This window comes from Oceanobacter sp. 5_MG-2023 (genome assembly GCF_030548165.1).
In the GTDB taxonomy this organism is placed as follows: domain Bacteria; phylum Pseudomonadota; class Gammaproteobacteria; order Pseudomonadales; family Oceanobacteraceae; genus Oceanobacter.
Genome location: NZ_JAUORS010000028.1, coordinates 1 through 40,489 on the forward strand (window position 1 = coordinate 1; position 40,489 = coordinate 40,489).

At 54.7% G+C, this 40,489-nt stretch carries 30 protein-coding genes and 1 tRNA gene; 9 read left to right on the forward strand and 22 right to left on the reverse strand.

Going from position 1 to position 40,489, the window contains the following annotated elements; all coding sequences use genetic code 11:
- The first annotated feature begins 191 nt into the window (after window positions 1-191).
- Window positions 192-277 (forward strand) — tRNA-Leu (locus tag Q4551_RS14760).
- A gap of 168 nt (window positions 278-445) precedes the next feature.
- Here the strand turns inward: Q4551_RS14760 and Q4551_RS14765 are convergent.
- Together Q4551_RS14765 and Q4551_RS14770 are read right to left on the reverse strand one after the other, a co-directional pair.
- Entirely contained in the window at window positions 446-1,624 is a 1,179-nt protein-coding gene (locus Q4551_RS14765; protein ID WP_303434639.1) for a VWA domain-containing protein, read from the reverse strand.
- 2 nt (window positions 1,625-1,626) lie between these two features.
- Window positions 1,627-2,499: a MoxR family ATPase gene (locus Q4551_RS14770; RefSeq protein WP_303434640.1), complete on the reverse strand. Its 873-nt coding sequence runs from the start codon at window positions 2,497-2,499 to the stop codon at window positions 1,627-1,629.
- 329 nt (window positions 2,500-2,828) lie between these two features.
- Here Q4551_RS14770 and Q4551_RS14775 point away from each other — a divergent pair, with 329 nt between their 5' ends.
- Together Q4551_RS14775 and Q4551_RS14780 are read left to right on the forward strand one after the other, a co-directional pair.
- Window positions 2,829-4,010 carry a Na/Pi symporter gene (locus tag Q4551_RS14775; protein ID WP_303434641.1) on the forward strand — a complete coding sequence of 394 codons (1,182 nt, stop codon included), beginning with the start codon at window positions 2,829-2,831 and terminating at the stop codon, window positions 4,008-4,010.
- A gap of 22 nt (window positions 4,011-4,032) precedes the next feature.
- Window positions 4,033-4,257: a hypothetical protein gene (locus tag Q4551_RS14780; RefSeq protein ID WP_303434642.1), complete on the forward strand. Its 225-nt coding sequence runs from the start codon at window positions 4,033-4,035 to the stop codon at window positions 4,255-4,257.
- Between the two features lie 125 nt (window positions 4,258-4,382).
- Here the strand turns inward: Q4551_RS14780 and Q4551_RS14785 are convergent, their stop codons facing one another.
- The 10 genes from Q4551_RS14785 to Q4551_RS14830 form a co-directional block, all read right to left on the reverse strand.
- The gene (locus Q4551_RS14785; protein ID WP_303434643.1) at window positions 4,383-4,769 is read right to left on the reverse strand and encodes a carboxymuconolactone decarboxylase family protein; all 387 of its coding nucleotides are present in this window, start codon (window positions 4,767-4,769) and stop codon (window positions 4,383-4,385) included.
- A 195-nt stretch (window positions 4,770-4,964) separates the two neighbouring features.
- The gene (locus Q4551_RS14790) at window positions 4,965-7,445 is read right to left on the reverse strand and encodes an RND family transporter (protein ID WP_303434644.1); all 2,481 of its coding nucleotides are present in this window, start codon (window positions 7,443-7,445) and stop codon (window positions 4,965-4,967) included.
- 2 nt (window positions 7,446-7,447) lie between these two features.
- Entirely contained in the window at window positions 7,448-8,608 is a 1,161-nt protein-coding gene (locus Q4551_RS14795; RefSeq protein WP_303434645.1) for a YCF48-related protein, read from the reverse strand.
- 253 nt (window positions 8,609-8,861) lie between these two features.
- Window positions 8,862-10,241 (reverse strand): DUF1329 domain-containing protein, encoded by a 1,380-nt coding sequence (locus tag Q4551_RS14800; protein ID WP_303434646.1) that lies wholly within the window; start codon window positions 10,239-10,241, stop codon window positions 8,862-8,864.
- 49 nt (window positions 10,242-10,290) lie between these two features.
- Window positions 10,291-12,936, reverse strand: coding sequence for an aminopeptidase N (gene pepN / locus Q4551_RS14805; RefSeq protein ID WP_303434647.1), 2,646 nt, complete (start codon window positions 12,934-12,936; stop codon window positions 10,291-10,293).
- An 85-nt stretch (window positions 12,937-13,021) separates the two neighbouring features.
- On the reverse strand, window positions 13,022-13,873 hold the full coding sequence (locus Q4551_RS14810) for a DUF2797 domain-containing protein (protein ID WP_303434648.1): 852 nt from the start codon (window positions 13,871-13,873) through the stop codon (window positions 13,022-13,024).
- Window positions 13,874-13,877: 4 nt separating this feature from the next.
- Window positions 13,878-14,141 carry a YeaC family protein gene (locus tag Q4551_RS14815; RefSeq protein ID WP_303434649.1) on the reverse strand — a complete coding sequence of 88 codons (264 nt, stop codon included), beginning with the start codon at window positions 14,139-14,141 and terminating at the stop codon, window positions 13,878-13,880.
- A 19-nt stretch (window positions 14,142-14,160) separates the two neighbouring features.
- Window positions 14,161-15,006 carry a rhomboid family intramembrane serine protease gene (locus Q4551_RS14820; protein ID WP_303434650.1) on the reverse strand — a complete coding sequence of 282 codons (846 nt, stop codon included), beginning with the start codon at window positions 15,004-15,006 and terminating at the stop codon, window positions 14,161-14,163.
- On the reverse strand, window positions 15,006-15,962 hold the full coding sequence (locus tag Q4551_RS14825) for a metallophosphoesterase (protein WP_303434651.1): 957 nt from the start codon (window positions 15,960-15,962) through the stop codon (window positions 15,006-15,008). The genes Q4551_RS14820 and Q4551_RS14825 overlap by 1 nt, the downstream gene beginning before the upstream one ends.
- Window positions 15,963-15,964: 2 nt before the next feature.
- Entirely contained in the window at window positions 15,965-16,849 is an 885-nt protein-coding gene (locus tag Q4551_RS14830; protein WP_303434652.1) for an NAD(+) kinase, read from the reverse strand.
- A gap of 149 nt (window positions 16,850-16,998) precedes the next feature.
- Here Q4551_RS14830 and Q4551_RS14835 point away from each other — a divergent pair, with 149 nt between their 5' ends.
- Window positions 16,999-17,859 (forward strand): DUF1853 family protein, encoded by an 861-nt coding sequence (locus tag Q4551_RS14835; RefSeq protein ID WP_303434653.1) that lies wholly within the window; start codon window positions 16,999-17,001, stop codon window positions 17,857-17,859.
- Here the strand turns inward: Q4551_RS14835 and Q4551_RS14840 are convergent.
- Window positions 17,835-18,836, reverse strand: a complete 1,002-nt coding sequence (locus tag Q4551_RS14840; protein WP_303434654.1) for a hypothetical protein — start codon at window positions 18,834-18,836, stop codon at window positions 17,835-17,837. The genes Q4551_RS14835 and Q4551_RS14840 overlap by 25 nt on opposite strands.
- 470 nt (window positions 18,837-19,306) lie before the next feature.
- Between Q4551_RS14840 and topA the strand changes: the two genes are divergently transcribed.
- Entirely contained in the window at window positions 19,307-21,970 is a 2,664-nt protein-coding gene (gene topA / locus Q4551_RS14845; protein ID WP_303434655.1) for a type I DNA topoisomerase, read from the forward strand.
- Between the two features lie 115 nt (window positions 21,971-22,085).
- Complete coding sequence (locus Q4551_RS14850; RefSeq protein WP_368501409.1) at window positions 22,086-22,550, forward strand: ComEA family DNA-binding protein; 465 nt, start codon at window positions 22,086-22,088, stop codon at window positions 22,548-22,550.
- A 28-nt stretch (window positions 22,551-22,578) separates the two neighbouring features.
- On the opposite strand, the gene Q4551_RS14855 is transcribed toward Q4551_RS14850, so the two are convergent.
- The 9 genes from Q4551_RS14855 to Q4551_RS14895 all read right to left on the reverse strand — a co-directional run bounded on the left by Q4551_RS14855 (window position 22,579) and on the right by Q4551_RS14895 (window position 35,147).
- The gene (locus Q4551_RS14855; RefSeq protein WP_303434656.1) at window positions 22,579-23,268 is read right to left on the reverse strand and encodes a phosphatase PAP2 family protein; all 690 of its coding nucleotides are present in this window, start codon (window positions 23,266-23,268) and stop codon (window positions 22,579-22,581) included.
- Window positions 23,269-23,350: 82 nt separating this feature from the next.
- Window positions 23,351-23,809, reverse strand: a complete 459-nt coding sequence (locus tag Q4551_RS14860; protein WP_303434657.1) for a YbaN family protein — start codon at window positions 23,807-23,809, stop codon at window positions 23,351-23,353.
- A 280-nt stretch (window positions 23,810-24,089) separates the two neighbouring features.
- The gene (locus Q4551_RS14865; protein ID WP_303434658.1) at window positions 24,090-25,451 is read right to left on the reverse strand and encodes a DUF2726 domain-containing protein; all 1,362 of its coding nucleotides are present in this window, start codon (window positions 25,449-25,451) and stop codon (window positions 24,090-24,092) included.
- A 264-nt stretch (window positions 25,452-25,715) separates the two neighbouring features.
- Window positions 25,716-26,885, reverse strand: coding sequence for a DUF2726 domain-containing protein (locus Q4551_RS14870; protein WP_303434659.1), 1,170 nt, complete (start codon window positions 26,883-26,885; stop codon window positions 25,716-25,718).
- Window positions 26,886-27,533: 648 nt separating this feature from the next.
- Complete coding sequence (apbC, locus tag Q4551_RS14875) at window positions 27,534-28,628, reverse strand: iron-sulfur cluster carrier protein ApbC (RefSeq protein WP_303434660.1); 1,095 nt, start codon at window positions 28,626-28,628, stop codon at window positions 27,534-27,536.
- Window positions 28,629-28,730: 102 nt separating this feature from the next.
- A complete protein-coding gene (locus Q4551_RS14880) occupies window positions 28,731-30,350 on the reverse strand; it encodes an ABC transporter ATP-binding protein (RefSeq protein ID WP_303434661.1) in 1,620 nt (539 codons plus the stop codon).
- Between the two features lie 5 nt (window positions 30,351-30,355).
- Window positions 30,356-31,795 carry an ABC transporter permease gene (locus Q4551_RS14885; RefSeq protein WP_303434662.1) on the reverse strand — a complete coding sequence of 480 codons (1,440 nt, stop codon included), beginning with the start codon at window positions 31,793-31,795 and terminating at the stop codon, window positions 30,356-30,358.
- Window positions 31,795-32,772, reverse strand: a complete 978-nt coding sequence (locus Q4551_RS14890) for an ABC transporter permease (protein WP_303434663.1) — start codon at window positions 32,770-32,772, stop codon at window positions 31,795-31,797. Before Q4551_RS14890 ends, Q4551_RS14885 begins: the two co-directional genes overlap by 1 nt.
- Window positions 32,772-35,147, reverse strand: coding sequence for an ABC transporter substrate-binding protein (locus Q4551_RS14895; protein WP_303434664.1), 2,376 nt, complete (start codon window positions 35,145-35,147; stop codon window positions 32,772-32,774). Before Q4551_RS14895 ends, Q4551_RS14890 begins: the two co-directional genes overlap by 1 nt.
- A gap of 441 nt (window positions 35,148-35,588) precedes the next feature.
- Between Q4551_RS14895 and Q4551_RS14900 the strand changes: the two genes are divergently transcribed.
- The 3 genes from Q4551_RS14900 to Q4551_RS14910 are packed head-to-tail and all read left to right on the forward strand — an operon-like array spanning window position 35,589 to window position 40,357.
- The gene (locus Q4551_RS14900) at window positions 35,589-36,668 is read left to right on the forward strand and encodes a MoxR family ATPase (RefSeq protein ID WP_303434665.1); all 1,080 of its coding nucleotides are present in this window, start codon (window positions 35,589-35,591) and stop codon (window positions 36,666-36,668) included.
- Between the two features lies 1 nt (window position 36,669).
- Window positions 36,670-37,881, forward strand: a complete 1,212-nt coding sequence (locus Q4551_RS14905) for a DUF58 domain-containing protein (RefSeq protein WP_303434666.1) — start codon at window positions 36,670-36,672, stop codon at window positions 37,879-37,881.
- Window positions 37,868-40,357 carry a transglutaminase domain-containing protein gene (locus tag Q4551_RS14910; protein WP_303434667.1) on the forward strand — a complete coding sequence of 830 codons (2,490 nt, stop codon included), beginning with the start codon at window positions 37,868-37,870 and terminating at the stop codon, window positions 40,355-40,357. Before Q4551_RS14905 ends, Q4551_RS14910 begins: the two co-directional genes overlap by 14 nt.
- The last annotated feature ends 132 nt before the right edge of the window (window positions 40,358-40,489 follow it).

The following is a 40,489-nucleotide window of genomic DNA, read 5'->3' on the forward strand; positions in this document are numbered from 1 at the left end:
TGGAATTGGTAGACACGCTGTGTTCAGGTCGCAGTGAGCTATGCTCGTGGGAGTTCGAGTCTCCCCCTGGGCACCATTATTTTTCAGTAATGACCCTGTCGTTACCCTGTAAAAATAACGGTGCAGCAAGATGCAGGAAACACTGGCCGGAACAGTAACTCCGGGACTGGACATAACCAGTCAATAAAAATGCCCAGGTGGTGGAATTGGTAGACACGCTGTGTTCAGGTCGCAGTGAGCTATGCTCGTGGGAGTTCGAGTCTCCCCCTGGGCACCATCCTTTGTCCGAATCCGGACTGTCTTGATTTTCTTCTTACGTATTGTCCTTGTTTTTTATTGTCTGTTTTCCAGTGTTTGTCTACGCTTGGCTACCCCACGCCTGTCACACATCACTCCTCGACAATAAACGCCGACACGATACCATTAATGGCCCCAAGCAACGGACTCAAGTCAGCTCTTTGATGGCGGCGGTAATACCTTCAACCGTCAGCGGATACATTCGATTTTCCATCAGCTGCTGAATCATTCCGAGTGAGCCATAAGGCCCCCACCATCGTTGTGGTGTTGGATTCAGCCAAACGACATGGGGAAACCGCTGAGTAATACGTTGCAGCCAGACCGCACCGGCTTCGTCATTGTAGTGTTCGACGCTACCGCCCACATGGGTTACTTCGTAAGGGGCCATGCTGGCATCACCAACAAAGATAACCTTGTAATCACTGCCGTATTTATGCAGTACATCCCAGGTGCTGATACGTTCCTGATGGCGACGGTTATTGTTACGCCAGACGGATTCGTACACGCAATTATGAAAATAGAACCCCTCCATATGCTTGAACTCAGCACGGGCAGCAGAAAACAGTTCTTCGCACGCACGAATGTGTTCATCCATGGAACCGCCAACATCAAAAAAGAGCAACACCTTGACGGCGTTATGACGTTCGGGCACCAGTTTCAGATCCAGATAACCGGCATTCTGGGCCGTCGAGCGAATGGTGTCGTCGAGGTCAAGCTGGTCAGCGGCTCCCTGGCGGGCAAACTGGCGTAAACGACGCAGAGCCACTTTGATATTACGAATGCCGAGTTCAATGCTGTCGTCGAGATTGCGATAGTTGCGTTCTTCCCACACTTTAACAGCTTTGCGATGGCGGCTTTCGCCCTGCTCGATACGGATGCCTTCAGGGTTATAGCCGAATGCACCAAAGGCCGAGGTACCACCGGTGCCGATGTTCTTGCTGCCTCCCTGATGACGTTTGGTCTGATTTTCCAGTCGCTCCCGCAGGGCCTCAAGGATTTTATCGAGGCTGCCCAGCCCCTGCACTTCGGCTTTCTGGGCTTCGGTCATCACCCGCTCCAGCTCCTTGCGCAGCCAGTCATCGGGCAAGTCCAGTTCCTCCAGTGCTCCAGAGAAGGATTCCAGGCCACTGAAATAGGAAGCAAAGGCACGGTCAAAACGATCGTAGTATTTTTCGTCTTTGACCAGACAAAGCCGGGCCAATGCATAGAACTCGTCAGCATCGGCAAACACCAGCCCTTGCTGCAACGCCCGCAACAGATCAAGGTATTCCCGCACCGAAGCCGGAACACCGGCGGCACGAACGGTCTGGAAAAAATCAATCAGCACAATCAGCTCCGGCGGCGGCTCATAAAGGCGAGTTTTTCTAACAGTTGTACGTCTTGTTCATTTTTCACCAGCGCGCCGTGTAGCGGTGGGATTGCCTGAGTTCCCTGTTTGTTTTGCAGGGCATCCAGACCAATGTCGTCGGCCAGCAGAAGTTTGAGCCAGTCGATCATTTCAGAAGTTGACGGCTTTTTCTTCAAGCCTGGTACCTGACGCAGGTCGAAGAATACATCCAGTGCCGTCTGTACCAGCTCCTGTTTGATGTTGTCAAAATGCACATCGACGATACGCTGCATGGTGTCGCGATCAGGGAAGTCGATATAGTGGAAGAAACAACGCCGCAAAAAAGCATCGGGCAGTTCTTTTTCGTTATTACTGGTAATCAGAATAATCGGCCGGTGTTTGGCAACGATTTTTTCCTGGGTTTCGTAAACAAAAAATTCCATTTTATCGAGTTCCAGCAGCAGGTCGTTGGGGAATTCGATATCGGCCTTGTCGATTTCGTCAATCAGTAACACCACCGGCTTGTCGGCGGCAAAAGCTTCCCAGAGCTTGCCCTTGACGATGTAGTTCCGAATATCGTGCACCTGATCGGAACCCAGTTGGGAATCCCGTAGCCGCGACACCGCATCGTATTCATACAGGCCCTGATGCGCCCGGGTAGTGCTTTTGATGTGCCATTGAATCAGTTCGGTGCCCAGGGCATCGGCCAACTGCTCCGCCAGCATGGTTTTGCCGGTGCCCGGCTCACCTTTAAGCAGCAAGGGTTTTTGCAGTGTGATCGCGGCGTTGACCGCCATTTGCAGCTGTGGGGTAGCAATATAGTCGCTTGTCCCTTTAAAGCGGCTACTCGTGGGACTAGAATGTACATCAGTCATGCGAACTCTCCGGGGTTTCAGACATCGCAGTATAAAACACCTGCCTCTATTAAAAAGTCTCGCTATCACTCATGAAAATTATCAACCCTGCTGTGAATACCCCTGATCAGCATCCAACAAGTACTGGCCTGGATAGTTTTCAGAACAATTTCATATGGTTAAACATCACAAAGCAAAAAACCGTTACCTGCAATAGGGCCAGATCACCCTATCACTATGATTGTGCCTAATGTCCAACGATGACGCTGTCATAAAAATGTCATAATTGTCGGGGAGTATCCTCGATTTGTTTGTACCCGCATAAAACCAACCGGATGAGCCATCTCTGTATGAACGATACGACTGCAAACGCGTCATCACCTGAGCTGAGCAACAGCCAGCTCTCTCCGAGCAGCCACTGGCTGAACTGGCTTAAAATTGCCGGTCTTGTTTATTTATTGCTAGTTTCTGTCTCCATTATTGGAGGTGGCTTCAAACTGGCGGCCGGAGAGCACGCCAAAGAACTGTTCGATTTTGCCAGCAACCCGCTGACCGGCCTGATCGTTGGTACCATTGCAACCGCCTTGATTCAGTCATCCAGTACCGTCACGTCTATTATCGTTGGCCTGGTTGCCGGCGGCTTGCCAGTCAGCATCGCTATTCCCATGGTGATGGGCGCCAATATTGGTACAACAATCACCAACACCATCGTAAGCCTGGGTCATGTCCGCAAGGGTGATGAATTCCGCCGCGCCTTTGCCGCTGCCACCGTGCACGATTTTTTCAATCTGGTGTCGGTCGTGATATTCCTGCCACTGGAAATCATGTTTGGAGTGCTGGAAAAGATGGGAGGGTTTCTCGCTTCCCTGATGGTTGGAGCCGACTCCCTGTCGATGCATGGCTTTAACTTCGTCAAACCGCTGGTCAAACCTCCGGTGACCTTTATCCAGCAACAACTGACCTCCCTGGCACCTGATACCGCCTCTGGCATCCTGATGGTGGTTCTGGGTATTGCGACCATTTTTGTGGTGATCACCCTGATTGGCAAACTGTTGCGCTCCTTGCTGGTTGGTAAGGCCAAGGCGATTTTACACTCTGCTGTTGGTCGTGGCCCGGTATCCGGTATTGCTTCCGGCACCCTGATGACCATTCTGGTGCAATCCAGCTCAACCACCACCAGCCTGATTGTGCCGCTGGCCGGCAGTGGTGTTTTCAGCCTGCGCCAAATCTACCCATTTACTCTCGGTGCCAATATTGGTACTTGTATCACTGCTCTGCTGGCAGCGACCGCTATTACTGGAGTCAATGCTATTTTTGCGCTGCAAATTGCCTTGGTTCATCTGCTTTATAATGTTTCCGCTGTTATACTGATTTACGGTATTCCCTTATTGCGTAACATTCCATTGTGGGCTGCGGAACACTTGTCCATTGCTGCCTCTGCCAACAAAATCTATGTTGGTGTCTATATTTTGGGAATATTTTTTGTAACACCTCTGGTGCTGATTGGTGGCTGCCAGTTACTGGGTATTTAATCGGCATTTAAAAGAGTTGGCTATGAGCGAAAACAAACAAGAATTACAGCGTAAAATTGAAAAAATGGAACTGCGTCTGGCGGAGCTAAAAACCCGCCTTGCTGCAGTGGAATTGGCAGAACAGCACGAAGCCGTTGATCATCTTGATGAGTATCTGCAAGCAGTGGATCACGAATACGACAGCCTGCGCGCTTTCTGGCCTGTCGTGGTGCAAGAGTTTCGTACCCTGCTGGGAAAGAAACCCTGAGCCATTGGTAAGCGCTGCCCTTTCAGGCAGCGCCCAGGGTGTCCCCACTCACGCCCAACCAGTCAACACAGCCATCATCCGCTGCCTGGCTCTCATATAGTGGCCAGTGGCCGCTGACAGACGTGTCAGTCGTTTTCAAAGGCCGACAGGTCCAATACCTCTGCCGCCGCCCTGAAGGCTTCCTGAGTCGCTGGCGCTCCGCAATATGGCAAGCTGTGCAGCAACACTTCACGAATTTCCTGCGGCGTACAGCCGTTATTCAACGCCCCACGAATATGGCCTTTTAACTCAGCCGGCGACTTTAACGCCGTGAGCATGGCAATCGTAACCAGCGAACGTACATTACGCGGCAAACCATCACGCTGCCAGGTTGACCCCCAGGCATGTTCGTTAATCCAATCCTGCAAAGGCTCCGTCAGCGCTGTGGTATTTTGCTGCGCCCGCTGGACAAAATCTGCCCCCATAACTTCGGTCCGTACCTTGAGACCATTCGCCTTGCTCTGTTCCGACATAAACATTCTCCTGCCAGTCGTAAAACGGTGATAAGTATCAGAGCGTCAGATTATCAGGAAAGAAGATTCCCAGAACAATAAGGCCAGAAGATCAGACCTCACACCAGTACGACATGGATTGCCGCACCGGAGCAGGTGGCCACGGATCGCCCTGACGGGCAACCCGAGTGAGGTCTGGCAGACATAACGAGCACCCTACACCGCAGGTGGTACGCTTTGGTGAACGCGTTGGTGCCGCTCCCGGATTTTTTCCGGGTTCAGTAACATGCTGGCCAGTGCAGGTAGCAATACCAGAGCACCGAGCATGTTCCAGAGGAACATAAAGGTCAGCAGGATGCCCATATCAGCCTGGAATTTGATCGGTGACAGCATCCAGGTAGCCACACCGATCGCCAGCGTCACGCCGGTAAAGCTGACCGCCTTGCCGGTAGAACGCAGGGTTTCCAGATAGGCATCCTTCAGCGACAGGCCAGAAATCAGCAGCGCCTCCAGTCGGTTGTAAATATAGATGCCATAGTCAACGCCAATCCCTACTCCCAGAGCAATCACCGGCAACGTGGCGACCTTGACGCCAATTCCCAGCCAGGTCATCAATGCTTGCCCCAGTATCGAAGTCAGCGCCAATGGCAGCAGGATACAGGCGACCGCAGTCAACGAGCGGAATGTCAGCAGACACAAACTAAACACCACCACATACACAAAAATCAGCATAGTGTCTTGCGCATCGGCGATCACCTGGTTGGTGGCGGCTTCGATCCCGGCATTACCGGAGGCCAGCTGCAGGCGCATAGGCACTGCATCTATCTTGCCTTCGGCAATGGCATCCTGAATGGCGTCGGCCCGCATACCGAAGTACATCTCGTCCACCTGATCGTCGTATTCTGACTTGAAGGCTTCCACCGCATCCACCACGGTTTGTAACGTCTCCGCCTTGTGGTCGTTCAGATAGATAATCACCGGAGCCATGGAGCAGTCGGCATTCAGCAGCCCACCCGGTGCCCGCTGGATGGAGGTATTCAGAATGGTTTGGTTGCGCGACAGGGCGTACCAGTTAAGGTTGCCTTCATTCATCGCCTTGGTCACCAGCTTGGAGACCGTGACCAGCGACAAGGCAGACTGTACGCCGGGTACGTTTTCCATACGCCACATAAACCGGTCGAGCACATCCATCACCTTGAAGGTGTTACACATCTCGATCGGGGTTTCGGCCATCACCACCATCACGTCCGAACTGGTGGAATAGCTGGCTACCATAAAGTCGTTATCGAGGTTGTAGCGCGAGTCTGCCCGCAGTTCCGGCGCGCCCTTGTCCAGGTCGCCAATTTCCAGATCCTGGCTGTAATACACGCCAAACGCCCCCAGCACCACGGTCAGCGACAGCACCGTAACGGCGTAGCGTTTATCGGTAAAACGACCCAGCCATTGCCAGATCACCGGATTGGCTTTTTCGGCCTTTTGCGCCTGGGCAATACCGGCGGGACTGATGCCAATGTACGACATCACAATCGGCACCAGTACCAGGTTGGTCACGATGATCATGGCAACCCCGACCGAGGCCGCAATGGCCAGTTCCTGAATCACGCCGATATCGATAAACAGCAAGGTCAGAAAACCCATCGCATCACTGAGCAGCGCCAACATACCCGGCACATACAAACCGCGAAAGGCCTGACGTGCCGACGACATCTTGTCCAGCCCCTGGCCGGAATGAATGGCAATGCCATTGATCAGCTGCACGCCGTGACTGATACCGATGGCGAACACCAGAAACGGCACCAGCACCGAATACAGGTCGATACTGAACCCCAGCAGCGCCAGTGCTCCCAGCTGCCATACCACCGCAATCAGCGAAGCGGCAATCGGCACCAGCGTGCCTTTGGGGCAACGGGAATACAGATACAACAACACTGCCGTCATCAGCATCGCTGCCAGAAAGAAGTAACCAATGGACACGGCACCATCAAGCAAGTCACCCAGTTTTTTGGGCGTGCCGGTGATGTAAATGCGAATGCTGTCGGACTGGTAGTGATCGCGAATCCGCTCTTCGAGCTGGTGCGACAGCGCCTGATAACCAAGCTTTTCTCCCGTTTCCGGGTCACGCTCCAGCAGCGGAACATCGATCACCGTAGACACAAAATCGTTGGCGACCAGACGGCCCACCTGCCCTGATTTGAGAATATTCTGGCGTACTTGTTCGATACTGGCCGGACTGCCGTCATAATTGGCGGGAATCACCGGGCCACCCTGAAAGCCTTCTTCGGTCACTTCGGTCCAGCGGGTATTGGGTGTCCACAACGACTGCATGCCGGAGCGGTCAACACCAGTCACAAAAAAGACATCGTCGTTGATTTTACTCAGCGTTTGCAGATAGGCATCGTCAAAAATATCGCCATCGACGGCGGCCACGGCAATCTTGATATTGGCCATGCCGCTTTTCATATCATCTTTATGCACCAGATAATTCTGGATATAGGGGTGCTGCAGCGGAATGTATTTTTCGATGCTGGAGTCCAGCCTGATCTGGGTCAGGCCAAAGGCAAACACCAGCGTCAGCAGTGTCAGTACCATCAACACCAGCGAGCGATTGTTAAACAACACTCGCTCTAACAAGGGCTCTGTCTCTGGCGACAGAATAAAGTGTTCCGGCTCGGTCGAATAATGATGTTTCTGGGTCATGATTACTGCGCCTCCACAATTCGGGCAGCGCTGATCAGCTCACCACGACGATTAATACGCTGTATACCCACTTCACCCACCAGCACAAACCCCTCTTCGACGGCGGCCAATGCGGCAACCCCCTTGCGGCCTGCCAGGTTGATGATTTGAGTAGCCTGATTATCCAGTAATATCACGGTGCCTGAATTACCGACCAGTACCCGGCTACCGTTATCCATAGCCAGGCCCTGAAACAGGGTCTGTTCATTATCTAGCGCTAATTCGCGCCAGTGTGCCCCGGCATCGGTTGATTGAAACAGATGGCCTCGTAACCCCATCAAGGTCAGCTGATTCGCACTGCTGATCATGCCAAACAGTGAGCCATCATAAGGGGACTCCAGTGCTTGCCAGCTGTCACCGTTATCCGTGGATGTCAGGATCAATCCCATTTCGCCAACAATAAACAATTGGCCATACGCGGCCTGGGTCAGGCTGTTCAGGTGAGAACGTTCCGTTAATGGCAAGCGCGAGGTAAATTCGCTCCAGCTGTCACCGCCGTTATGGGTTTCAAACGCCATCCCGTAAGCCCCGACGGCCAGACCATGCTTATCATCAAGAAACAGCACGTCCAGTAACGGCTTGGTTGAGCCAATCGACACATCGTACTCAGCGTCTTCAACCGCAAACATGGCGGTTTCCAGCACGATTTCGGCTTCCTCGAGTGCCTCTTCGTCGCGCTCGTCAGTCTCTTCAAGGCTGGCCAGCGCTGCTTCCGCCTGACTTAACAAACGCTCAGAGGCTTCAACCATGGCGTCGTTGGCAACAAAACCATCCAGCTGCTTGCGCCAGTTCAGACCGCCATCCTCGGTTGCCAATATAATGCCGTCATGGCCGACAGCCCAGCCATGGCGTGCATCGGCAAAACTCACAGCGGTCAGGGTCACGCTGACAGGCACTTGTGCCTGTTGCCAGCTCGCTCCCTGATCATCGGAATACAGGATATGACCAAAAGCCCCCACTGCCACCAGCCGCTCACCGGCCTGGGTGATATCAAGCAGTAAGGCGGTATGGGCTTTTGCGCTGGTTTGCGCGGGGGTTTGCAAGGGATCGACCCATTGTGCCAATGCGGTCGTGGTCACCAGAGACAGGGTGACCATAAAGCAATATGCCTTGATCAGACGCATCAAGAACTCCGTTATTATTATGATGTTGATGGGACAGGCAAGCAGCTCTTTATGTGAACAAAAGGAACAACTCTATATCCTAATACTTGGATAATCGCATGCCTTGAAGAGTTTGCCAATACAGTAGCGCATTCAATAACAGTCCAGACCAGCCCGAATCCGGGCTGATTGATGCCTGGCGTAGCGGCTCTAGTGCCAACAAGAATAGTCGCGAATGCGGTCGTTCGCCGGGTTCATCCACCCGGATGGCAAGTCAATCGGCGTCGACCCTGATTACCTCAACCGGCAGATCAAATCGCCGGACGTCGTCCTGACCGGATTCCAACCCGGTGATGCTATAGCGGCCACTCGAAAGGTCATGAATCACAGTCGCCGCCGACAGTACCCCCGGCAGCTCATAGAAACTTTTCAGCAGCCCCAGACCGACCCGTTGTAACTGGCCATCGGCCCCATAAAAATCCGCCAGAGCAATCTGCCAACTGTCTTCATCTATATAATAGACCCGTTTGCGATAACGGTTACTGGCACCTTTTTTCAAGGTACCGTCCACCACCCAGACACGATGTTTTTCAAACCGCAGGGCGGAGCTGGCCAAATGCCCCGGCCCTAGCAAGGTGTCATCACCCAGGGTTTCAAAACGGTAATTGTTGTAAGGGATATACAGCTCGCGTTTACCCAACAGCAACCAGTGATATGACTGCGATGAACCACTGAACAAGGTAATGTCTTCTGTCCCCCGCAGGGTCGGGTCCCAGCCATCCGGCCAGGCACCTTGCTGACGACGATAGCCATACTCTCGCCCTTCTTTTACTTTCAATTGATCCGTGACCCGTAACAGCCCGGCTCCGATAGCGCTCCACTGGCGCTGGAACAAGGTCATGTTTTTGCGTTCGGTATGACCAGTACGCCGGTCCGGTTCACACTGTGACAGAGGCAAGAAACAACGCGATCGCTGCCAGTAATACAGGTAGTTTTCTTGCACCCGCCAACGGATAGCTTGCCGGTGCTGGCCAGATACCTGTATCTCACGCCATTGCGCCTGGAGCTGCTCCCCTTGCCAGCGAGCGGCATGGTTCCAGATGGCTTGCACACCACTGTCCGGTATCGGGAACGGAATGCCTCCCCAGGCATAATAAAACCCGGGGCCATCCCGACTGGTTTCGGTCCGAATAACGTTTTGGTAGGTTTGTTCGTACACCATATCTGGTGCAGCCGCGGTACGGCGAGAAGGATAAACCGGCAGATAAAAACTGTCGGGATAACGTTCCAATAGAGCCTGCAGGCCCGGAGTTACAAAAGAACGATAGTCTGGCAGATTGCCTGCCGCGATCCGAAACAACGCGGATTCTCCGGCAAAAGGGTCAATATGAGGCTGCCCTGCCCGCTGATAACCCAGCGGTGGCATGCGCAAGCCTCCCCGCCAGTCCGGGATATCGGTGCCGTTACCGGCTCGAGTGGCTCCCAGCGGGGTTAACTGCTCCGACAGGCTGCCGGCACGTTCCAGCCGCATGGCCAATGCGGCATCGTCCAGCTCGGCAGCAAGATAATCCGCAGGATAACTGACCTCAAGCGCCTGGACTCCCGGCGTCAGCCACCCCCATAACGGCCATGTTAATAACCACCAGCGCCACAAACAGGACATCCTCCAGCATCACTCAGACAACAACGCAGCGCCTGGCGGGTCAGGCCAGGCTTTTGCTCACGATTTCATACACATCACGGGACAGGTCTGGTTGCGCCGCAACCCGTTCCAACTGTTCTTTCATCTGTTCCGACAGTGCCGGTACCAAGCGTCGCCATTTGGTTAATGGTGTCAGCAAGCGTGAGGCAATCTGGGGGTTGGTGGCATTCAGACGAATAACGGCATCCGCCAGCAAGCGATAACCACTGCCATCCTGAGCATGGAAGTGACACAGCGCCTGATTGGCAAAAGCACCAATCACAGAGCGAATCTTGTTCGGGTTACGCCAGTCAAAGGCTTCGTGCTCCAGCAACTGCTGGATACGACTGAGTGTACCAAGATCGGCAGAACCGGCTTGTACCGATAACCACTGGTTCACCACCAGCGCATCGTTTTGCCATTGCTGGTAGAACGCTTCCAGGCTCTGTTGTGCCAGCTCGTCATCACCACTGCAAATCAGGGCCTGCAACGCCGCCATCTGATCGGTCATATTGTCGCTACTGCCAAACTGCGCCAATGCCTGACGAACTCCGGCATCGGACGCTACGCTCCAGTAACTCAGCGCCAGGTTTTTCAGCGTGCGGGCGGCCATTTGTTGTGGCTCTGGCTGATATTCGGCATGACTGAGCAGACGTTGATAGCAGGCAGCAAACTGTTCGTTCAGCGCCATCGCCATCGCCAGACGCACCCGTTGACGGCCAAGGTGAATCGCATGAGGGTCAACCTGATCGCTGAACTCAGCAATATAGGCTTCTGACGGCAAGGTCAGCAGGTAGCTGACCATGGCTGGATCAAGAGTATCGTCAGACAGCAGTTCGGCCATCACCTGACGAGCGTCCTCCGGCAGTTCAAATTCATCCAGACGGGCCTGGTCGATCCAGCCCAGCATCAGACGCTGACCGGCGTCCCAGCGGTTGAACCCATCACTGTCATGCTGCAGGCGGAACAACAAGTCTTGCGCACTTTGTTCAAACTCGACCTTGACCGGTGCCGAGAAGTCACGGAATAACGACAGTACCGGCTGGCTCTCCAGCCCGGAGAACACAAAGGTTTGCTCGGCTTCGGTCAAGTGCAGCACCTGGCTGGCTGCAGTCCAGGTTTCCATACCCGCGGCGTTCACCGAGGGGGTCACCTGTACCGGCAAATCCTGACCATTGGCATCAAGCAGACCCAGCTGTACCGGAATCCACATCGGCTGTTTGTTGGTTTGTCCCGGGGTGTCCGGGCATTGCTGACGCAAGGTCAGGTATAAGGCCTGCTCGTCGGCACGATAGTCAACCTCCGCGCTGACCACTGGCGTACCCGCTTGCTTGTACCAACGCTTGAATAAAGTCAGATCAATACCGTTGGCATCTTCCATGGCAGCAACAAAATCATGGATAGTGACGGCCTGACCATCATGGCGCTCGAAATACAGATCCGACCCTTTGCGAAAACCGTCGGCTCCGAGGATCTTGTGGATCATACCCACCACTTCTGCGCCTTTTTCGTAGATGGTTACGGTATAAAAGTTGGCGATTTCAATAAAGGAATCCGGCTGTACCGGATGCGCCATCGGGCCGCCGTCTTCGGCAAACTGTACCGTACGCACCATACGGGCATCTTCGATACGCTTGACTGTGGCGGAGTGCATATCCGCCGAGAAGCTGGCATCCCGGAACACAGTAAACCCTTCTTTCAGGCTGAGCTGGAACCAGTCGCGGCAGGTTACCCGGTTGCCCGACCAGTTGTGGAAGTATTCATGGGCGACAATGGCTTCGATACGTTGATAAGCGGCATCGGTGGCAGTGGCCGGGTTGGCCAGTACACAGGAGGAGTTAAAGACGTTTAAGCCCTTGTTTTCCATTGCGCCCATATTGAAGTCATCCACGGCCACAATCATAAAGATATCCAGATCGTACTCACGACCATAGACTTCTTCGTCCCAGCGCATGGAACGCTTGAGTGCGTCTAGCGCATATTCCGTCTTGTCGATATTCTGTGGTTCAACAAAAATTCTCAGGGTGACATCGCGACCACTCATGGTGGTGAAATGGTCTTCCTTGTGCAGCAGGTCTCCCGCCACCAGCGCAAACAGATAGGCCGGTTTACGGTGTGGGTCAAGCCAGCTTACCTGGCGGCGACCGTCGGCCAGGGTTTCGTCCGCGATACAGTTGCCGTTCGACAGCATTACCGGGTAACGCTCGCCGTCGGCAATAATATGGGTGGTGAACACCGACATCACATCCGGGCGATCCAGATAATAGGTAATACGGCGGAACCCTTCCGCCTCACACTGGGTACAGTACATGCCACCGGAGCGGTACAGACCTTCCAGCGCGGTATTCGCTGCCGGATCAATACGCGTCACAATGCTCAGCTGGTGCTGTTGTGCCAGACCGGTGATGGTTAATGAATCGTCGGTCACAGTGTAGGCATCCGCCGCCAGCGTGGTGCCATCCAGCGCCAGTTGCAGCAGCTCCAGCTGTTGACCCTGTAATTCCAGCACACCGGACTGATTGCCGGCGTTATTGGCTTCGAGCGTCAATACCGCGGTCACAACGGTGGCATCCTCTTGCAGCTCAAACGTCAGTTCCGTCTGGTTGATCCAGTATTCCGGCTGACAATAGTCTTTCAGGTAAATACTTTGGGGTTGGGCATCACGCATGGATATTTTTCCTTCTGAAGTCGGTTCACTCCGCCGCCCTGGCCATCGAATCATGAAAGGCCTTGTGATCAGGCGGGCGTATTAATCAGATCGCATCAATATGAGTCAGAGTGACCTGATAACTGGTGTATTTGCGCAGATTGATGACGCCACTATCCAGCATCAGATACTGCCCCTTGATACCAAGTAGCCGCCCTTGCAGCTCTGGTGTCTTGTCCAGGTTGTGGCTGGTTACCTTGGTGGGGTATTCCAGCACAGGGTAATGAAAACTGTGCGACACAGTACGACTGGCGGGTAACCATTCAATGGAATCGTCGCCCAACTGGTCGGTCAGTACGCGAATCGGGTCGTCGAGCTCGGCCAGCAAGTCATCCCGGGCGGCTCCCAGGTCGAGTAACGGGTTCTGGCCTTTCAGCATCGTCCGCCAGTTGGTTTTGTCGGCAACCCGTTGACGCAGCAGGTCTTCCAGCATTCCGGACACACGACGGCTGGCAACTCTGGCAATGGCCATGCCCTGTACGGCCCCCTGATCCAGCCAGCGGGTGGGCAGCTGACCGGCACGGGTAATACCGACCTTGATGCCGGACGAGTTGGCCAGGTAAACATAATGAGGCTGAAAACATACCTGTTCTGCCCAGTCCGGCTCGCGGCAGGTACCCAGATGAAAATGACAGGTTTCCGGGCTCATCATGCAGCGGTCGCACTGGGCCAGTTTGCTGAAACAGGGATAACAATACCCCTGGCTGAAACTTTTCCGGGTGCTGCGGCCACAGGCACAACAGTGAATGGCACCTTGCCAGCTCAATGCCACACGCTGGCCGATCAGGGCATTCATATCGATCTGGTCACGCCCCAGTGACAAGCGGTAAGCCACTTGTCCATCAGCCGCAGCCGTCGCGGCCATTTTGCTGAGCGCACCCTGGTAACGGTCGGTCATGGGCTTACTGCAGCGTCAATGGCTGAACGTCATCATCACGGCCAATGGTCTCAACGTTGCCACTGGCACAGGCGCCACCGACATAACCTACCCGTTGTTCGGCCGGTACCTGATGGGTAATTTCATAGTGCAGAATGGCTTCCATACACAGTTCGCGCTGGCCTTCCTGCAACGCGGTGCCGTTGGGCCATTTGCCCAGCGCCACGGCGTTTTTGAGGTTTTCATAGACGGCCGGGGTCAGCGACTGGATCAGATCTTGTAATGTCATCGTTTTATCTCCAAACAATTTACGTATCGGGGGCAGCTGGTCGCTTGCTCGGCCACACCGTGGCCAGCAACATGCCGGCGATCAAGCCACCCAGGTGCGCACCATGAGCAATACCGGTCAGGCCCGGTATCAGACTGTCACTCATCATGGTCAGCAGCAGCCAGCCCACCATCACAGGCAGCAGCATGGCCGGGATGGAGTACGACAGCTTGCGCTGATATTGCCGCCAGCCGACCCAACCCAGCAGTCCCAGAGTGACACCGGACAGCCCACCAAAACCGGGGCCGCCATACCACCACTGCACCAGGTTGCCCACCAATCCGGTGATCAGGGTCAACAGTAGCAACATGCGCGAGCCATCATGCTGTTCGATACTGCGCCCCAGAATCCACCACCACATGCTGTTAAACACCAAATGGACCAGCGAAAAATGCACCAGTATCGGTTTAAGCCAGGCCAGCAAGCCGATGTCCAGATAGGTGGCCAGCTGCATCCGCTGCTCCGGCCACAGGCCATCTCCGGGTTGCACCCAGGCCAACCAGTCGGTCGAAATGTGCATCCAGCCAAAAATCAGTACCAGTACCAGGCTCATTGCCAGAGTCACCGGTACTTGCGCCAGGGTCAGAATAAACGCCACCAGCGGCCGGGGCTTACCGGTCTCGACCTCTGGTTTGCCCAGCTGGCCTTCCCGCCACTGCTCGACCCAGCTCCGTACCTGGGCAATATCAGCCTCATGGGCCAGGTACAGGTGTTGCTGACCCTCCACCATGATCACCCGGTGCGCGATACGATGCGCCCATAATTGTTGTGTGAGCGGCGACAGATCAACCGCCGCATCCGCCACCAGTACCAGCAAAGCTTCCATCAGCGCTCGTTCTTGTCCACTCTGACCCAGGTGAATTTATTGGGCTGTAGTTGATGTTCAGTATCCATGCGATAGGCCACCAGGCGGCCATATTTCACGGCACTATAATCGATACACGCCAGATTGGTACTCAAGGGTGACGGAATACCTGACATCCAGTAATGACCAAAAAACAGCGGTTTTTCTTCCGTGCTGTAATACAGCAGCTGGCGTTTCTCTGCCTCACTCAACAGCGAATGCTGTAAATCCTCTGGTAAGGGATCGGGCTGAAACAGGACATCGCTGTAGCGCTGGGGGTCATGCTCCCAGAACTTGGTGCGGAAAAATTGCCGTACAAAGCCATCGGTAGCGGTCATGGAGCGGCCTTGTGGCAGCTTCAGCGAGGTGCCACGCAGCATCCGGTCAAGGAACTTGTGCAGGAAGCTGGCAGGATCAACCGATTCCAGCAGCAGCTGGCGATCCAGCTGATTACCACCGTAGCGGGCGATATATTCGGCGATCATATCGCTGTCCCAGCAAGCGTGTACAACCCGAAAATGGTCGTATTCGGCAAACAGTGGCCGCTCCAGAAACCAGTCGAGCATATCGTTCAGCTCTTGCGGATGGTGGGCAAATTGCTCCATCGTCGCTTCAACAATATGGCTGTTGCGGCGTGTGTGTTCACGTAAAAACGGTTGCCGCATACCGGCGGGGGCCTTGGTACAGTAGGTAATCAGGTTGTACTCGTGATTCCCCATCAGCATTTCTGCTTCACCGGCCTCGACCATATTCCGCACGACTTCACAGGCCAGTCGAATATGAGGACCACGATCCACAACATCACCCACAAACACGGCCTTGCGCGTATTATGACGATAAACGCCATGCTGCTTGCGATAACCCATTTGCTCCAGCAAGGTAACAAGGGTATCGCCACAGCCATGTATATCCCCGATCAGATCATATCCCTGGTGCATATTCAGTCTCCAAGGTTACTGCTCCAGCCCAATTTGGTGCGGCATATCTCGTAGAAGTTATGCCCTTTGGGGTGAATCAATTTAAACTTGTGCGCTTTTTTCCGGATGGTAATCACATCACCGGGCGCACATGGAAGATGGGTTTGACCATCACAGCTGAGCGTTGGATAAATATCCAGATCGCCATCAATATGGATTTTGATTTCGCTTTTGCCATCCACCACTATAGGCCGACTCGACAAGGTATGTGGAAACATCGGTACCAGTACCAGAGCATCCAGTTTGGGATGCATGATCGGCCCGCCACCGGATAACGAATACGCCGTCGAACCGGTCGGAGTGGACACAATCAAGCCGTCTGACCGCAGGTTATAAACGTACTGTCCTTCGATATACAGGTCGAAAGCAATCATGCGAGCCGACTTGCCCGGGTGTAACACCACATCATTCAGGGCCGCAGCCCCACCGATCGGATTACCATCCCGTTTGACTTCTGCATCCAGCAAAAATCGCAGTTCACTGGTGTATTCGCCATGCAAAACCGCAAGCACTTCGTCACACATGGTGTCGCCAGGGCTGATGTCGGTCAGAAAACCAAGACGGCCACGGTTAATACCCAGTACCGGAATATGGTACTTGGCCAAAGCACGAGCCGCCCCAAGCAAGCTGCCATCACCTCCGACCACAATCACCAGGTCGCAGATTTCACCCAGCAAATTGACCTTGCTGACCTGCATATTATGGCCCGGAATCACCTCAGCAATGCGATCGTCGAGAATGACGTAATATCCCTCATCGGTCAGAAAGCGGGATAATCGCTTGACGGTTTCAATGACCTTGTTACTGTTCAAGCGGCCGATAAGGCCTATATTACGAAACTCTTCCATCACCTTAACCCAAGTCGTTGTTATCGATGCAGCCTGTAACCGGCGCTGCGATGCCACCCAATCCTGCCAAATGGATACTGCCAGTGTCGGGAGAGTGAAGTGCGCGATTTATATCACAGCAACTACCAAAAGGCTTGTTGACCTGACGCATGCAAATCTCCGAAGACGCCTTTTTCCAACTGCCAGACAAACACATCCGTGATTTGATCTGGGCGCTGACATCGCCCTCATTACTGGCCTGCCCCTGGTCACCATCCCAGCCACCATGGCTGGAATCCCTCTGTCAGCAGGCCGGTTGCCCGACCCAGTGGCACCACACCAGACGCAGTGAACAGAGCCGCCTCGGGCTGGTGTTTGAGTCGCTCTGGCACGAATGGCTACAGCACAGCGGCTGGCGCTGGGATGCCAATATCCAGATCGCCGGACGCGATCGTACCCTCGGTGAACTTGATCTGCTGATCGATAACGGTCAGCAACAATGGCACCTTGAACTGGCCCTAAAGTTTTATCTTGGCATTGGCAATGACTGGATCGGTGCCAATCGCCGGGATCAACTGGCGAACAAATTGCGCCACACCTATGAACAGCAACTCCCTCTGGCCCGCCATCCACAGGCACAGACACTGCTGGCGACACGGGGCTGGTCTCCGCGCCGGTCGGAAGCCGTCTTCCGTGGTTGCCTGTTTTACCCGGCCAATCCTGCCATCACGGCCCAGCGACCGGCGGAAGTGAATCCTCACCACTGGCAAGGTCGCTGGTGTCATGCCAGTGAGTTGCAAGAACATATCCGCACTGGCCATTGGGTCATTCTGGCCCGCGATGAATGGCTCAGCCCGGTCTTGTCTCCAGTGGCCGCCAGCGCAGCCGATATCGTGCAATTGCTGCAGTGCCATTTTCGCTATCTGGATATCCCGCTCTGCCTGGCCCGGGTCAGGCCACTGCAGCCATACTGGGCAGAGCAGCAACGCTGGATGATTGTTGCAGATCATTGGCCCAACGGACGGACCTGATCGACCTGGCCCTCAGCAGACACATCGACATCCAGGCCGATCCCCCGTCGGCCCTGCAACCCGCCGCCATGAATCAGCAGAACAGATTGCCCCTGCCACAACGCAGCATGCTGTAACCAGGTGTCGACCAGGGGCGCACCGTACACCGGATCGAGCGGTAACCCCTGACGGTCAAAGGCGGTGATTTGCCCTCGCAACGCATCGGATTGCGCCCCGAAGCGGCGCATGCTGCTGGCAACAATCTGCCATGACCGACCGGCAAACAACCGCTGCCAGCGTTGCGCCAGAGCGCCATGATCGGCAACGGTATTCACCGCCACCAGATGTACATCAGCGGGCAGCCTTGGCAACAAGCGCTCGGCTGTTGTCCCGCTGCCGGCTGCCAGCCACACCTGATCATATCCGGCACAGACAGCCGCCAAGGCCGCAAATGCCTGCGCCCCGGGATCTTGCTGGTCATCGCTATCAAGCCCTGACAACAGCGCCATCTCTGTCGATGCCGCCCAGGCCCCACCCTCGCCGATAAAATAGCTGTCAGTCGCCGCCGACCAGTGGCGCTGCCAGTCCGGGTCATAGCGCTGGCGATAATCAACTCTGGACTGGAATACCAGCTGCATGCCCCAATCGACACAATCCTGCAAGGTTGCCGTCAACGGCACATCGTCATAACCCCGTACCAGGCCGGTTGTACGAACCCCAGCCCACTGCCCCAGAAATGCCACCGCATGCAAATGATTTGACCAGACACCTCCCGGCGTTACCCAACCGGAACGGCCACTGCCCTGCCAGGGCTGCCAGTGACACAACAGTTTGAACAGCTTGTTACCCGACAGCACCGGATGGATACGATCCAGCCGCAACACAGACACACCGGATGTATCGATATCAGCCTGAAGCGGAAAACGTTCCACCTCCAGATCATGGCACAAAGACAGCAACTTCTGGGCAGCCCCACAACCCGTCAAAGAAGAAAACACAGCAGTCATTCCTTATCGGCTGTTACCCCAAAAGGTCAATCAACCCGTATTGAACGCCACAGCACAGTGAATAATTTGTCGCCGCCATCATACTCTTATTAAAGAAGGCTCTGGCCAGAGTCGGATAGCTTAATTGGCAAGCTGGTCAGCAGCCCCTGAAATCCGTATTTGGCCAGCACTCACTAACCGGCAACAAGTCAGGCAGCATAAGCCTGACAGCACAGCCGCAGCATCAACCCAGAACAACAAATCCCCCTACTGGGGATACCCCGAATCATTCATAAAAGTTACTTAAAAATACTTGGCCAAAATTGATATTTTGCGTAAAAAACGACCTCGTTTTTTACTGTTCATGGCAGAGAATGTGCAGAAGTTCCTTGCTTCAGGCTTGACCAAACCCAGGGGTCTACCTATAAAGTGTCGCCACAACTGGGCTGAGTTAACACGTATTTAAGGGTAAAACGGAGAATATGGGCAGATCGCTGGTAATTGTGGAATCGCCTGCCAAGGCGAAAACCATCAATAAGTACTTGGGTAAGGACTTTATCGTCAAGTCCAGCGTCGGCCACGTGCGCGATTTGCCTACATCCGGTTCCGCGTCAACAAGCGATCCGAAGGAGCGTGCCAAACAGGCCGCCCTGACGCGCAAAATGTCGCCGGAGAAAAAAGCGATCTACAAGGCTCGCAAAGCCAAGGAACAGCTGATCAACCGCATGGGCATCGACCCGGAAAACGGTTGGGAAGCCCACTACCAGATTTTGCCAGGCAAGGAAAAGGTCGTCGACGAACTCAAACGCCTGGCCAAGGATGCCGACCAGATTTATCTGGCGACGGATTTGGACCGCGAGGGAGAAGCCATCGCCTGGCACCTTCGTGAGATTATTGGCGGCCAAGACGAGCAATATCGTCGAGTGGTATTTAACGAGATCACCAAAAAAGCCATTCAAAAAGCCTTTGAACAGCCCTCCGACCTGAATATGAACCGCGTCAATGCCCAACAGGCACGGCGCTTCCTCGATCGCGTGGTGGGCTTTATGCTGTCGCCACTGCTGTGGAGCAAAATTGCCCGCGGCCTGTCAGCCGGACGTGTGCAATCGGTAGCCGTGCGCCTGATTGTCGAGCGCGAGCGGGAAATCCGCGCCTTTATTCCAGAAGAATTCTGGGAAGCCTTTGCCAACCTCAGTACCGACAGCGGTGAAGTGTTACGGGCGCAGCTGATTCGCTATCAAGGCAAGGAATTCCGCCCCACTAATGCCGCCGATACCCATGCCCTGATCGACCAGCTGAGCAAATTGCCCTTTGCCGTCAGCAAGCGTGAAGACAAGCCCACCAGCTCCAGGCCGGCAGCGCCATTTATTACCTCCACCCTGCAACAAGCGGCCAGCACCCGCATGGGCTTCAGCGTCAAGAAAACCATGACCCTGGCCCAACGGCTGTACGAAGCCGGTTACATCACCTATATGCGTACCGACTCCACCAACCTGAGTCAGGATGCTGTCGCCAGTGTGCGTGACTACATCCAGGACAAGTTAGGGGAGCAATACCTGCCCGACCAACCACGCATTTACAGTAGCAAGGCAGGTGCACAAGAGGCGCACGAAGCCATCCGGGTTTCCGATGTCACCCTGCGGGCCGCCGACCTCAGCAGCATGGAACCGGATGCCCAGCGCCTTTACGATCTGATCTGGCGTCGTTTTGTTGCCTGTCAAACCGCCGATGCCAAATTCACCAGCTCCAGTATTACCACCAGTGCTGGCGATTTCGATTTAAAAACCCGTGGCCGGGTTATCCGCTTTGATGGTCATTTGCGCGTACTGACCTCCGGTGGTGGCAAGGACGATGACGTCTTGCTGCCCGATGTGGCCGAAGGTGATCACCTCAATCTGATTGAGCTGGAACCCAAGCAGCATTTCACCAAACCATCGCCGCGCTTCTCTGAAGCCGCCCTGGTAAAAGAGCTCGAAAAACGTGGTATTGGTCGCCCATCCACCTACGCCTCGATTATTTCCACCATTCAGGAACGTGGTTACGTCAGCCTCAAGGGCCGTCGTTTTTACGCTGAAAAAATGGGCGATATCGTCACCAGTCGTCTGGTCGAAAACTTCGATGACCTGATGGATTTTGGCTTTACCGCCAGCATGGAAGAAAAGCTCGACCATATTGCCGATGGCGACAGCAACTGGACCGAAGTACTGGATAATTTTTACGGCGGCTTCCAGAAAAAACTGGACAGTGCCGGTGAAGACGGTGGCATGCGTCCGAATACCCCGGTCGATACCGATATTCCCTGCCCGACCTGTGGTCGCCATATGCAGATCCGCACCGGCTCCACGGGTGTCTTCCTCGGCTGCTCCGGCTACTCACTGCCGCCCAAGGAACGCTGCACCCAGACGCTGAACCTGATCCCCGGCGAAGAAGCCATCTCCGCCGATGAAGACGAAGAAGCAGAAAGCCGTCGCCTGATGGAAAAACGTCGCTGCCCGATCTGCGACAACGCCATGGACAGCTACCTGCTTGATGAACAGCGCAAGGTACATATTTGCGGCAACAACCCGGATTGCGTCGGCGTTGAAGTCGAAACGGGCCAGTTCAAGATCAAGGGATACGACGGCCCGACACTGGAATGCGACAAATGCGGCAGTGAAATGCAGCTCAAATCTGGCCGCTTTGGCAAATACTTTGGCTGCACCAACAGCGAATGTAAAAACACCCGCAAGTTGCTCAAAAGCGGGGAAGCTGCGCCACCGAAAATGGACCCGGTCCCCATGCCGGAACTGAAGTGCCTGAAAGTCGACGATACCTATGTATTGCGAGACGGCGCATCGGGCCTGTTCCTGGCCGCCAGCCAGTTCCCGAAAAACCGCGAAACCCGTCCGCCACAAGTACAAGAGTTATTAGCTCATCAGGCGGAACTGCCACAAAAGTACCACTTCCTGCTGGATGCTCCGCGAACCGACAAGGACAACAACCCTTCCGTCATTCGCTACAGTCGCAAAAGCAAGGAACAGTACGTGATGTCGGAAGTTGAAGGTAAGGCTACCGGCTGGTCAGCCTGGTATAAAGACGGACAATGGGTTGAAGAAACCAAGAAAAAAGCCTCACCCAAAAAGACGACAAAAGCCGCTGACAAGTAGCGATAAATCGCCCTTTAGACTGAACCGGCGGCTCTTCGGATAAGAGTTTCGCCGGATTCAAAACCGGATAGTTGATTGCTAGTTTGACATCTCACCCCATCAAGGAGATGTCGACATGATGTCATTTAAAACCGATCCGACGACTTCATCATTCCAGCGAACCCTGCAAACCCTGCTCATGGCCCTGTTGTTGGCCACCTCCACCGCCGCCTACAGTGACGCCAGTAGCAACCCCTTCTCCACGACCTTCAGCATCGGCCTTACCGACCTCAGTGGCGCACAACCACCACAACCGCAGAAACAAGGGGCTGCCCTGCTCGCAGTCAACGATAGCTCTGGAAACACGCCCAGTGCCGTTGAAGCCACGACGACCACAGCCATGGCCAGTAAAATCAATATCAACACCGCCAGCGTCGATGCGCTGACGCACCTTCAAGGTATAGGCGCCGTCAAGGCCGAAGCCATCGTGCGTTACCGCCAGGAAAATGGCCCGTTCAACAGCATCGAAGACCTCGCTCAGGTACGAGGCATTGGCAGTGCCACCATTGAAAAGAACCGCTGGCTGGTAACGACCCAGTGATGGCTAAACCGTCCACTGACAACGGGGATCAAGCTGTACCCCGTGTTGACTCCAGGTAGCCAATCCGGCTATGCCCCAGCAACCAATAGCTGAACAACCGATAGATGAAGTAACAAATAAATCCGGCAAAAATCGTATCGCTGAGAAAATGCCCGCCCTGGGTAATCCTCACCACACTGACACTGACTCCCACCGCGACCCCAAGATACAGCCAGACTTTACGTCGGCTCCACCAGGCAAACACCATCAGCCAGAACCCCATCGCCGAGTGACCACTAACAAACGACCGGCATTTGCCATGGCACTGATCCGCAATCACAAAGGCTGGACTGAAACCACTTTTGCCGCCAAATTCCACTACCTGCTTTGGCCGTGGCCGCTCAAAACCTTCTTTAAATACATTGTGTACCAGAATACCGGGGCCAATCAGCAAGGTCAGCAACAGGAACAACCAGACCTTCCTCTGGCTACGGGGCAAGCCACGAGACCAGAAGGTCAACCCCAACCCAATCATCAACAAAGGCACCAGGGCATAGGGCAAATAACGGAACAAGCCATACAAGGCCAGATTCACCGGATTGTCCCGATATGGCCAGCTGGCCGAGGCGTCATCGTAAAACCAATGGCTGACCACAAGATCCAGCTCTGGCCAAAGCAAAAAAACCAGCACCAGCAGCACAAAAAGCAACCAGTCAGCATGCTGTTTCAGAAAAAACACGTGTTACCCCTCAACCAATAAATGCGGCGCAAAGCATAGCGGCAAGCACACAGGAAAAGCCATCAAATCCCGTTGCCAGGTATTATTCCAACCTTGATTGATTGCTACCCTGGTGTGGCGCTGTCACCAGCGTCAAAGTGGGTAAACGAAGAATGTACCAACTCACTCCCAGGCCGGTCAGCGACAGCGTGATTTGTACCCAAACAGAGGGCACCAGAACCAGTGCCGTCAACAACAGCGATGCCCACATCAGCAACAGGGTATAAATCTTGGCTTTTTTGGGCATTCCCTTGCCGTCGAGGTAATACAGTACATAACTGCCCAGCTTCGGATGCCCGACCAGCCAATGATAAAAACCCGGCGAACTGCGCACAAAACAGGCGGCAGCCAGTAACAAGAAAGGTGTGGTCGGCAACACCGGCAGAAAGATCCCGACAGTTCCCAACGCCACAGCCAGCCACCCCACCGCCAGCAAGCACCAACGTAATACCGGATTGGCAACCTGGCGACGACCCGGCTCTGGCGATTCAGGAACAGGCATAAGTTCAACCTCGTAATACAAAACAGTCGAAGATATTGTTGTGGTAATCATGATGTGGCGGAATCCATACCACCGCAATACAACAGTACAAGCCTGATTGACCTAGGCGGCTGACATCAGATTAAACAACCAGTCCAGCACCAGCGATAACGGCCATAGAGTCGGGCACAATCTTGCTGGAAGCCGGGCCGTCGTCTCTCAGGTCACAGTGAACTGCTTCACGACTGAAAGACAAAGGCGCCGGTGTGGCCAGGGGTTGATAACAGGTATTACGGACGGTTTATTGCGGCGGCGAAATCGGTGCAACGTAAGGGCATTCAGGTAATTTGGTACAAATCCAGAAGTACTGGCCAGCAAATTCACCCGTTGTCGCCAATGATAGTTTCAGGGGTGACTGACAACGAGGACAGACATTTTTATGTGCTGTCTCTGTCTCTGCCGCCGGAGCCGACGACGTGTCATTCCCGGAAGCAGCAACAGGAGACACAGGAGTCTCAGCAACAGCTTCTGTTGCAGCAGTAACCGCCGCTGTCTCTTGCTCATCATCGCCGCTGTCCACACTGGAATCAGGGGCGCTGTCCGGCTCCTCAGACACGCCGTTATCCGCCAGTGTCACGGTGATTTCTTCCTCCTCCTGGTAGATATCAGGCGTATCATCAACCGCTTCATGTTCAATCGTTCCTTCATAACCACCGCTATCCCTGGGCAGCAAATAATTCACCTGTTCCCGTATCTCCCTGATGGTATAACCACGCTTCATATCCACCAGCAAGACCGGCAAATTAGCCGATTCTGCCGACTTGCGTAATATCTCGCGCTGAATCTTGCGCAGCCCTTCACGCTCGCCCATACCATCCAGTTCGATAACACCAATCACTGAAAAATCGCGGGCATCACACAAGACAAAATCGAAGCGCTGGGTCGCTAGCTGGTCGGCAGCAAAATAAGAATCTTCAAGGCTCAGGTCGGATCTGGGATTCAGAATATCGGATGCTCGAACCTTACAAAAAATCTCGGTGTTATCCGAAATCGATGTTTTGAGATCACCATAAAACAGACGTTCCAGCGGCGTCAGCAGCGGACCACCAGCCATATAAGGGTAGTTATCATCATTACGACGGGCTGGTGTTGCCAGCTTGATTTCTTCCAGTGGTCGCCGCAGCGTATCCTCCGGAATAGTGGCTCGCTCCACGGGAGCAACAGGGGCCGCGGGACGTTTCTCTTCAGTGCTGCGGGGGTCTGGCTGTTTGGCAGGAGCAGGACTCTCCGCTTTTGGCTCAACCTCGGCAGGCTCGTTATTCACCGGGGCCGGGCCGGCTTTCGATAACAGCTCTTCGATCGTTGGCGGTACATCAAGCTCGATCTCTTCATCCAGAATTTCATCCTCATCCTTATCCACAGGCGCGGCAGTATCGTTGGACGTGGTTACCGGACCCACAGGAGGTGGAGAGATAAGATCCATAACCGATCCGATTGAAGCTGGCTCGGTTGCCTCAGGTTCTGCAGCTGGACTGGGCTTGGCTTGGGAAGCCTTGGCGCGTTTGCTGGATGCCAGTGCCTGAACCGATACCAGCACCACTGCCACAATCAAGGCAATGAGTACCAAAGCGATCAATAACACCAATATCTCGAGTACATCCATAATCCTGAAACCTCATGACTGACAGCGGAAATGATAGTGATTGTCCAAAGAACAAGAGACCAGAATCACTGCAATCTTGCCAAACCAGGCATACCCGATAACAGTGACCGTCAATGAACAGACAGATAGCTAATTATCATAGCAGAAAGCACAATTTGTTCCTCTCTATGGCACGATTGCGCGACATTGCCAAAGAGATTGCCAAAAGAGTCGCTTTCTTTACGCTGTAAAATTCCCGCCAGAGCAGTGCATGAGGCGGCCGGATCAGCCCGTGCCGCGATTCAGCTGTGGTTCATCATGGGCATCAAAAGGCGCGGCATAACGACATTCCGGAAAGGTGCTACAGATCCACAACAACTGACCCACCAATTTGCCGGATTTTGGCGTGTGTTGCACCAGGGGCGCATGGCAACGGGGGCAATGTGGTTCGGTAACAGCATGCAGAGGTTTGGCAGCTGGCCGTGGTATGTGCTGATGATGAGAAGTGTCTGCCTCAACAACAGCTTCTGGTGTTGCAGCGGGTTCTGGCACCACAGGCGCCGGAGATGGTGCTGCCGCTACAGCCTCTGCTGCCGGTGTTACAACTGCCGGTTCCGGGGCTGCTGGTGCAGATTCTGCCGCTGCCGCTGCGGGTGTATCCTCGATACCGGAAGCCAACACACTGTCAGAGCTTTCTTCACTGCCCCATGAGGCAATATCGCTGTCAAAGTCCGAGCCGGTTTCTTCTGGTACCGGATCAGAGATCAGGGAAGACAAAGAGAAAGGATCTTCTTCTTCATGTTGCGGAGCCGCAGCTTCTGGCATCAAATTGGTTTCAGGCAAGACCGGAGACAGCGGCGCCTGCTCGCTCTTCTGAGGCTCGGTTACCGTATGGTCATGATCGGTATTACCAACCAACGCCGGATCGGCAGCCTCGGCCGTCTCAGGAACCACTTCCGTCTGTTCAGGAAGCGGGCTTTCCAGCGCTCTCAGCTCCTCAACCGACAAGGATTGCTGAACGTCCACCAAGCGCATGTTGACAGCAGCAGACTGGCAAGCAGAGACCAGCAGCTCGTTATTTTGCCGCCGCTCTTTATCTGATTCACCATGATCCAGCCGAATGACACAACGTACAGACAAATTGTCTGGGTCACACAAGACAAAATCGAACTCATTGGGTGCAATACGTTCGAGCAGAGCCTGGCTTACGTCCTGCTTCAGTCCTTCTTCTGGCTGAATAATATCCGCGGCCCGGACTTTACATAAAATCAGTGCCGTATTGTCGTATGCAGACTGTAAAGCCCGATAAAAATCCAGCTCTACAGATGACAGAACCGGCCCTGCGGCTGCATAAGAAAAATGACTGGCTGACCCTTTTCTGGAAGAAATCATCCAGACAATCACGCCCACAGCAAGCAGAATGCCGCCTCCAAGACCAACAATCAGGTAATCCATGTGTATCTCCATATAACACCCGGTACATTAGCAACGGACTCTACAAAAAATTACCGTCAATAAATACCCGGAGCGTGACGTTCCCATGACCAAACAGCCCAAACGCCAAAACAATAATACCAATGTGCTCTGGTCTCCATGCCATCACCACCGCGTAGCACAAAGACCCTCAAAAAGCACCAAACCAGCGCATATAATACACATGGGGAACTATTACGGTTATCCCAATCCTGCAAAAAACAGTAAAAACCTGGCTGAAATCAACGCCTTTGAAGACAGTAACCGGAGGCTCTTTATCATATCGCCGTCGGCAGTCAAACCCGCCTATATCAAGAGTGATCAGTTATTAACCCGGAAGTGAGCCAGCCCTTCAGCCACAATAGTGGACATACGATACTGGCACGATCCGGTATCTATAAACTGATAGGTACAATCGTCTGGAAAAAGGTTGCTTTTTTCACACTGGTGAGACAGCCGCCAGTAACGACAATATATGCCGTACCACGGAAATATGGCTTATCAAAATGGCCAATCGGGAGTTTGATATAACGCCGCGAGCACGACGTTATTGCGATCATGACCCGACACCTGACGTATCAGGTATCAGGTATCAGGTATCAGGTATCAGGTATCATATTTTCTGGAACCTTAATCTTCGGAGATACTGATTTCCGGCATCGCTTCCGCTGCTTCACCACCACGAGCCAGTGCTACCGCCAGACGACGGGCAGCATGACGATACATCATCGCCACTTCCGAACTCTCATCAGCGGCCACCACCGGCACACCAGCATCCGATTGTTCCCGGATATAGGTCGCCAGCGGCAAGGAACCCAGCACCTTGGTGTGGTAGGTCGTCGCCAGACGTTCGGCGCCATCCTGGCCAAAGATATGTTCTGCATGACCACAGTTGGAGCAAATGTGCATGCTCATGTTTTCGATCATGCCCAGCACCGGAATCCCCACCTTACGGAACATTTCCACGCCTTTTTTGGCATCGGCCAGGGCAATGTCTTGTGGAGTCGTAACAATTACCGAACCCGACACCGGGTATTTCTGGCTCAGGGTAAGCTGGATATCACCGGTTCCCGGTGGCATATCGATCAGTAAATAATCCAGTTCGCCCCATTGGGTCTGGGTCAGAATCTGGGTCAATGCCCCCGCTACCATAGGGCCACGCCACACCATCGGTGTTTGCTCTGTCACCAGATAGGCCATCGACATGGTTTTGATACCATGGGCTTCTACTGGCACAAACCACTTGTTATCAATGGTGTCCGGTCGTGTGCCATCGGCAACACCAAGCATGATGCCCTGGCTCGGGCCATAAATATCCGCATCCAGCAGACCAACTTTGGCACCGTCCTGAGCCAGGGCAATCGCCAGATTGACTGCCGTCGTGGATTTTCCCACACCGCCTTTGCCGGATGAAATCGCGACGATGTTTTTTACCGCAGCCAGGGATTCACCACCATCATGGCTCTTGTGAGCTTCCACATGCCAGCCCAATGTGACATTGGCGTCATCACAACCATCGAGGTTTTCCAGTGCGGTCGTTAACAGTTGCGTCACACCGCCGCTGAGAAATTCCGACGGATAATCCAGTTCCAGCACCACCGCAACGTTGCCGCCGTTAATCTGGACAGACTGCAAGGCACCGGCAGATACCAGATCCATTTCCAAATATGGGTCGATGTAGCTCGCCAGGGCTTGTTCTACCTGGGCTTGGGTCAGTTGGGACACAACAAACTCCTGAATCGGTCAAACGGTTTACACCGCAAAAAATAAAGAAATGCGTTCTGGTGCTCTAAATGGCGACAATCACACCGAGAAACAAGGTCGTGATTATAAACCCGTACATATAACCGGTGCCGCTGCCAGCAGTGCCTGAGTATAAGAGTCTTGAGGCTGGTTCATCACGCAGGCGCACTCCCCTTGCTCAACCAGGACCCCCTGACTCATCACCGCCACCCGATGAGCCAGATGTGGAATAATCGACAGGTCGTGGGTAATAAACAGATAGCTCAACCCCATTTCTTGCTGCAGCTCCTGCAGCAACGCCAATACCTGGCCGCGGATACTGACATCCAGCGCACTGGTGGGTTCATCACAGATAATCAGATCAGGCTCGACTGCAATCGCCCGGGCAATGGCGATTCGCTGACGCTGGCCCCCGGAAAATTCATGGGGATAGCGGTCGAGGTGCTCCACCGCCATACCAACCCGCAGCAACAGTGTTTGCAGCTTGGCTTCACGCTGTTGATGGTCATCGGCCAGGCCCAGACTGATCATGCCTTCGGCAAGAATCTCACGAATGGTCATACGCGGATTCATGGAAGAAAACGGGTCCTGGAAAATCACTTGAATACGTTTGCGGTAAGCACGAAATTCAGCCTGGCTCAGCTGGTCAATCCGCTGGCCGTCGAAAGTGATACACCCCGCATACAGAGGTTCCAGAGCCAGAATGGCCCGACCTACCGTCGATTTGCCGGAACCGGATTCTCCCACCAGTGCCAGGGTTTCACCTTTATGGATCTGGAATGATACGCCATCCACTGCGCGGGTATGGCCTACCACCCGCTGCAGCACACCATGGCGCTGTGGAAACCAGACCTTCAACCCCTCCACCGTCAGCAACGGCTCGGGGGTGGTCAATGGCTGTCGGAAGTCACGCCGTGGCAACGAGTGAATCAGCTGGCGACTGTATTCGTGTTGCGGCGACACGAAGAACTCATCACCAGGACGGTATTCCAGAATCTCACCATGGCGCATCACCGCCACCCGGTCGGCCATTTCCGACACCACACCCATATCGTGAGTAATCAGCAAGACCCCCAGTTTCCGGGCGCGACGGATCTGGTTCAGCAAATCCAGAATCTGCTTCTGGATGGTGACATCCAGTGCAGTGGTCGGTTCATCCGCCACCAGCAGCTCCGGCTCACAGGCCAGAGCCATGGCGATCATTACTCGCTGCTTCTGACCGCCGGACAACTGATGCGGATACCAGCTCAGACGCTGGCGAGGGTCAGGAATACCAACTTCTTCCAACAGATTGATAACCGCTGTTTTTAGCGCCGCACCGGTCAGGCCCTTGTGTAAAACCAGTACTTCACCAATCTGTTGCAACAGGGTTTGGACCGGATTCAGCGCACTTTGCGGCTCCTGAAAAATCATCGCTGCGCGATAACCCCGAACCGCATTCATCTGCCGTTCGGTCCGTTCAAACAGATTATCGCCAGCCAGTTCGATCACACCGCCGGTGATACTCAAGGTATCGGGCAACAATCGTAAAATGGCCAGTGCCGTCAGCGATTTGCCGGAGCCACTTTCCCCGACCAGCGCCAGGATTTCACCGGCGGCAATGCTAAAGGAAATCCCGTTGACCAGCGGCTGCCGCTGGGCTTGCCGGGCATTGACCAAGGCAGGTAATTCGATCGTCAGATCACGTACAGTTAACAATGACATTGCCACTACCCTGCCGACCGGGGGTCAAATGCATCACGAACCTTGTCGGCGAACAGGTTAGCGGCCAAAACCAGAATAAACATCAACACAAACGCGGCTGCCACCGACCACCACACCACTGGCTCACGGGACAATTCTGCCCGGGCTTCGTTAATCATATTGCCCCAGCTGGCCATCGACGGATCAACCCCGACCCCAATATAGGACAGCACCGCTTCAGCCAGTACAAACCCGCTGAAGTCGAGCACCAACGCAATCAGAATCAGATGGGTCACATTGGGCAGGATATGACGGCCGATAATACGGCCATGCCGCACCCCGAAGGCCCGCGCCGCCTGCACATAATCCAGCTGGCTGACCTTCAGGGTTTCGGCCCGCAACAAGCGACACAGCCCGGTCCAGCTGGTCATGCCAAGAATGAAACACAACGCCAGAAACTTGAAATCTGCCCGTTCCGTGGTGAGCTGGAACTGTTCGGGATGGGTTTCGATATACACATCAATCAACAGCACCGAAGCCGCGATCAGCAAAATGCCCGGAATCGAACTCAGGGTGGTGTATACATACTGCACCAGATCATCCACCCAACCGCGGAAATAACCGGCCGAGATACCCAGCAAAATCGCCAGTGGCAAGGTCAACAGGGTAGCCAATGTGCCAATCAGAACCCCAGTCCGAATGGCTTTCAATCCCTGATACAACACATCCTGGCCGACCTTGTCGGTGCCAAGAATATGGTAATACTGGCCCAGCTCCAGCACCCAGCAAGCGCCTACGACCAGCACTCCCAGGGTGATATAAATTGTTTTCCATGGCAGCACAGCGCCCATGTCGTCACTCTTTAGGCCACAGCCCTGTGCCGTGCAGCGTAAACGCCATTGCCAATGCAGGATCACCAGGGCAGCCATTATAGCCACCCCCGTCAGAACAGACTTGAGAGAGCGCTGCCATACATCGGCCGCAACACTGTCACCCTCTTGCAAGTGACTGCCCGCATGGGCCAGCCGAGGAAACGCCCGCACGACGTTGCCGTCGTCCGAGGTCTGGTTTTCACGGGCAAACGAGTAAATCGAAAACGGTTCGGAATAGGTGGTTTCATCCTGTCCGTGTAACCCTGCCAGCACCGCATCCAGGACACTTTTGACTTCCTGGCTGTAGTGCACCACTGGCTCGGTCATGGTTTCCGAAGCCGGCTCTGCAACAGACCCGGACGTAGCAATGGCGGGTAATGGCTCGCGGTAATGTAATGAATCCAGCAAGGCCATCAGGACATAAAACAAAATCACCAGAAACGCCGCCGACCCGATACGGGATACAAACACCGAACGCCAGCGCCCTCTGGCCAGAGGGTCTCTGGCCAACTGCACAAAAAACAGTATCAGTGCAGCCACCAGGGCAAAAATCAATAAATCACTCAGCAAAACAACCGGTTGAACAGCCAGCATTACGACAACCTCACGCGTGGATCAACCAGGGTATAGGAGATATCGGTCAGAATCAGACCGATGATATAAAGCACCGATCCCAGAAATACCATACTGCGCACAATGGCAAAATCCTGCGCCTGAATGGCATCCAGGGTATAGCTGCCCAGGCCGGGGATACCAAAAAACGACTCGGTCAGCAGGCTGCCCATAAACAGCGACGGAATCACCACCACCACACTGGTCAGAATCGGAATCAGACCGTTGGGCAAAATATGCCGGAACAACACGGTCAGTTCAGGCACCCCCTTGGCTCGGGCAGTACGCACATAATCCTTGTTGGCTTCTTCCAGAAACAGGGTGCGGTACAAACGCGTACCGCCGCCGATACCACTGATCACCCCGATAATCACCGGTAATATCAGGAAACGAACAGCGTCGATGCCCGCCAGATAACCGGAGATCGGCACCAGATTCCAGGTTTTGGCAAAAAAGTACTGCCCGGCAAATACGTAAAACACCCCGGAAATCGACATCAGCACCACACAGGCCACCATCGCTGCAGTATCAAACAGGCTGGCGCGAAACATCACTACAAACAGCGCAAAGGCAATATTCACCGTCAGCCCGACAATAAAGGTCGGCAACGCCACCGCCAGGCTGGGCCACATGCGCTGCTGGATATCATCACCAATGGCACGGCCTTCGTCGGATTTACCAAAATCCAGCACAAACAGGCGCATCGATTTATCAAAGAAAATGGTATCCGTCAGCAATCCCTGACTGTCGTCCCGATCGTTTATAAACAGCGGTTTGTCATACCCCCGTTGTACTTTCCACTGCTCCACCGCCTGGGGATCAATATGTTTGTCGCCCAGTTGCACCAGTGCCATCTGGTCGGGAGAGTTGACCACAAAAAACAGCGCAAAGGTCAGTACGTTCACCCCAACCAGAATCGGCACGGCATACAGCAAACGGCGGATAATATAAGCCAGCATCAGTGTTGCCCTCCGGTAGTCGCCCGCGATCCGGTTATCACTCGAGCCTGTTGCCGCCGCTGATAAGCACGATAACCGGGGATCATTAACAGCACGACCAAAGCCGCCACCAACATCAACGGCCACCACACCGGCCGGTTACGCTCTGCCCGGGCCTGTTGCCGTTCAGCATTATCAATGCCGTAATATTTCAGTACCGCCTTACTGATGCCGTGAGCCTTGGTGTTCTTTACCCAGGGATTGTTCAGCACATAGGAGTGGGGATGCCAGCCTGACGCCCAGGGCGCATCGTGATGATAAATCGCCAGCATTTGCTTGATAATGGTCATACGCTCGGGAGAATCCGGCATCAGTTTCATCGCTTCGAACAAGCGGTCGTAATCGGCGTTGGCATAGTTGCTGGAGTTCACCCCGGCACCGCCGGTCACTACCTGGCCATTGGCGCTGTATAACAGGAAGAGGAAGTTTTCCGCATCCGGGTAATCGGCGATCCAGCCCCACTGGAACAACTGGGCATTACCCGAGCGCATTTTTTCCTTAAAGCGGTTGTAATCAGTACCGCGGATATTGAGCTGGATACCCAGTTTCTTGAACTGCTTGATCATCCAGATTTGCATGGCACTGGCACTCCCCCCACCACTGGGGGTATCCAGATTCAGTACCAGCGGCTCACCGGTAACGGCATCACGACCGCCAGGATAACCGGCTTCGGCCAGCAAACGCCGGGCTTCATCCAGTGATTTGCGTACCGGTGCACCGGCCGTTTTGGAGCCGGTCAAACGAGCGTTGGTGTCCCAGTCGAAAACATAGGGATTCATCCCTTGTGGCCCCGACTGATAACCAAAAATCCCGGGAGAAATCGGGCTTTGTGCCACTTCACCACGGCCATTGGCAAAAATGGAAATGGCCTCTTCCTGGTTGTAGGCAATAGCAATGGCCTGACGTAATTTACGCGCCCGCTCCTGCTGCAGCGGATCAGGAGCCGTATTCATGTCAGCACCAGCAGTATCCGGCGAAGGCAAACCACCCACCACAGGGTCCAGCATATTAAAGGCCAGATAATAGGTACCGGGCACTACTTCGATTTCCATCCTGATACCCATATCCTGCATTTCCTGACTCAGATGGATGCCCGCAGCACCGATTGAGATGGCCTGGTCAAAGCTGTCGCTGGCAATGCCAGATCGATCGTAATAGCCCTGCAAGAATTTGGTCCATAGCGGGATCGATTCTTTTTCCAGCCGGTACACCGCCTTGTCGATCAATGGCAAGCGAGCACCGGCGGCATCCAGCAATCCGGCTGCGGCGTCACCGGGTTCACCTTCGGCGGGATAAAAGTCGTCGCGGTAATTGGGGTTACGCTGCAGGATAATGGCTTCGTTAGGATCGTTTTTGGTCATCATGAATGGCCCGGTACCCACCGGATACCAGTCCAGCACAATATTGCGGTCGGCCAGGCCGGGCTGGTGATAGAACTCGTCCACCAAGGCTGGCAGCGGCGCAAAAAAGTGCATCGCCAGCCAGTATTTGAACTGCGGGTATTTGCCATTCAGGCGCACGCTGAACTGGTAATCACCCAGCTGCTCAACGCCGGATAACGGGTAATTATCCAGATTCAGCCAGCCGGTTTGTTGATAACGCTCGTCACTGTCGGCCAGTTGCTGCCGGGCAGCAGTCACGGTATCGGCAAAATCGGCCATGCCGACAATATACTCCGCCAGCAATCCCCGAATCGGGGATAGATTGGCAGGGTCAGCCAGCCGCTTGATCTGATAGATATAATCGGCGGCAACCAGTTCACGGCTATCGTGCTGATCAAAATCATCCAGCCCGAGAAAACCGGCGCTGTCGGCGGCCGTCTCAAACCGGTACCGCGGCGTGCCATCGGCATTCCGGGCAAACGCCGGGTGCGGCTGATAATAAATACCCGGCTTGAGGGTAAACACATAGGTACTGAACGCCAGATCCTCGGCATCTTCTGCAACCGGCTCCCCATCGGCATTGCTGTACACGATCTCGGGCAGGCCAGTCAGGGTATTGGCTTCCAGTTGGTACGGGCGCTTCAGATAATGGTATTGCAGCGGCGGATCATAGATCTGGTCGATAAAGCGGCCTTCGTCGGAGCTGTAGGAGCGGGCCGGGTCAAGGTGTTTCGGGCGTTCGGAGAAACTGGAATACAGTACGATGTCATCCGCGTCTTCACCTCCGGGATGGGGGCTGTTAATGGCACTGTCAGAGCAACCGGCCAGACTGGCCAGCATGGTGACGGCCAGCATCATCGCTCCCGCAATGCGCCGATGCCGGGACCATAATCCCATTGCATCCAGTACGCTGGTCGTCTTGCCCATCACCGACTTCAACCGATAAATCGCCATAATCATCCGCTAGAAAAAAACCTGCCACAGTGTGCCATCAAATCAGAAACAGGCAAGTATCCCCCCTGAAGCGCTCGATATTCTGTCTGAACAGTCGATCAATCAATATTCAGGGGCCATTAATGGCTTCAACCGCCACTTCACTGACCATTACTTGCGCTGCCTCACAGTACCGCCTTTGCGCCGCATGGCGTGCTTGATTAGTATTCCTGCCCGGGCGCCAGCATAAACAGGCAACAGAGGGGGCAAAATGTTTCCAGGTCATGAGAAAAAAGCCTGCAGTCACCCCATTACCGGTTATCCCCATGCCCTGCGCCCACGTTGTCCAGCTCATGAACACGGATCACCGACCAGCACCCAGTCAGACACCCGGCTTTGCCAGGATCACGACATGTCGACTGTGTTTACATCCAACCGCTTATCCATCCAAGGAATTTGTCTGTGAGTAACCCCGCCCTCTCCCTGCAGCAACTACACAAAAACCTCGCCAAAGTCATCCATTGTCAGCCGCAGTCATTGCTGTTCACCCTTACGACTCTGCTGTGCCGCGGTCACTTGCTGATTGAAGATGTGCCGGGGTTGGGGAAGACCACACTGGCCCGGGCGCTGGCCAAATCGGTACAGGTGGATATGCGGCGTTTGCAGTGTACGCCGGACGTTATGCCGTCCGATATCACTGGGGTATCGGTGTTTAATCCGCAAGATCAATCCTTCCATTTGTCACCTGGGCCGATTTTCACCAACCTGCTGCTGGTCGACGAAATCAACCGGGCCACCCCCAGAACCCAGTCAGCCTTGCTCGAAGCCATGGCTGAAGGCACCGTCAGTATCGATCGTGAGATCCATGCCTTGCCGGCTGTCTTTATGGTGATTGCGACCCAGAACCCGGTGGAGTTCAGCGGGACTTACCCGCTGCCAGAAGCCCAGCTGGACCGCTTTTTTATGCGTATTTCACTGGGCTACCCCAGCGAAGAACAGGAACTGGGCATCCTGCAAGCACAACTGAGCGGTCATCCACTGGATACACTCGAGGCCGTGATGTCAGACAAAGCGCTGCAAGCATTACAAGCCCATTGTGAAAAAATCCCCCTCAGCGAAGCACTGTTGGGTTACATCAACCAGCTGGTACGTGCCACTCGTGAACATCCCAAGGTGCAACTGGGAGCCAGCCCCCGGGGAGCACTGGCACTGATGCGGGCAGCCCGAGCCATGACACTGTTAACCGGCAAAAAACAGGTCACGCCCCACACCGTGCAGCTGCTGGTTGATCCGGTGCTCAGTCATCGGCTGATATTCCGCAACCCCGGCATGAACCAAGCGGAACAACGTCAGGCATTCTGGGATGATCTGCTGGCACAAATACCGGTACCAGACTTTGCCAGAACCCCCCAAACCCAGGCACCAGCCGCAGAATCATCCTCCGACCAGACCAGGGAAACGGAGAGCAAAACCACCCAAGACACCAACACCAACACCCCCAGAGGCAGAGTCAAAGCCCGCCCTGGTAGTGAGAGCCGCTGATATGTCCTTATCCAACGGCCCAGGCCGATGGTTACAACAACACCTCACCGCCCAGCATTTTTTATGGCTACTGGCGCTGGCCAGCCTGCTTATTGCCTGGAACCGGGGCCTGGCGCTGCTGTACGGCATGCTGGCACTGGTACTGGCGACCTTGTTGGTGTCCTGGTTATTACCCTGGCTGGCACTGCGGCAGATCCAGGTATCCGTACGGCAGATCGACAGTGCCAGCGCCGGGGGCGAAGTGACACTGGAGTATCAGTTCCAACTCCCCAAAACCCGCTACCTGATGCTGTTACGGGAAGATCTGGAATATATCGACCAGCCCGTCACCCACAGAATCCCGATGCTGGCCGATGGCGATCGCCTGCGCACCTATAGTCATTGCCCTTATCGTGGTGTATTTCCGATACAAAGCGTTGAGATTGGCTGTTGCTGGCCCTTCGGTTTTGTCAGTCAGTATCGACAGCTGGAGATTCCCGAACGTCAGATTATTGTCGCCCCCCAGGTCGTGGCGGTGCAGACCCTGCCCGGCGGAGCCGGTAACGATAATGCCCTGATTGAATATCAGCACACCAGCCAGCCCCACGCTCAGGAAGAATACTGTGGCTTGCGCGAATACCGGCCTCACGACTCGCTCAAACACGTGCACTGGTCCGCGTCGGCCCGTCACCAGCAATTACTGGTACGAGAGTACAACAGCCATGCCCAGCCAGACTTTTTACTGGTACTGGATAACGATCGGGCTGACGACATCGGCGAAGCACCACTCTCCACCTTTGAATTTGCCGTATCGCTGGCAGCCTCGCTGATGGAATGGGCCAAACACCAGCAGCAACCCATGCGGCTGCTGGTCCACGGCAACCACGCCACCGATATCGCCATTGGTGGTCACCATCGCGGCAGCAGTGATTATTTATCGGCGCTGGCCTGGACCCAGGCAGATGACGATGAGCCTTACGGCGCACGCGTAGAACAGGCACTGATGAAATACCCCAACAGCGCCACCCTGATCACCGTGCGGAACCTCAGCCAACCGGCGGTATTACCCGATATTCATGGCGGCCATATCGACATACTTATTGCTGATCAGAGCTTTATTTACCCAATGCAATCCTGGCAAGAAGGCTGGAGCCAACCCTCAGCCAACCACTACCAGCTTCACCTTCATGCCAGCAGCAAGCTAGAGAGACAATTCCGTTATGGCGCATTCTGAACGTCGTCCCCACAGCACCGATCTGGCTTGCTCGGTACGCACCACCATTGGCTGGTTTTCGGCACAACTGGCGCTGGCCGTTGCCGGAGCAGGTATCACCCTGTTCGGACCATGGCCAGGGCTGGGGATGGGATTACTGGCGCTGGTCAGCAGCTTGCTGACCCTCGGCCTCGGCCAACTGCCCGCCAGCCTGGCCGAGGCAGCCAACCGCTCCGGAAAGAACCAACAGACCCGCAATGCAGCACCCACTCTGGATGCGGAAGCATCCACTAAAAGCAAGGCCAAGACCGTCTCCGACAGCCTCGCCATCATCGGCCTGATTACCTTTGTTGGACTGATCTTCACCGTTGCTATCCTGCCCGCACTGATGGCCTTGCTGCTATTGGCACAACTGGCCATTAACCTGGTATCCGCAGATACCTCACGGCTGTTCTATGGCTTGATGAACGGCTTTGCCTTTTTACTGATTGGGGCAGCAGAGTCCACCAGCGGTGGCTATTTACTGATCATGGTCGGATATGCCTTTTGTGTGGTGATGACCCTATCGATGCTCTGGTGTATCCAGGCCATGACCACCAGTCAGGTCACCCGTCTGGCATCGTCGGCCAACGACCAACAACCCCACTTCCTTCTGGCAGCCGAAGCGGACACCCCGACACCCGGTGCGACGTCCAGACGCTTCAATAAGCGTTTTTTCCAACCCGCTGCCGCGACCGGAGCCGCACTGCTGCTGGTTGCCATTGCCGGAGCCATTTACCTGTTTATGCCACGCTTGCCCGCCGCCAACCTCGGCGGCCAGTTAGCCAGCGCCGACAGCCTCTACGACAACGCCAGCTGGCAAACACAGGCCAAACGCAGCGGCCAACCCAGCCCGACCGATCCCCAGAACCTGCAGGACGACCAGCAGAGTGATGGCCCGATTCCGTTATGGGAAGGACTCGATCCCAGCGCCCCACAGTTCGACTACCGGGGTTTTCGTGATGAGATGAACCTCAATGACAACCCCTACGGCAACCAGAGCACCACCGCCGCAGATCTGAACCAGGTTATTGCCCTGATGAAAGCCCCTCACGGCAGCTACCTGAAAGTACGCACCTTCGACCATTTTGATGGACTGCGCTGGAGTTCATCAACCACCGCCTTCCATAAACACAACACCAATCAGCAGGGCAAGGTGATACTGCCCGGTGAACAGGAAAATCGCGGCAACTTCCAACAACAAATCACCATAAAACAAGGCATGACAGCCCAATTACCTGCCGCCGGAGACCCTGTCGCCCTGTGGTTGCCTGCTACCGTCATCGCCACCGACCCATTCGGCCAACCGCTCTTGCCAGCACCGCTCAAACCCGGCACCCAATACACGGTGCTGTCGCAACAGCAATGGCTTGACCAGCGCCCGGCCTCTCATGCCCCCAAACCCCGCGACAATGATCTGCAGCTCCCCTACAGCCTGGACAAACGGATTCCGGCGCTGGCCCGCAGCGTAACCGCCAACGCCGACACCCCTTACGCCCAGGCCCAGGCACTGGAACAGCACCTGCGCAGCGACTATCGTTACAGCTTTGAATCGGCGCTGACCTCGCAAGGCATCACCCCATTGCCATCCTTTCTGTTTGAGCGTCGTGAAGGCCACTGCGAATACTTTGCCAGCGCCATGGTGGTGCTGTTACGCACACTGGATATTCCGGCACGTCTGGTGACGGGCTTTTCCGCCAATCAGCAAAACCCGCTCACCGGCTATTTTGAAATACGGGGCATCGATGGCCACGCCTGGGCAGAAGCCTGGATCGACCAACGCTGGGTAACATTTGAGCCCACGGCGTTTTACCAACTGCCCAGCACCACATCCAGCTCGCTCAGTGCCGACCAGATCAACGACTACGTCGACAGCCTCAGCCAACGGCAGCACGCGCTGCCCGGTGATTCGGCATTCTCTTTCGACCAGATTCTGACCACCCTCTGGAACGCCTTGTACCTGCTGTTGATCTTGCCCTTGAGCTACCTGCTGCGAGGCATATTCTGGCTCTGGCCCCTATGGCTGGTACTGGCGCTGGTACTGGCGATAGTTGCCGCAGTTGCCTACCCCAGCCGCCAACGCTGGTGGCGTACTCTCGTAGGACGCTGGGTGACCTTGCGCCTGCAACGTTATCGCGCCAAAGATCCGGCAACCGCACTGACCTTTTACCAGCGCCAGCTGCAACAACTCAGCGCTGCCTGTGGCATTCAACGCCCTCCCGGCCAGCCGCTGGAAGTATGGAGCCAGGCCCTGCAGGACTACCTGCTTGCCAGAGCCAATCAGGGCACTGCCGCAGACACCAGCGAGCCAGAACCAACGGCCGCCTTGCAACAACTGGTCGCCTTGCTCAACACCTGCTGGTATGGCGACCCGGAAACCAGCACCGCCATCCAGTTACCAGAAACACTGCAACCCGGCCTGATTGAATTGGCGAACAGACTGACGGCACGTGCGTAATAACCCGAGCTGGTATTCACTGGCTATTCCATACTGGCCTGTTATCCATTCGCTACAGGGGACATCCATTTAATCCTGCACGGCTCTGCGCGAGTGTTGCCGTTGTTCAGGGCAAGGCGACGAATGCAGCGA

What these genes read in the sequence shown, in the direction of transcription:
- Q4551_RS14770 (WP_303434640.1), bottom strand. Translation starts at nt 2,499, where the DNA reads ATGACTGATGTACATTCTAGTCCCACGAGTAGCCGCTTTAAAGGGACA.
- Q4551_RS14775 (WP_303434641.1), top strand. Translation starts at nt 2,829, where the DNA reads ATGAACGATACGACTGCAAACGCGTCATCACCTGAGCTGAGCAACAGC.
- Q4551_RS14780 (WP_303434642.1), top strand. Translation starts at nt 4,033, where the DNA reads ATGAGCGAAAACAAACAAGAATTACAGCGTAAAATTGAAAAAATGGAA.
- Q4551_RS14785 (WP_303434643.1), bottom strand. Translation starts at nt 4,769, where the DNA reads ATGTCGGAACAGAGCAAGGCGAATGGTCTCAAGGTACGGACCGAAGTT.
- Q4551_RS14790 (WP_303434644.1), bottom strand. Translation starts at nt 7,445, where the DNA reads ATGACCCAGAAACATCATTATTCGACCGAGCCGGAACACTTTATTCTG.
- Q4551_RS14795 (WP_303434645.1), bottom strand. Translation starts at nt 8,608, where the DNA reads ATGCGTCTGATCAAGGCATATTGCTTTATGGTCACCCTGTCTCTGGTG.
- pepN (WP_303434647.1), bottom strand. Translation starts at nt 12,936, where the DNA reads ATGCGTGATGCCCAACCCCAAAGTATTTACCTGAAAGACTATTGTCAG.
- Q4551_RS14810 (WP_303434648.1), bottom strand. Translation starts at nt 13,873, where the DNA reads ATGACCGACCGTTACCAGGGTGCGCTCAGCAAAATGGCCGCGACGGCT.
- Q4551_RS14815 (WP_303434649.1), bottom strand. Translation starts at nt 14,141, where the DNA reads ATGACATTACAAGATCTGATCCAGTCGCTGACCCCGGCCGTCTATGAA.
- Q4551_RS14820 (WP_303434650.1), bottom strand. Translation starts at nt 15,006, where the DNA reads ATGGAAGCTTTGCTGGTACTGGTGGCGGATGCGGCGGTTGATCTGTCG.
- Q4551_RS14825 (WP_303434651.1), bottom strand. Translation starts at nt 15,962, where the DNA reads ATGCACCAGGGATATGATCTGATCGGGGATATACATGGCTGTGGCGAT.
- Q4551_RS14830 (WP_303434652.1), bottom strand. Translation starts at nt 16,849, where the DNA reads ATGGAAGAGTTTCGTAATATAGGCCTTATCGGCCGCTTGAACAGTAAC.
- Q4551_RS14835 (WP_303434653.1), top strand. Translation starts at nt 16,999, where the DNA reads ATGCAAATCTCCGAAGACGCCTTTTTCCAACTGCCAGACAAACACATC.
- topA (WP_303434655.1), top strand. Translation starts at nt 19,307, where the DNA reads ATGGGCAGATCGCTGGTAATTGTGGAATCGCCTGCCAAGGCGAAAACC.
- Q4551_RS14850 (WP_368501409.1), top strand. Translation starts at nt 22,086, where the DNA reads ATGATGTCATTTAAAACCGATCCGACGACTTCATCATTCCAGCGAACC.
- Q4551_RS14860 (WP_303434657.1), bottom strand. Translation starts at nt 23,809, where the DNA reads ATGCCTGTTCCTGAATCGCCAGAGCCGGGTCGTCGCCAGGTTGCCAAT.
- Q4551_RS14865 (WP_303434658.1), bottom strand. Translation starts at nt 25,451, where the DNA reads ATGGATGTACTCGAGATATTGGTGTTATTGATCGCTTTGGTACTCATT.
- Q4551_RS14870 (WP_303434659.1), bottom strand. Translation starts at nt 26,885, where the DNA reads ATGGATTACCTGATTGTTGGTCTTGGAGGCGGCATTCTGCTTGCTGTG.
- Q4551_RS14880 (WP_303434661.1), bottom strand. Translation starts at nt 30,350, where the DNA reads ATGTCATTGTTAACTGTACGTGATCTGACGATCGAATTACCTGCCTTG.
- Q4551_RS14885 (WP_303434662.1), bottom strand. Translation starts at nt 31,795, where the DNA reads ATGCTGGCTGTTCAACCGGTTGTTTTGCTGAGTGATTTATTGATTTTT.
- Q4551_RS14890 (WP_303434663.1), bottom strand. Translation starts at nt 32,772, where the DNA reads ATGCTGGCTTATATTATCCGCCGTTTGCTGTATGCCGTGCCGATTCTG.
- Q4551_RS14895 (WP_303434664.1), bottom strand. Translation starts at nt 35,147, where the DNA reads ATGGCGATTTATCGGTTGAAGTCGGTGATGGGCAAGACGACCAGCGTA.
- Q4551_RS14905 (WP_303434666.1), top strand. Translation starts at nt 36,670, where the DNA reads ATGTCCTTATCCAACGGCCCAGGCCGATGGTTACAACAACACCTCACC.
- Q4551_RS14910 (WP_303434667.1), top strand. Translation starts at nt 37,868, where the DNA reads ATGGCGCATTCTGAACGTCGTCCCCACAGCACCGATCTGGCTTGCTCG.